General features: G+C 60.1%; 45 protein-coding genes, 4 tRNA genes and 1 riboswitch (1 of these 50 running past the window's edge). Of the genes, 15 read left to right on the forward strand and 34 right to left on the reverse strand.

Annotation, left to right across the window (positions count from 1 at the left end; all coding sequences use genetic code 11):
- Window positions 1-48: 48 nt before the first annotated feature.
- Both OK411_RS21035 and OK411_RS21040 read right to left on the reverse strand, forming a co-directional pair.
- Window positions 49-1,230 carry a CaiB/BaiF CoA transferase family protein gene (locus OK411_RS21035; protein ID WP_264365634.1) on the reverse strand — a complete coding sequence of 394 codons (1,182 nt, stop codon included), beginning with the start codon at window positions 1,228-1,230 and terminating at the stop codon, window positions 49-51.
- 145 nt (window positions 1,231-1,375) lie between these two features.
- Entirely contained in the window at window positions 1,376-2,710 is a 1,335-nt protein-coding gene (locus OK411_RS21040; RefSeq protein ID WP_024013978.1) for a dicarboxylate/amino acid:cation symporter, read from the reverse strand.
- A 346-nt stretch (window positions 2,711-3,056) separates the two neighbouring features.
- Between OK411_RS21040 and OK411_RS21045 the strand changes: the two genes are divergently transcribed.
- Window positions 3,057-4,055: an AraC family transcriptional regulator gene (locus OK411_RS21045; RefSeq protein ID WP_264365635.1), complete on the forward strand. Its 999-nt coding sequence runs from the start codon at window positions 3,057-3,059 to the stop codon at window positions 4,053-4,055.
- A gap of 95 nt (window positions 4,056-4,150) precedes the next feature.
- On the opposite strand, the gene OK411_RS21050 is transcribed toward OK411_RS21045, so the two are convergent.
- From OK411_RS21050 to OK411_RS21060, 3 genes are all read right to left on the reverse strand, one after another.
- The gene (locus OK411_RS21050) at window positions 4,151-5,497 is read right to left on the reverse strand and encodes an ATP-binding protein (RefSeq protein WP_073472181.1); all 1,347 of its coding nucleotides are present in this window, start codon (window positions 5,495-5,497) and stop codon (window positions 4,151-4,153) included.
- Window positions 5,494-6,171, reverse strand: a complete 678-nt coding sequence (locus OK411_RS21055) for a response regulator transcription factor (protein ID WP_016773623.1) — start codon at window positions 6,169-6,171, stop codon at window positions 5,494-5,496. The genes OK411_RS21050 and OK411_RS21055 overlap by 4 nt, the downstream gene beginning before the upstream one ends.
- Before the next feature lie 146 nt (window positions 6,172-6,317).
- Entirely contained in the window at window positions 6,318-6,923 is a 606-nt protein-coding gene (locus OK411_RS21060; protein WP_122707481.1) for a hypothetical protein, read from the reverse strand.
- A 143-nt stretch (window positions 6,924-7,066) separates the two neighbouring features.
- Here OK411_RS21060 and OK411_RS21065 point away from each other — a divergent pair, with 143 nt between their 5' ends.
- Both OK411_RS21065 and OK411_RS21070 read left to right on the forward strand, forming a co-directional pair.
- Window positions 7,067-7,858 (forward strand): dienelactone hydrolase family protein, encoded by a 792-nt coding sequence (locus OK411_RS21065; RefSeq protein WP_264365636.1) that lies wholly within the window; start codon window positions 7,067-7,069, stop codon window positions 7,856-7,858.
- 152 nt (window positions 7,859-8,010) lie between these two features.
- A complete protein-coding gene (locus OK411_RS21070; protein WP_264365637.1) occupies window positions 8,011-8,736 on the forward strand; it encodes a 4'-phosphopantetheinyl transferase family protein in 726 nt (241 codons plus the stop codon).
- A gap of 107 nt (window positions 8,737-8,843) precedes the next feature.
- Here the strand turns inward: OK411_RS21070 and OK411_RS21075 are convergent, their stop codons facing one another.
- Window positions 8,844-10,454 carry an ATP-binding protein gene (locus OK411_RS21075; RefSeq protein ID WP_125926497.1) on the reverse strand — a complete coding sequence of 537 codons (1,611 nt, stop codon included), beginning with the start codon at window positions 10,452-10,454 and terminating at the stop codon, window positions 8,844-8,846.
- The gene (locus OK411_RS21080) at window positions 10,451-11,173 is read right to left on the reverse strand and encodes a response regulator (RefSeq protein WP_264365638.1); all 723 of its coding nucleotides are present in this window, start codon (window positions 11,171-11,173) and stop codon (window positions 10,451-10,453) included. Before OK411_RS21080 ends, OK411_RS21075 begins: the two co-directional genes overlap by 4 nt.
- An 858-nt stretch (window positions 11,174-12,031) precedes the next feature.
- Here OK411_RS21080 and OK411_RS21085 point away from each other — a divergent pair.
- Entirely contained in the window at window positions 12,032-14,926 is a 2,895-nt protein-coding gene (locus OK411_RS21085) for a ribonucleoside-diphosphate reductase subunit alpha (protein WP_024013986.1), read from the forward strand.
- 912 nt (window positions 14,927-15,838) lie between these two features.
- On the opposite strand, the gene flgE is transcribed toward OK411_RS21085, so the two are convergent.
- The 6 genes from flgE to OK411_RS21115 all read right to left on the reverse strand — a co-directional run bounded on the left by flgE (window position 15,839) and on the right by OK411_RS21115 (window position 20,972).
- Window positions 15,839-17,167 carry a flagellar hook protein FlgE gene (flgE, locus tag OK411_RS21090; RefSeq protein ID WP_016773616.1) on the reverse strand — a complete coding sequence of 443 codons (1,329 nt, stop codon included), beginning with the start codon at window positions 17,165-17,167 and terminating at the stop codon, window positions 15,839-15,841.
- Window positions 17,168-17,198: 31 nt separating this feature from the next.
- The gene (gene flgD, locus OK411_RS21095; RefSeq protein WP_016773615.1) at window positions 17,199-17,927 is read right to left on the reverse strand and encodes a flagellar hook assembly protein FlgD; all 729 of its coding nucleotides are present in this window, start codon (window positions 17,925-17,927) and stop codon (window positions 17,199-17,201) included.
- Between the two features lie 15 nt (window positions 17,928-17,942).
- Window positions 17,943-18,386, reverse strand: coding sequence for a flagellar basal body rod protein FlgC (gene flgC / locus OK411_RS21100; RefSeq protein ID WP_016773614.1), 444 nt, complete (start codon window positions 18,384-18,386; stop codon window positions 17,943-17,945).
- Between the two features lie 3 nt (window positions 18,387-18,389).
- On the reverse strand, window positions 18,390-18,800 hold the full coding sequence (gene flgB, locus OK411_RS21105; RefSeq protein ID WP_264365639.1) for a flagellar basal body rod protein FlgB: 411 nt from the start codon (window positions 18,798-18,800) through the stop codon (window positions 18,390-18,392).
- A gap of 365 nt (window positions 18,801-19,165) precedes the next feature.
- Window positions 19,166-19,993, reverse strand: a complete 828-nt coding sequence (cheR, locus tag OK411_RS21110) for a protein-glutamate O-methyltransferase CheR (RefSeq protein WP_016773612.1) — start codon at window positions 19,991-19,993, stop codon at window positions 19,166-19,168.
- A gap of 46 nt (window positions 19,994-20,039) precedes the next feature.
- Window positions 20,040-20,972, reverse strand: coding sequence for a chemotaxis protein CheV (locus OK411_RS21115; RefSeq protein WP_016773611.1), 933 nt, complete (start codon window positions 20,970-20,972; stop codon window positions 20,040-20,042).
- Window positions 20,973-21,054: 82 nt separating this feature from the next.
- Between OK411_RS21115 and flgA the strand changes: the two genes are divergently transcribed.
- From flgA to OK411_RS21135, 4 genes are all read left to right on the forward strand, one after another.
- The gene (gene flgA, locus OK411_RS21120) at window positions 21,055-21,816 is read left to right on the forward strand and encodes a flagellar basal body P-ring formation chaperone FlgA (protein WP_264365640.1); all 762 of its coding nucleotides are present in this window, start codon (window positions 21,055-21,057) and stop codon (window positions 21,814-21,816) included.
- A gap of 162 nt (window positions 21,817-21,978) precedes the next feature.
- Window positions 21,979-22,305, forward strand: a complete 327-nt coding sequence (gene flgM / locus OK411_RS21125; protein ID WP_016773609.1) for a flagellar biosynthesis anti-sigma factor FlgM — start codon at window positions 21,979-21,981, stop codon at window positions 22,303-22,305.
- A gap of 48 nt (window positions 22,306-22,353) precedes the next feature.
- A complete protein-coding gene (locus tag OK411_RS21130) occupies window positions 22,354-22,821 on the forward strand; it encodes a flagella synthesis protein FlgN (RefSeq protein WP_016773608.1) in 468 nt (155 codons plus the stop codon).
- Between the two features lie 92 nt (window positions 22,822-22,913).
- On the forward strand, window positions 22,914-23,660 hold the full coding sequence (locus OK411_RS21135; protein ID WP_016773607.1) for a flagellar brake protein: 747 nt from the start codon (window positions 22,914-22,916) through the stop codon (window positions 23,658-23,660).
- A gap of 73 nt (window positions 23,661-23,733) precedes the next feature.
- Here the strand turns inward: OK411_RS21135 and OK411_RS21140 are convergent, their stop codons facing one another.
- From OK411_RS21140 to OK411_RS21155, 4 genes are all read right to left on the reverse strand, one after another.
- Window positions 23,734-25,128, reverse strand: coding sequence for an MFS transporter (locus tag OK411_RS21140; protein ID WP_122691432.1), 1,395 nt, complete (start codon window positions 25,126-25,128; stop codon window positions 23,734-23,736).
- A 69-nt stretch (window positions 25,129-25,197) separates the two neighbouring features.
- Entirely contained in the window at window positions 25,198-26,439 is a 1,242-nt protein-coding gene (locus OK411_RS21145; RefSeq protein ID WP_177434896.1) for a glutamine synthetase family protein, read from the reverse strand.
- Between the two features lie 307 nt (window positions 26,440-26,746).
- A complete protein-coding gene (locus OK411_RS21150; protein WP_122700237.1) occupies window positions 26,747-27,439 on the reverse strand; it encodes a sensor histidine kinase in 693 nt (230 codons plus the stop codon).
- On the reverse strand, window positions 27,436-29,040 hold the full coding sequence (locus OK411_RS21155; protein ID WP_016773603.1) for a tetratricopeptide repeat-containing response regulator: 1,605 nt from the start codon (window positions 29,038-29,040) through the stop codon (window positions 27,436-27,438). The genes OK411_RS21150 and OK411_RS21155 overlap by 4 nt, the downstream gene beginning before the upstream one ends.
- A 394-nt stretch (window positions 29,041-29,434) precedes the next feature.
- Here OK411_RS21155 and OK411_RS21160 point away from each other — a divergent pair, with 394 nt between their 5' ends.
- Window positions 29,435-33,571 (forward strand): CheR family methyltransferase, encoded by a 4,137-nt coding sequence (locus tag OK411_RS21160; RefSeq protein WP_264365641.1) that lies wholly within the window; start codon window positions 29,435-29,437, stop codon window positions 33,569-33,571.
- Window positions 33,572-33,646: 75 nt separating this feature from the next.
- Here the strand turns inward: OK411_RS21160 and OK411_RS21165 are convergent.
- Window positions 33,647-33,723, reverse strand: a tRNA-Arg gene (locus OK411_RS21165).
- A gap of 298 nt (window positions 33,724-34,021) precedes the next feature.
- Between OK411_RS21165 and OK411_RS21170 the strand changes: the two genes are divergently transcribed.
- Window positions 34,022-34,255 carry a hypothetical protein gene (locus OK411_RS21170; protein ID WP_264365642.1) on the forward strand — a complete coding sequence of 78 codons (234 nt, stop codon included), beginning with the start codon at window positions 34,022-34,024 and terminating at the stop codon, window positions 34,253-34,255.
- A gap of 20 nt (window positions 34,256-34,275) precedes the next feature.
- Window positions 34,276-34,455, forward strand: a complete 180-nt coding sequence (locus tag OK411_RS21175) for a PA3371 family protein (RefSeq protein WP_016773599.1) — start codon at window positions 34,276-34,278, stop codon at window positions 34,453-34,455.
- Here the strand turns inward: OK411_RS21175 and phnN are convergent.
- The gene (phnN, locus tag OK411_RS21180; protein WP_264365643.1) at window positions 34,430-34,999 is read right to left on the reverse strand and encodes a phosphonate metabolism protein/1,5-bisphosphokinase (PRPP-forming) PhnN; all 570 of its coding nucleotides are present in this window, start codon (window positions 34,997-34,999) and stop codon (window positions 34,430-34,432) included. The genes OK411_RS21175 and phnN overlap by 26 nt on opposite strands.
- Before the next feature lie 388 nt (window positions 35,000-35,387).
- Here phnN and OK411_RS21185 point away from each other — a divergent pair, with 388 nt between their 5' ends.
- Window positions 35,388-35,714, forward strand: coding sequence for an Arc family DNA-binding protein (locus OK411_RS21185; RefSeq protein ID WP_003178899.1), 327 nt, complete (start codon window positions 35,388-35,390; stop codon window positions 35,712-35,714).
- Between the two features lie 256 nt (window positions 35,715-35,970).
- Here OK411_RS21185 and mgtE read toward each other — a convergent pair whose 3' ends face one another.
- Window positions 35,971-37,413 (reverse strand): magnesium transporter, encoded by a 1,443-nt coding sequence (gene mgtE / locus OK411_RS21190; protein ID WP_016773597.1) that lies wholly within the window; start codon window positions 37,411-37,413, stop codon window positions 35,971-35,973.
- A 321-nt stretch (window positions 37,414-37,734) separates the two neighbouring features.
- Between mgtE and OK411_RS21195 the strand changes: the two genes are divergently transcribed.
- A complete protein-coding gene (locus tag OK411_RS21195; RefSeq protein ID WP_264365644.1) occupies window positions 37,735-38,247 on the forward strand; it encodes a cell envelope protein SmpA in 513 nt (170 codons plus the stop codon).
- 19 nt (window positions 38,248-38,266) lie between these two features.
- Here OK411_RS21195 and OK411_RS21200 read toward each other — a convergent pair.
- The 7 genes from OK411_RS21200 to ltaE all read right to left on the reverse strand — a co-directional run bounded on the left by OK411_RS21200 (window position 38,267) and on the right by ltaE (window position 44,227).
- Window positions 38,267-38,343 (reverse strand) — tRNA-Arg (locus tag OK411_RS21200).
- Window positions 38,344-38,415: 72 nt separating this feature from the next.
- A tRNA-Arg gene (locus tag OK411_RS21205) sits at window positions 38,416-38,492 on the reverse strand.
- Between the two features lie 107 nt (window positions 38,493-38,599).
- Window positions 38,600-38,690, reverse strand: a tRNA-Ser gene (locus OK411_RS21210).
- Between the two features lie 62 nt (window positions 38,691-38,752).
- Window positions 38,753-38,941 (reverse strand): carbon storage regulator CsrA, encoded by a 189-nt coding sequence (csrA, locus tag OK411_RS21215; RefSeq protein WP_002554426.1) that lies wholly within the window; start codon window positions 38,939-38,941, stop codon window positions 38,753-38,755.
- A 187-nt stretch (window positions 38,942-39,128) separates the two neighbouring features.
- Entirely contained in the window at window positions 39,129-40,370 is a 1,242-nt protein-coding gene (locus tag OK411_RS21220; RefSeq protein ID WP_016773595.1) for an aspartate kinase, read from the reverse strand.
- A 90-nt stretch (window positions 40,371-40,460) separates the two neighbouring features.
- Window positions 40,461-43,076 carry an alanine--tRNA ligase gene (alaS, locus tag OK411_RS21225; RefSeq protein ID WP_122612069.1) on the reverse strand — a complete coding sequence of 872 codons (2,616 nt, stop codon included), beginning with the start codon at window positions 43,074-43,076 and terminating at the stop codon, window positions 40,461-40,463.
- Window positions 43,077-43,222: 146 nt separating this feature from the next.
- Window positions 43,223-44,227: a low-specificity L-threonine aldolase gene (gene ltaE / locus OK411_RS21230; RefSeq protein ID WP_264365645.1), complete on the reverse strand. Its 1,005-nt coding sequence runs from the start codon at window positions 44,225-44,227 to the stop codon at window positions 43,223-43,225.
- A gap of 275 nt (window positions 44,228-44,502) precedes the next feature.
- A riboswitch (FMN riboswitch) is annotated at window positions 44,503-44,674 on the forward strand.
- Between the two features lie 103 nt (window positions 44,675-44,777).
- Between ltaE and OK411_RS21235 the strand changes: the two genes are divergently transcribed.
- Window positions 44,778-45,287: a 6,7-dimethyl-8-ribityllumazine synthase gene (locus OK411_RS21235; protein WP_264365646.1), complete on the forward strand. Its 510-nt coding sequence runs from the start codon at window positions 44,778-44,780 to the stop codon at window positions 45,285-45,287.
- A gap of 152 nt (window positions 45,288-45,439) precedes the next feature.
- Here the strand turns inward: OK411_RS21235 and astE are convergent, their stop codons facing one another.
- The 7 genes from astE to OK411_RS21270 form a co-directional block, all read right to left on the reverse strand.
- Window positions 45,440-46,447 (reverse strand): succinylglutamate desuccinylase, encoded by a 1,008-nt coding sequence (gene astE, locus OK411_RS21240; RefSeq protein WP_122746818.1) that lies wholly within the window; start codon window positions 46,445-46,447, stop codon window positions 45,440-45,442.
- A gap of 12 nt (window positions 46,448-46,459) precedes the next feature.
- The gene (locus OK411_RS21245) at window positions 46,460-46,750 is read right to left on the reverse strand and encodes a hypothetical protein (RefSeq protein WP_016773591.1); all 291 of its coding nucleotides are present in this window, start codon (window positions 46,748-46,750) and stop codon (window positions 46,460-46,462) included.
- Between the two features lie 57 nt (window positions 46,751-46,807).
- The gene (gene astB / locus OK411_RS21250) at window positions 46,808-48,154 is read right to left on the reverse strand and encodes an N-succinylarginine dihydrolase (protein ID WP_071173304.1); all 1,347 of its coding nucleotides are present in this window, start codon (window positions 48,152-48,154) and stop codon (window positions 46,808-46,810) included.
- A gap of 138 nt (window positions 48,155-48,292) precedes the next feature.
- Entirely contained in the window at window positions 48,293-49,762 is a 1,470-nt protein-coding gene (gene astD, locus OK411_RS21255) for a succinylglutamate-semialdehyde dehydrogenase (RefSeq protein WP_264365663.1), read from the reverse strand.
- On the reverse strand, window positions 49,759-50,784 hold the full coding sequence (gene astA / locus OK411_RS21260) for an arginine N-succinyltransferase (protein WP_024014014.1): 1,026 nt from the start codon (window positions 50,782-50,784) through the stop codon (window positions 49,759-49,761). Before astA ends, astD begins: the two co-directional genes overlap by 4 nt.
- Window positions 50,785-50,835: 51 nt before the next feature.
- Window positions 50,836-51,855: an arginine/ornithine succinyltransferase subunit alpha gene (gene aruF / locus OK411_RS21265; protein WP_024014015.1), complete on the reverse strand. Its 1,020-nt coding sequence runs from the start codon at window positions 51,853-51,855 to the stop codon at window positions 50,836-50,838.
- Between the two features lie 246 nt (window positions 51,856-52,101).
- On the reverse strand, window positions 52,102-53,322 hold the full coding sequence (locus OK411_RS21270; protein WP_016773586.1) for an aspartate aminotransferase family protein: 1,221 nt from the start codon (window positions 53,320-53,322) through the stop codon (window positions 52,102-52,104).
- 304 nt (window positions 53,323-53,626) lie between these two features.
- Between OK411_RS21270 and OK411_RS21275 the strand changes: the two genes are divergently transcribed.
- Window positions 53,627-57,671 carry the 5' portion of a dermonecrotic toxin domain-containing protein gene (locus OK411_RS21275; RefSeq protein ID WP_264365647.1) on the forward strand. The gene runs 3,719 nt beyond the window's last position, so only the first 4,045 of its 7,764 coding nucleotides appear in the window; the start codon lies at window positions 53,627-53,629; its stop codon lies off the right edge, out of view.

Here is a 57,671-nt window from a genome sequence, read left to right on the forward strand (position 1 = left end):
ATGACAGGGGCGCCCCCCCCCCCCCCCCCGAAGGCGGCGGCATGAGCGCTACAGAATCACCCTGGCCGAACGCAACTCGGCGATCCGCTCAGCACTCAACCCTAACTCCCCCAACACCTCGTCCGTATGCTGCCCCAACCCCGCGCCAACATGCCTTGGCTCCGGCAACGCCTCAGAGAATTTCAACGGACACGCCATCTGCGCCTGCGTCGTGCCATCGCCGCGCGGTACCTGGGTCACCAGCTCCCGCGCCTGCATTTGCGGATGCCGCAGCGCCTCGCCCAGACTCAATACCGGCTCGACACAGGCATCGACCCCGGCGAACAACTCACACAGTTCTGCAAAATCATGCCGTTCGAATTCGATGCGCAACGCCTCTTTCAAGGCTTGTTGTTGCTCAGGCCTGGGCGACAACCCTTGCGCGGCCAGTTCCGGCCGGCCCAGCGCCGTGCACAATTGCTGCATGAAGGCCGGCTCCAGACTGCCCACCGACATCCAGCGCCCATCCCGGCTGCGGTAATAATCGTAAAAGCTGCCGCCATTGAGCATCTGGTCTTCCCGACCCGGTTCCACGCCGCAGGCCAGATAGCCCGAGCCGGCCATGGCGTTCAGGCTGAAAGCGCAGTCGGTCATGCTCACATCCAGATGGGTGCCCTGCCCGGTTTGCTGACGGGCAATCACCGCTGCCAGCAAGCCGATCACGCCGTGTAGCGAGCCGCCCGCCACGTCCGCCACCTGCATGCCCAGCGGCAGCGGCCCGCTGTCGGCGCGCCCGGTATAGCTGGCAAGCCCGGCCAGCGCCAGATAGTTGATGTCATGCCCGGCGCGTTCCTTGTACGGCCCGGTCTGGCCGTAACCGCTGATCGACACATAAATCAGCTTTGGGTTGATCGCCTTCAATGCCTCATAACCCAGGCCCAGACGCTCCATCACCCCGGGGCGAAACTGCTCAAGGACGATGTCGTACTCGCCCAGCAGTTGCTTGATGATCTGCAGCGCTTCGGGCTGTTTCAGATCCAGCGCCAGACTGCGCTTGTTGCGGTTGAGGTAGGCGTGACTGGCCGAAACACCGCCATCATGCGGCGGCAGCGCCCGCAGCAGATCCATACGCGTCGGCGATTCGATGCGCAGCACCTCGGCGCCCATGTCCGCCAGCAGCAACGAGGCGAACGGCCCCGGCAGCAAGGTCGAGAAATCGAGAATCTTCAGTGAGGCCAGCGGTGCAGACATGGGCGAACTCCTTGGGCGATGTACTCAGCCTAGGCAGCCATTGCCGATGCGGCAATCACCGCAAATGTCAGCAGGTGTGACCGTTGCGCTCAAATTCCGGGGGCAAAAAAACCCGCCGAGGCGGGTTTTTCTGTGCAAGCGATGCTTACTTCACATTGCTCGGGGTTGGGCCTTCAGCCACACCCAGGTCGTCTTCTTCACGCTCATCGGAGATACCGCGACCGCCGGAAGCCAGCTCGGTCTGCAGTTGATCGGTGTCCAGTTCCTTGACCCACTTGGCGACGACGATGGTCGCTACAGCGTTACCGACCAGGTTGGTCAGTGCGCGGGCTTCAGACATGAAGCGGTCGATACCGAGGATCAGCGCCAGACCGGCAACCGGCAAGTGACCTACTGCCGACAGTGTCGCGGCCAGCACGATGAAGCCCGAACCGGTCACACCCGCTGCGCCTTTGGAGGACAGCAGCAGTACCAGCAGCAGGGTGATCTGGTGGGTGATGTCCATGTGCGTGTCGGTCGCCTGAGCGATGAACACGGCCGCCATGGTCAGGTAGATCGAAGTACCGTCGAGGTTGAACGAATAACCGGTCGGGATCACCAGACCAACAACCGATTTCTTCGCGCCCAGACGCTCCATCTTGATCAGCATGCGTGGCAGTGCCGATTCCGACGAGGAGGTGCCCAGTACGATCAACAGTTCTTCACGGATGTAGCGCACCAGCTTGAACACGCTGAAACCGTGAGCCCGGCAGATCGCACCCAGCACCAGCACGACGAACAGTACGCAGGTGATGTAGAAGCAGATCATCAACTGGCCCAGTTGCACCAGCGAGCCGACACCGTAGGCACCGATGGTGAACGCCATGGCACCGAACGCACCCAGCGGCGCCAGTTTCATGATCATGTTGATGATGTTGAACATCACGTGGGCGAAGCGATCGATCATGTCCAGCAGCGGACGACCGTACGAGCCGAGGCGATGCAGGGCGTAGCCGAAGATCACCGAGAACATCAGCACTTGCAGGATGTCACCGGTGGCGAACGCGCCGACGATGGTGTTCGGGATCACATTGAGGAGGAAACCGACAATGCTCTGGTCTTTACTGGCCGTCACGTAGGTAGCGATTTTCGAGGCGTCGAGGGTGGTGACGTCGATGTGCATGCCGGCGCCCGGTTGCACAACGTTGACCACGACCAGACCGATCAGCAGGGCAATGGTCGAAACGATTTCGAAGTACAGCAGCGCGTAGCCGCCGGTCTTGCCTACCGACTTCATGTTCTGCATGCCGGCGATGCCGCTGACAACAGTACAGAAGATGATCGGGGCGATGACCATTTTGATCAGCTTGATGAAGCCGTCACCCAGTGGCTTGAGGGCCACACCGGTCTGCGGATAGAAGTGACCAAGCAGGATGCCGATGGCGATGGCAACGATCACCTGGAAATACAGGGATTTGTACAGTGGCTGACGAGTCGTCATTGCAGGTTTCCTCAAGCGTCCAGCGGCAACATCCATCTGTCGAGCGCTGAACCTTAATTGCGAACCCTCCTGCACTGGAGGGATTTGTTGTTGGAACGGCATTTTTCCGGGCGGAGAAATGCACGCTTCTGTGGCTTGTATCGCAAACGTCGTGCCAGATTGGTGCGAATGGCAGCAAGCCTTTTGATATCAGGGCCTGCGGGATTTTCCTGTCACCAATCAGTGACTTGAGGCATGGCGGATTTCCGCCAACTGAGCGTTCGGCGTCCTGCAATTTGGCGGAAATCCGCCTTGTTGCGTTGCCGGCCCGCCGTTACGATCGGTGCCTGAACAAGGATTGCCGCTTATGCGCGAACGCACCATCGCCAGCCATTTCGCCCGTGCCGCCCTTGGCGGTGCACGCCGGCGCGGCCTGGATTATTCAGGCCTGTTGCAGCAACTTGGGATCAGCGCGGAATTGCTCGACGAGCCCCGCGCGCGGATTGCCCCGGAGCAGTTCACCCGGCTGATTCAGGGTTTGTGGCTGGCGCTGGACGACGAATACCTGGGTTTCGGCAGCGCGCCGAGCAAGCCCGGCAGCTTCGCCATGATGTGCCACGCCTCAATTCACTGCCGCAACCTGGAGAAGGCTCTGCAACGTGGCTTGTTGTTTTACAGCCTGTTCCCCGACGCTCCACGCCTGACCCTGCGTCGCGAAGACGACTGGGTGCGTCTGAGCCTGGACGACGCGCAGTGGTGGGACCCGGATCATTTTCTCAGCGAGAGTCTGTTGGTGATCTGGCACCGCCTCGGCAGTTGGCTGATCGGCCAGCGCATTCGCCTCGAGCAGGCGACTTTCAGCTATCCGCGCCCCGAGCACGGCGGCGAATACGATCTGCTGTTCCCCTGCCCGCTGACCTTTGATGCCGAGCAAAGCAGCCTGCTGTTTCACAGTCGCTACCTGGCCATGCCGCTGTTGCAGGACGAACGCACGCTCAAGCATTTTCTCGAGCGCTCCCCCGCCGACCTGCTCTCACGCCCCGACGACGGCGACAGCCTGAGCAGCCGCCTGCGCCGCTTGCTCAGTCGCGACGCTGCGAGTTGGCCGGATCTGGAAGCCGTCGCCGCGCATCTGCATATCAGCCCGCAGACCTTGCGGCGGCATTTGCGTGAGGAAGGCACCAGTTTTCAGGAGCTGAAAGATCAGCTGCGGCGGGATATCGCCATCTATCATCTGGGCCGCGCGGAGCTGTCGTTGCAGCAGATTGCCGAGCAGCTCGGGTTCTCTGAGCCTTCGGCGTTTCATCGGGCGTTCAAGAAATGGACGGGGCTGACACCGGGGGCTTATCGGGCGCAGGAGTTGTGAAGTCAGACGCCTTCGCGAGCAGGCTCGCTCCCACAGGAGAATGCGTTTCAAGGTGGGAGTGAGCCTGCTCGCGAAGAGGCTGGCACTGCCAACCTTTACACCGCAGGAAAATGAATCCTGAACGCCGCCCCGCCCATCGGTGAATCACCCAAAGCCAAACGCGCGTTGTAGCTTTCGATGATGTCTTTGACCACCGCCAGCCCGATCCCTTGCCCGGGATGCTGGGCGTCCAGGCGTTCGCCACGCTCAAGAATTCGCGCACGCTGATCGAGTGGCACGCCCGGGCCATCATCCTCGACGCACAATTCGATCCCGGCCAAGGACTCGCGCACGCTGACCCGCACTTCGCCGAGGCACAGGCGGTAGGCGTTTTCCAGCAGGTTACCGAGCATTTCCAGTAAGGCGCCCTGCTCGATCGGCACGTAGCAATGCTCCGGCAGATCAAAGGTCACGCGCACATGTTTGTCGCGGTAGACCTTGTCCAGCGTATCGCAGAGGCTTTTGAGCACTGGTTGCAGGCGCACCTGATGGCGCACCAGTCCGCTTTTGCGCAGGCTGGCCCGTTGCAGTTGGTAGCTGATCTGCTGGCTCATGCGTTCGATCTGGCTTTGCAGGACCCAGGCCTGGTCGCGGTCTGCGGGACGCTGGGCCATGTCTTCGCTGACGCCTTGCAGCACCGCCAACGGGGTTTTCAGGCTGTGGGCGAGGTCGTCGAGGGAGTCGCGGTAGCGGCTGCGTTGCTGGCGTTCGCTGAGCAGCAAGCGGTTGAGCGAGCCGGTCAGGCGCAGCAGTTCACGCGGGTGTTTCTCCGTCAGGCTTTCGCGGGTACCGCCTTCGATTTCGTCGAGTTCCTGGCTCAAGCGGCGCAAGGCCTTGAGGCCCCAGGTCAGGCCGATCCATAACAACGCCAGCAAAACCAGCAATGCCGCGCCGAAGCCCAGATAGAGATTTTCCCGCAGGCCTTCGAGGGTGGTTTCGTATTCACGCACCGGTTGCAGAGCGACGATGCTGAACGCCGCACTCTTGCCGCCGAGCAGTTTGACTTCGACGTCGTAGACGAAGAACTCCTGACCGCTGGCCTCGCGGATGCGCGCGAACTCGTTGCCGAGGCCGTCGTAGCGCGGTTTGTAGTTGATCTGTTCTTCCTGGGTGGCTTTCGAACGCCACACCAACTTGCCGTCGCGGTCGTAGATATAGCCGAGCAAACGGAAATCGGTGAGGTTGAAGCGTTCGTCGGGCAATTGCGACGGCATCACCAGCCGACCGTTTTCCACCCGCGCGGCGGAGATCAATGTGGTGACGTCGGAGGCCAGGCGTTGTTCGATCGAGTCCTGCAAGGCAAGGCTGAAGGCGCCCTGCATCGCCGGCAGCAAGGCAAGCATGAACAACACCGCCAACGTGGTGGCGGCGAGCATCAAGCGAACGCGAAGGGAACGGATCAAGTGCAGCGCTCATTGAACAGGTAACCGAGGCCGCGCACGGTGTCGATCGGTTTGAACCCGGCCGGGCCTTCGAGCTTGCGGCGCAGACGGCCGACCAGCACTTCGATGACATTCGGATCGCGCTCGTCGTCATCCGGATACAGCTGCTCCATCAAGCGATCCTTGGGCACCACTTGCTGGTGATGGCGCATGAGGTACTCGAGGATGCGGTATTCGTAAGCGGTCAGCGCCAGCGGTTGCTCATCGAGGCTGGCCTGTTTGCGATTGAGGTCGAGCAGCAAAGGCCCGGCAACGATGGTCGACTGGGTGAAACCGCTGGAGCGGCGCAGCAATGCGTTCAGGCGTGCGTCGAGTTCTTCGAATTGGAACGGCTTGACCACGTAATCGTCGGCACCGGCGGCGAGGCCTTCGACCTTGTCCTGCCAGTTGCCGCGCGCGGTGAGTATGAGGATCGGGAAGGTCTTGCCGCCCGAGCGCAACTGGCGGATCAGGTCGAGGCCGCCCATGCCCGGCAGGCCGAGATCGATCACCGCCAGATCGAAGTTGTACTGGCCGGTCTGGTACAGCGCCTCCTCGGCATTGGCCACGGACTCGACCACATGACCGCTTTCCGTCAGGCGGGTTTGCAGGTGATGACGCAACAGCGCCTCGTCTTCGACGACCAACAGTTTCATGCCTTTCTCCCTATCACTTGAACTCTCCAGGCAACTACCTGTGGGAGCGAGCCTGCTCGCGAATCCGGTGGATCAGCCAAGCAAGTGTCGGCTGATACACCCCTTTCGAGCAGGCTCGCTCCCACACTTCAATCGGCGGCAACCGCTTAGAAATAGTAGTTGGCCGACAGGTAGGTCTGCGCGCTGCTGGTCAAGTCCAGCGAGCCCTGTTTGCTGCCGCCGCTCTCTTTCATTTCGGTGCTGGCGTTGCTGCGCAGGTAACGGTAACCGAGTTCTATCGAGGTGTTCTGCGAAACTTGCTGCAACACACCCACCTGGCCACCGATGGCGTAACCGATATCGCTGTCACGGCTGAAACCTGGCGAATCCTGCGTCAGCTTGGTCAGACCGGCCGTGGCGCCACCGAACAACTTGGTGCTGCCGCCCACCGGGTAGAACAGGTCATAGCTGCCGAGCAGATTTTCCTGGCGCAGTTTAACGCCATTGTGCGAGCCGGAAACGTTGTCGTAGGTGGCGTAGTAGCGGCCCTGGCTGTTTTGCTGACCGAGGCGCATGCCGTAGGTGTTGTTGCCGTCGATGGCCCCGGTGACGTTGGGGTTGCCGAGATTGTTGTTGAGCGCGTGGGACTTGTCGATCTTGTCGCTGGTCTGGCCGAACGTCAGGCCGGCGAAGTTGCTGGTGTCGTCGGCGTTCGCCGCGATGCTGGAGCCTAACAGGGTAAAAGCCAGCAGCAATTTGTTTAAACGAGTCATGGGTATTTCCTCTTTCACAGTGCTGTTTGGGTATGGCGCAAGGTTACTGAGCCGCCCCTGTACGGCCCCTGAACCGTCTCTGAACCTGACCTGAACCGGATCGACTAGGCTGTTCTGACCACTTTCAATAAGGAGATCCGACCATGCGCCTGTTCCTCGCCCTCACTTTGCTGGCAGTCAGCAGCTTCACCCAGGCTGCGATCAAGACTGAAGAAATTCCCTACCAAAGCGCCGACGGCAGCCAACTGATCGGCTACTACGCCTACGACGACGCGATCAAAGGCCCACGCCCCGGCGTTGTCGTGGTCCACGAATGGTGGGGGCTGAACGATTACGCCAAGCGCCGCGCGCGGGATCTCGCCGAACTCGGCTACAGCGCGCTGGCCATCGATATGTATGGCGAAGGCAAGAACACCGAGCACCCGAAAGACGCCATGGCCTTCATGCAGGCAGCGACCAAGGACGCCGATGCGGCGAGCAAGCGCTTCGCCGCCGGGCTCGATCTGTTGAAGAAGCAAAAGCAGACCGACCCGAACAGGATCGCCGCCATCGGTTATTGCTTCGGTGGCGCCGTGGTGCTGAATGCCGCCCGTCAGGGTGTGCCGCTGGCCGGTGTGGTGAGTTTCCATGGCGCGCTGGCAACCAAGACCCCGGCGACTCCGGGCAGTGTGAAGGCGAAAATCCTCGTCGAGCACGGTGCGCTGGACAGCATGGTCACTCAGGACCACGTCACCGCGTTCAAGTCGGAGATGGACAAGGCCGGGGCGGACTACCAGTTCGTCAGTCTGGATGGCGCCAAGCATGGTTTCAGCAATCCGGATGCCGATCGCCTGAGCCATGGCGAGCATGGCGGGCCGGACATTGGTTACAACAAGGCGGCGGACGAGAAGTCGTGGGCGGATATGCAGGCGTTCTTCCAGAAAATCTTCGGTTGAGTCAGTAACCACCGAGGCGCGGCTTTCGCGAGCAGGCTCGCTCCCACACCGGATATCTGTCGCCCAGAAGATCCCTTGTGGGAGCGAGCCTGCTCGCGAAGGCTTCACCGCCGATCTCGACCTCGCCCCGACTAACCGGCAAAATGCCCGCCATGCATACCACCCCCGCCCTGCCCGCCTGCTGCACTGCGCTCGACAGCCACTGGCCGTTGCCGACGGTCCTGGCCGATACCGTGCTGCTCAGTACCCACTTCGACCCGGCACGCCTGCTTGGCGATGACTTCCAGCGCAGCGCTGTGCTGGCGCCACCGAGCATTCAGCGCTCGGTGGCCAAGCGCCAGGCCGAGTTTCTCGCTGGACGCATTTGCGCGCGGGCCGCGCTGCAACAACTCGAAGGCCTGAATATCGTCCCGCCGATTGGCGAAGACCGCGCGCCGGTTTGGCCGGCGCACATCTGCGGTTCGATCACCCACAGCACTGGCCGTGCGGCGGCGATTGTCGCCAACAAGCAACACTGGCGCGGCTTGGGCATGGATCTGGAAAACCTGTTGAGTCACGAGCGCGCTGAACGCCTGGCCGGGGAAATTCTCACCCCGGCGGAAATGCAGCGCATGGCGGCAGGCTCGCAGGAGCAAATGGCGCTGCGGGTGACCCTGACGTTTTCGGTGAAAGAGAGTTTATTCAAAGCGCTGTACCCGATCGTGCAGCAGCGCTTTTATTTCGAGCATGCCGAAGTGCTGGAATGGACTGCGGCGGGTCAGGTCAGGCTGCGGTTGCTGACTGATTTGTCCAGCGAATGGCGCAACGGATCGGAGCTGGAGGCGCAGTTTGCAGTGCAGGATGGGCAGTTGTTGAGTCTGGTCAGCATTCCTGCCTGAAGTTTTGCATTGCCTGTTGTGGCGCCTTCGCGAGCAGGCTCGCTCCCACAGGGGATTGCATTTCAAATGTGGGAGCGAGCCTGCTCGCGAAGGCGGTATCCCGAATCTCAGCGGCGCTCCTGATTCCTCGGCCAGCTCAGACTGAAACACGCCCCACCCAGACTCTTGCTCTTGCCAATGATCGCGCGGCCGTCGTGCCAGTGAATGATCCGCCGCACAATCGACAAGCCCAGACCATGCCCGCCCGAGGCCCGCGTGCGGCTATCGTCCAAGCGCAGAAACGGCGTGAAGATCCGCTCCCACGCCACCTCCGGCACCCCCGGCCCGTCATCCTCGACGTCGATCCGGCAACGCAACTGGCCGACCTGATAACTCACCGTCACCTGCGAATGCGCATGGCGCATCGCGTTGCCCACCAGATTCTGCAGCGCCCGATGCAAATAACGCGGTTCAGCCTCGACCCACGCGCCGTCATTGTCGGCCGATGACAGACACAAACCGCGCTGCACCGTGACCTCGGCGCGCAGCGGCGCCAATTCTGCGATCACCTGATTGACCAGCGCATCCAGATCGATGCGCTGGAAGGTCAGCGCCGGCGAGCCTTGCTCCAGTCGTGCGTAGGTGAGCATTTCGTCGACCAGTTTATCGAGGTCTTCGATGTCGTGATCCATGCCTTCGCGGTATTTCTCCAGCGCCTGCGGAGTGGTAGCCGTGCCGATCATTTCCAGACCGAAACGCAGCCGCGCCACCGGCGTGCGCAGCTCGTGAGACACCGCGCGCACCAGTTCACGCTGGATCGCCAGCAACTGTTGCAGGTGCTCGGCCATGCCATTGAACGCCAACGCCAGCCGTCCGACCGAGTCGGCACCGCGCGCCGGCACACGGGTTTCCAGGCTGCCCTTGGCAATCCGCGTGGCCGCTGCTTCGAGGCCGCGCAAACGTCGCTCGAGCTGACGCACCAACAGATAAACGATAAGGCCGATCAGGGTCAGGCCCAGCGCGGCAATCAATACCAGCCATTCCGGCGGGTACGGATTCATCTGATACAGCGGGCCGATTTCCAGCACCCACGGCGTGCCGACCATACCGGCGAAGACGCGGATCGAATCGCCGCCCTTGCCCAGCGCCATCACCGTATCGCCCTCGGCCACGCGGCGGCTCTGGTCTTCGTCCATGTCGGCGTCATTTACCGTGACCAGACGCAGATCGAAGCCAAAGCCCTTTTCCTGCTTTATCTGCGCCAGACGTTTGGGCTGTTCGCCGACCGGTACCCGCACCAGTTCATCGGCCAGCAGGTAAATGGTCGCCCGGGCCAGTTGCTCGCTGATCTGCTGCACCTCGCCCACCAGCATCATTTGCTCTTTTTCGCTGATCAGCCGATAGACCCTGGCCGCGTGAGGCCCGGTCTGCTCGACCAGCGCCTGACCGCGCAGCACACGGGTGCGCTGGGCCAGATCGAGGTCGGTTTCGGCGAATTTCTTCAGTGTCAGCGGTATACCAAGCAGCCGCTCCCACACCAGCAACGCGCGATGGCGTTCGGTCTGGTTCATCGGTTGCAGGTTGTCGGCCATCAGCGAGAAGGTGCCGTGGGCCAGACGCTCGCGGTATTGCTCGCTGCGCACCTGATTGAGCAGGTTCAGCGCCAGCACGCCGAGCACCGCCACCAGAATCAGCGCGGCGCACATGCCGCCGTAGATGCGCAGGAAAATCGAATTCACAGCGCCAGGTCTGCGCAGGCTTCCGGGACGAACAGGTAGCCTTTGCTGCGGATGGTCTTGATCAGGCGCGGATGGTCGGGGTCGTCGCCGATTTTCGGGCGGATGCGCGAGATACGCACGTCGATCGAGCGGTCCTGGCCGTCGTAGCCGATGCCGCGCAATGCAGTGAAGATTTCTTCCCGGGAAAGAATCCGCCCGGCGTTGGACACCAGCAGCCAGAGCAGGTCGAACTCGGCGCTGGTCAGCTCGATGCCGTTGTCGCTCAGCCAGGCTTCGCGTAACGCGTTGTCGACCACCAGTGGACCGAATTGCAAACGCCGGGATTTTTCCGCGGCCGGCTCCGGTGTGTCACTGCGGCGCAGCAACGCCTGGATCCGCGCCAGCAACAAGCGCGGACGCACGGGTTTGCATACGTAGTCGTCGGCACCGAGGTCGAGGCCGTGGATCTGATCAGCGTCATCGGTGCGCGCGGTGAGCATCAGGATCGGCCCGTCGTACTGGCTGCGCACCTTGCGGCAGATGCTCAGGCCATCCTCGCCGGGCAGCATCAGATCGAGGATCACCAGATCCGGCTGCTCCTTGAGGATCCGCGCCGCCGCCAGCGCACCGTCGCCTTCGATCTCCACGCGCAGGCCATTGGCTTGCAGGTAATCGCGGGTGAGCTCGGCCAGTCGCTGGTCATCCTCGACGATCAATACCTGCCAGGTTTGTTGCTCCACCGGTGACCTCTGCTTGCTGTTTTTATTAAAAGAAGAAAGACAATCGCCTGACACGGACAAAACCTGTGGGAGCGAGCCTGCTCGCGAAAGCGTCTGTGCTCCAACCTGAATGCTCAGCGGTCAACCGATTCGCGAGCAGGCTCGCTCCCACAATCCTGCGTGTACCTCCCGATCATCTGTCATGTTTCAGGAGGATAAAAATGCCCATGCACCCAGCGATTGTATAAACGCCGGTCACGCGGAAAACAAGTCGGTAAATGCGTTCGGACAAGGCGGAATTCTGTGATAGGGTTCGCGCCCTTAAAAAACCGCTGAAGCGTTTTTCCAGGCAAAAAAACAGTGACAAACGGTCTGGCTCAGCAGGTTCGCGGCCTACACGCGTTTTCCCTGTTTCTTACACAAATTACGCACAGGCTTATCCACAGGTAGTACGTTGCAATCCCCCCCTGAAACGCATTATCTTGTAGCACGGCGAAAACAGAGACCCTACATATAGGGTTTTCACCTAAAACGCCCAACCACATTTCAGACCTGAAACTCAAGTGCTTTATGGCCAGTTTCCGGTAGAACAAGCGAGTTTTTTCAAGCCCAAACCGCACTGGCGGATGGCACCGTTTTATTTGGTCCGAAACGGACAAAACGGTATGGGTGTTGCAGTCATGACTGCCACCCGCGAAGGAATCCGGTGGCGAGCTTCGGCTCGTAACCAAAACTTCGGCAAGGATGCGGCGTTGCAGCCTTTTTCCTACTGCTCCGAAGTTTGTAATGCCGACGCCCGTCGGTTGCAGTGCTTCGGTACAGAACGGTGAGCACCATGACGGTGCCAAACAAACATAGAGAATGTGGAGACCACCCCCCATGCAAACCGACACAACTCGCGAGAACCCGCAGGGCACCTTGCCGCAGGCCGCCGATTCGACTTCGGATCTGGCAGCCACCGCGCCTGGCCAGCTGCGCGTGATCAAGCGTAATGGCACTGTCGTTCCTTACACCGATGACAAGATCACCGTCGCTATCACCAAAGCGTTCCTCGCAGTTGAAGGCGGCACCGCTGCCGCCTCGTCGCGAATCCACGACACCGTTGCGCGCCTGACCGAACAGGTCACCGCGACCTTCAAGCGTCGCATGCCATCGGGCGGCACCATCCACATCGAAGAAATCCAGGACCAGGTCGAACTGGCCCTGATGCGTGCCGGCGAGCAGAAAGTTGCACGCGACTACGTGATCTACCGTGACGGCCGTTCGAAAGAGCGCGCAGCGCACGCTCCTGCCGAAGCAGCAGTCAACGCGCACCCGTCGATCCGCATCACCCGCGCCGACGGCAGCCTCGCGCCGCTGGACATGGGCCGCCTGAACACCATCGTTACCGAAGCCTGCGAAGGTCTGGAAGAAGTCGACGGCGACCTGATCCAGCGCGAAACCCTGAAGAATCTGTACGACGGCGTGGCCCTGACCGACGTCAATACCGCCCTGGTGATGACCGCCCGTACCCTGGTCGAGCGCGAGCCGAACTACTCGTTCGTCACCGCCCGCCTGCTGATGGACACCCTGCGTGCCGAAGGCCTGAACTTCCTCGAAGTCGCCGAAAGCGCCACCCATCACGAAATGGCCGACCTTTACGCCAAGGCACTGCCGGCGTACATCGCCAAAGGTATCGAGTTCGAACTGCTGAACCCTGTGCTGGCTACCTTCGACCTGGAAAAACTGGGCAAGGCGATCAACCACGAGCGCGATCAGCAATTCACCTACCTGGGCCTGCAGACCCTGTACGACCGCTACTTCATCCACAAGGATGGCGTGCGTTTCGAACTGCCGCAGATCTTCTTCATGCGCGTGGCCATGGGTCTTGCGATCGAAGAGAAGCAGAAAGAAGACCGTGCGATCGAGTTCTACAACCTGCTGTCCTCGTTCGACTACATGGCTTCGACCCCGACCCTGTTCAACGCCGGCACCCTGCGTCCACAGTTGTCGAGCTGCTACCTGACCACCGTGCCGGATGACCTGTCGGGCATCTATCACGCGATCCACGACAACGCCATGCTGTCGAAATTTGCTGGCGGCCTGGGCAACGACTGGACGCCTGTTCGTGCGCTGGGTTCTTACATCAAGGGCACCAACGGCAAGTCGCAAGGCGTTGTGCCGTTCCTCAAAGTGGTGAACGACACCGCTGTGGCCGTGAACCAGGGTGGCAAGCGCAAAGGCGCTGTGTGTGCCTACCTGGAAACCTGGCACATGGACATCGAAGAGTTCATTGAGCTGCGCAAGAACACCGGTGACGATCGTCGTCGTACCCACGACATGAACACCGCCAACTGGATCCCTGACCTGTTCATGAAGCGCGTCTTCGATGACGGCAAGTGGACCCTGTTCTCGCCATCCGAAGTACCGGACCTGCACGACCTGACCGGTAAGGCCTTCGAAGAGCGCTACGAGTACTACGAAGCGCTGACCGAGTACCCGGGCAAGGTCAAGCTGTTCAAGACCATCCAGGCCAAAGACCTGTGGCGCAAGATGCTCTCCATGCTCTTCGAAACCGGCCACCCATGGCTGACTTTCAAAGACCCGTGCAACCTGCGCAGCCCGCAGCAGCACGTCGGCGTGGTCCACAGCTCGAACCTGTGCACCGAGATCACCTTGAATACCAACAAGGACGAAATCGCCGTTTGCAACCTGGGCTCGATCAACCTGCCGAACCACATCGTCGACGGCAAGCTCGATACCGCCAAGCTGCAACGCACCGTGAACACCGCCGTGCGCATGCTCGATAACGTGATCGACATCAACTACTACTCGGTGCCGCAAGCGAAGAACTCCAACTTCCGCCACCGCCCGGTCGGTCTGGGCATCATGGGCTTCCAGGACGCTCTGTACCTGCAGCACATCGCCTACGGCTCCGACGCTGCCGTCGAGTTCGCCGACAAGTCGATGGAAGCGGTCAGCTACTACGCGATCCAGGCTTCCTGCGACCTGGCCGACGAGCGCGGCGCCTACGAGACGTTCAACGGTTCGCTGTGGTCCAAGGGCATCCTGCCACTGGATTCGCAACAGATCCTGATCGAACAGCGTGGCGAAAAGTACATCGACGTCGACCTGAAGGAAACCCTCGACTGGGCACCGGTTCGCGCCCGTGTACAGAAAGGCATCCGTAACTCGAACATCATGGCCATCGCACCGACCGCGACCATCGCCAACATCACTGGCGTCTCGCAGTCGATCGAGCCGACCTACCAGAACCTGTACGTGAAATCGAACCTGTCGGGCGAATTCACCGTGATCAACCCGTACCTGGTTCGCGACCTGAAGGCTCGCGGTCTGTGGGACTCGGTCATGATCAACGACCTGAAGTACTACGACGGTTCGGTGCAGCAGATCGAGCGCATCCCGCAAGAACTCAAAGAGCTCTACGCGACCGCGTTCGAAGTGGACACCAAGTGGATCGTTGACGCCGCCAGCCGTCGTCAGAAGTGGATCGACCAGGCCCAGTCGCTGAACCTGTACATCGCCGGCGCATCGGGCAAGAAGCTCGACGTGACCTACCGCATGGCCTGGTACCGTGGTCTGAAAACCACCTACTACCTCCGTGCCCTGGCCGCGACCAGCACCGAGAAGTCGACCATCAACACCGGTAAGCTGAACGCTGTTTCCAGCGGCGGCAACCACGGCGACGATTCGGTTCTGGCCGCTCCGGCAGGTCCGGCGCCGGTGCCAAAGGCCTGCGCGATTGACGAGCCGGATTGCGAAGCTTGCCAATAAGCTGAGCTGATTTCAGGCGTTGCGAGACGCCTGGAATCTCAAGGCAAACAAAACCCCCGACAGACTTCTGGTTTGTTGGGGGTTTTGTTTTTTGGCGGCCTTGGCGGCCTTGGCGGCCTTTGGGCCGACCGGACTCTTGAGGTTTTGGGTGTATATCCGTTGCTGCGGGTGTTGCCGCTGGCGGTTTCGCTCTTACAGCGAGTCACCTTTTTCAGACGCCAAAAAGGTAACCCAAAAGGCTTTGCCCCGGCGTACGGCCCGCTCGCTGAGGCTCGGGGTACCTTCGTTACGGGACCGATCCGGGCGCAGCCTGCCGAAGGGGCAAAAGATCAAAAGCCGAAGCAAAGCAAAAGCCAGATCAAGAGCCAGATCAAAAGATCGCAGCCTTCGGCGGCTCCTACAGTTGGATCGCGTGCTACAAGACCAGGTCGGCTGTCGGGCCGCCTTCGCGAGCAGGCTCGCTCCCACAGAAAAGCAAAGCAGCGCAGCTGCCCGCGGCGAAGCCGCACCACTCAACAATGAGCGCAAGCTCGAGTGCTTTTGATCTACGGGCGACGTCGGAAGGCTGAGTGGAGGGATTGATCCGGGCGTGGGAGCGCAGCGACCGTCTGGCGCAGCCAGACACAGCGGAAGGAGGTGCAGCGAAGCAAACCGTAGCCGCTGCGCCCGGATCGATCCCGCAGCGAAGGAACCCGAGCCTGCGAGGGCCGAACGCAGGAGCAAGCCTTTTGGGTTACCTTTTTGGCGTTTGAAAAAGGTGACCCGCCGTAAGGGCGGAACCCTAAGTCGCCGTTACCGCAGAAACGGATATTCACCCAAAACCCCAAGAGCATGGCCGGCCCAAAGGCCGCCACGGCCAAAAAAAAGCCCCTCAAAACCGAGGGGCCCAAAAAACCAGCTCAGAAACCCGAATCAGGTCATCTGAATAATGGTCTGCATGATCGTGCTCTGCGTCGAAATGGTCTTGGCGTTCGCCTGATAGTTGCTCTGGCCTTTGATCAGATCAACCAGCTCATTGGTCAGGTTAACGTTCGACTCTTCCAGCGAGTTGGACACCACCGAACCCAGCGTACCGGTCTCAGGCGCATCGTAGCCCGGAATACCCGAAGCAAACGTCTCTTTCCAGCTGGTGCCACCGATCGCCTGCAGGCCCTGTTCGTTGGTGAAGCTCGCCAGTGCAACCTGTCCGATGGCCTTGCTCTGGTTGTTGCTGAAGTTGGCGAACAGGGTACCGGTACCGTCGATGGTCAGGTTGGTGATCTGGCCAGTCGCGTAACCATCCTGAGTAGGAATCGTGCGCGAGGTGTCGGCGTTGTACTGAGTGGTCTTGGCCATCGAGATGGTCACACCCGCCGGGTTTGCCGCCGCGCCGTTAGCCTTCCAGACACCATCGGTCACAGTGCCTGGCACCCAGCCCTTGAGTGTCAGGTCGCTGCTGATGATGGCCGGGCCACCCAGCGGATCTGGCGTGCTGACCTGGGTCAGCTTGCCGGTCGCATCAAAGGACAGCGTCGAGGCCACAGGCGCGGTGGTCTTCGGATCGCTGCCGGTCGCATCCGGGTTACGACCGTCCACCAGTGTGTAGACCTTCCAGGTGTTGGCGCCGGTTTTCACCATGTATTGATCCATGGTGTGCTGGTTGCCCTGGCTGTCATAGATCGGGGTGCTGAACGACTTGGTGTAGGTCGCAGTGTTGGTAGGGTCGAATTTGCCTGCCGCGACCGTATCGTCGATCACCGCAGCGGTCGAGTTCAGGTTGATGGTCGAAGCCACCGCCGAAGTCGACTTCGGGGCCAGGTTCGAGGTATCGATCTTGAGGTCGGTCAAGACGCCGTTAATAATTTTGCCGTTGGCATCCACACCGTAGCCCTGCAAACGCGAGGTGTAGTCGGTGTTGGTGATATAGCCGGCGTTATCGACCTTGAACGTACCGGCACGGGTGTAAGACACCGAGCCGTTGTTGTTCATGGTGAAGAAGCCAGAGCCGTTGATGCCCATGTCCAGCACGTTGCCAGTGTTGTTGATGTCACCCTGGGTGAACTGCTGGGAAACGTTGGCCAGGCGTACGCCGTTACCGATCACCTTGCTGCCGCTGCCCAGACGAGTCGCCGAATAGACGTCTTCGAATTCTGCGCGCGAGGATTTGAAACCGGCGGTGGCGACGTTGGCGATGTTGTTGCCGGTCACGTCCAGTTGCTTGTTGGCTGCATAGAGACCGCTAAGGCCGATGTTAAAAGACATGTTCCACTCCTTCGTGCCGGGTTAGTCGGCTCTATATACCAATGGTTTGTACTTTGGACAGGGCAACGGTGCCCTTGCCGGCCAGGTTGAGCATCAGCTCGCCACCGGTCTGGCTGATCGTCACGCTGTTGACGGTCGCCGGCAGGTAGGTCGCCAGGTCGGTCGCGGTGCCGTTGATCGGTGCGTTGGCCTTGAACGTGTAAGTGCCGACCGGAACCACGGTGCCGGCAGTGTCCTTGCCGTCCCAAGTGAAACTGGCATCGCCGGCAGCGCGGCTGCCCAGGTCGATGGTGCGCACGGTCTTGCCGTCCTTGTCGGTGATGGTCACGGTGCCGCCGGCAATCGACGAAGGCACGGTGACCGAACCGGTCAGGCCTTTGCTCGGGTCATCGAGCTGCGCGGTGTTGGTCTGCACGATCACGTTGCGACCGACCAGCGACGACGCTTGCAGCGCCTGCGACGAGTTGTAGTTGCCGGCAAGGCCACTGACCGTGGAGTTCAGCGTAGTGATGCCTTCAAGGCTGCTGAACTGCGCCAGTTGCGCAACGAACGCGCTGTTGTCCTGCGGGTCGAGCGGATTCTGGTTTTTCAGCTGGGTAACCAGCAATTGCAGGAAAGCATCCTTGCCCAGCGCCTGGCCGCCGGTGGCACTATTGGTCGCCGAAGCGATGCCGCCCGACGTAGTGCTGCTGGCCTTCTTCGACGAGTTGGCCAGGATGTCGTTCATGCTCAGGCTGCTGGTGGTATCCGTAACGCTCATGGCAGTCGCCCCTTATTACTGACCGAGGGTCAGTACCTTCTGCATCATGGTTTTGGCGGTGTTCATCATTTCCGCGTTGGTCTGGAACGAGCGGCTCGCGGAAATCATGTCAGCCATTTCTTCCACCACGTTGACGTTCGGGTAGTAGACGTAGCCCTTGGCGTCGGCGGCCGGATGGTTCGGCTCGTAGCGCGCTTCAAGATTGCTCTGGTCTTCGACGACGCCGAGCACCTGCACGCCCTGCCCGGCCGCGTCCTGGTTCTGGAACAGCGAATTGCTGCCGCCAGCCTGGCCGCCCTGGAACATGGTGGCGAATACCGGATGACGGGCGCGGTAGGTCTGGTCGATGCTCGACGAAACGGTTTCGGCGTTGGCGATGTTCGACGCCACGGTGTTCAGACGCGTGGTCTGCGCGCTCATGCCGCTGCCGGCAATGTTGAAAACGCTGGACAGGGACATGGATTATTCTCCGCGCAGGGCTGACACCAGCCCTTTGAATTTGCTGTTGAGCAAGGTGAAGCTGGCCTGGAAGCCGACGGCGTTCTCCGCGTAGTTCGACTGTTCCAGTTGAGCGTCGACGGTGTTCTGGTCGATCGAAGGCTGCATCGGCGTGCGATACATCAGCGACTCGTCGCCATTGCCCAGCCCTTCAGCCTCGATGTGCCGGCTGTTGGTCATGTTCAGGGCAAAGTGGCCGCCGGTCTTGGTCTTCTCGGCCTGTGCTTCGAGCACTTTGGAGAAATCCAGATCCCGCGCCTTATAGTTCGGGGTGTCGGCGTTGGCGATGTTGTTGGCCAGCACTTCGGCACGCTGGGCGCGGAAGCCCAATGCCTTTTCGTGAATGCCCAGCGCTTTGTCGAAGCTGATGCTCATGTCGGGAACCTTCAGGTGACCGGTTTTTCGTATCTGAGCTTTAGCAAGCGCCGTGCCAAATGAACAAAGCCCCGTATTCCGGGGCTTTGCGCCGAACAGGCTAAGCGGCAATGCCAGAAAAGCGGCAACCGGTTACCGCCGGATGCCGCTTTTCTGCCGCTTGCCGTCCCATCACAGCCGGACAATTGTGGGAGCGAGCTTGCTCGCGAAGGCGGCGTGTCAGCCAATGCAAATGCAGAATGTGACGGCCTCTTCGCGAGCAAGCTCGCTCCCACAGGGATTGTTGGTGTTAAGAGAATTTCTTCGGGCATAAAAAAACGGCAGGCCTTTGCGGGCCTCCCGTTTTTTGTATCAGCGCAAACCGCTTATTTCGCCTTGTAAATAATCCCCGGGCTGCACTGAACCATCTGGTAATGATCCGGCAAACCGTTCAGCGCTTCCGAAGCGCCAAGGAACAGGTACCCACCCGGCTTCAATGTGCTGTGAATGCGCAACAGGATGTCCTTCTTCACTTCGGCAGAGAAGTAGATCAGCACGTTGCGGCAGAACACGATGTCGAACTTGCCCAGCGCTGCGTAGCTGTCGAGCAGGTTGAAGGAGCGGAATTCCACCCGGCTCTTGATCGGCGCCTTGACCACCCAGCGCCCCGGCCCTTTAGGGTCGAAGTAGCGTTGCAGGCGTTCCGGCGACAGGCCACGACCGATCGCCAGGCTGTCGTACTCGCCGGTCTTGCAGTTGTTGAGCATCAGGCCCGACAGATCGGTGGCAACGATCTGCACGCCCATCTTCAACTGACCAAGATTGCTGCGCTCGAACTCGTCGATCGACATCGACAGCGAGTACGGTTCCTGTCCCGACGAGCAGGCCGCCGACCAGATCCGCAGACGCTGGTTGGGGCTGGCCTTGATCGCTTCCGGCAGTACCTTGTTCTTCAAGACTTCAAACGGATAGGTGTCGCGAAACCACAGGGTTTCGTTAGTCGTCATGGCATCGACCACCTGCTCGCGCAAACCGCTGCGCGGCTGGGTCTGGATGCGCTGTACCAGCTCACCCAGGGACTTGATGCCTTGCTGCTCCATCAGTTTGTTGAGACGGCTCGAGACCAGATACTGCTTGTTTTCACCGAGCAGAATGCCACAGGCTTTTTCCAGGAAGACCCGGAACTGTTCGAAATCCAAATTACCCGTAGACAATGATGCCGCCTCTTAAATCGTGTTGACCGCCAGGGGCAGAAGGCCCCTAGCTGATATCTGCTGCTTTGATCCGGTCGACTACCCGGGATGCGAGGTCATCAGGACGGAATTTGGCCAGGAAGTCATCAGCACCGACTTTCTTGACCATCGCCTGATTGAATACCCCCGACAACGAAGTATGCAGGATGATATGGAGCTTTTGCATGCGTGCGTCGCCGCGGATTTCCGCCGTCAGGGTGTACCCGTCCATCTCCGGCATCTCGATGTCGGAAATCATCATCAGGAACTCTTCTTCCGGCTTCTTGCCCTCGTCGACCAGCTTGCGCAGGTAATCCAGCGCCTGCTTGCCGTCGTTCAGCGCCACCACTTCGACACCGATGGTCTGCAGACAACGCGTGACCTGCTTGCGCGCCACAGACGAGTCATCGACCGTCAGCACCCGCAGCGACAACGCCTTGGTCTGCGTCTCGACATCGACCACGCCCACCGAAATCGCTTCCGGCGTCGGCGCCACTTCGGCCAGCACCTTCTCGACGTCGATGATTTCGACCAACTGGTTGTCGACCCGAGTCACAGCGGTCAGGTAGTGATCGCGACCGGTACCCTTGGGTGGCGGATGGATCTCTTCCCAGTTCATGTTGACGATGCGCTCCACCGAGCGGACCAGGAAACCCTGGGTCTTGGTGTTGTACTCCGTGATGATCACGAACGGACTGTTCTTGTCTTTCAACGCACCGGAGCCCGTTGCCATTGCCAGATCCAGGATCGGAATGGTCGCTCCCCGTATATTCGCTACCCCGCACACGACAGGACTGGATTTGGGCATCAACGTCAAGGACGGGCATTGCAACACTTCCCGTACCTTGAACACGTTGATTCCGTAGAGCTGCGGCCCGTCGAGACGGAACAACAGCAGCTCGAGGCGATTCTGCCCTACCAGTTGCGTGCGCTGGTTCACCGAATCCATTACACCAGCCATGCCCAGACTCCTACACCAACGCCAAGTGTTGTTGCGACGCACATTCATTGCTAAACGGCACGGCGCTTGCTTTTTAACTCGTATGAACGCTCAAACGACATTTTCCCGACGCCTGACATCCTCCCTTCGCAAAGGGCTTTGCGCGGTGTCCGCCGTTTGCTGCTTGCTTGCTGGCAGTCCTGCCCATGCAGATGCGGTTACCTTGCCTGATATGCTTATCGGCGTGACTCAGGGCTTTCTTGAATTCACCGTAGAAGACTATTTGGCTTCCAGTCAAACCGAAGGCCGCTACGAAATCGAAGTCAACCAGCTCGACCCGCGCATGCGCATGCCCATGTGCGACAAGGAATTGACAGCCACGCTGGAGAGCCCGGCACGCCCGCTGGGCCGCGTCACGGTGAAGGTTCGCTGCGAAGGCAGTTCGCCCTGGACGGTGTTCGTACCCGCTCAAGTCCGCCTGTTTCGCGAGATCGTGACGACCACTCGTCCGCTGAAACGCGCCGGCATTATCGAGCAGCAGGATGTGACCTTGCGCGAGCGCGACGTCAGCACGATCAACCAGGGTTTCCTGACCTCGGTCGACGAAGCGATCGGGCAGAAACTTACCCGACCAACGGTCGCCGATCAGGTCATCACACTGGTGCATCTGGAACAGGCCGAAGTGGTGCGCAAGGGTGACCAGGTGGTGATCACTGCGCGCAGCGGCACCCTTGCCGTACGCATGCCGGGGGAAGCGCTCTCCAATGGCGGCATGAAAGAACAGATTCGAGTAAAAAACCTTAATTCTCAAAGAGTTATCAAGGCGCAGGTGATTGCGCCGGGACAGGTCGAAGTGGCCATGTAAAAGCCTCGTGGAGAAAACTGGCGCCGATCCCGTCGCTTCCCTAAACTGTGCCGCAGCAGGTCTCGCAACGGCGCATGCAAGCTTATGGTTGATTGGGCCTAAAGTTTTTCAGGGGATAGCCGAAAACATGGCAAGCGTCCAAATTCCCAGAGGTTTTTTATCATGGTTATCGATTTCAACCGATTGAACAGTTCCTCGTCACTAACCGGCAGCACACGTACCAGCAACGCCAAGGAAAGCGCTGAAAACAGCCCCTCCGCGCCGCTGAATACCCAGGCCGAACAGGCCAATGTCGCCAAAAGCGGGGAGTCGGTACACCTCAGCAATGAGGCTCAACAGTTGCAGAAGGTCACTGACAAGCTGCGCGATCAGCCTGCTGTCGACAAAGCCCGAGTGGCCGAGTTGAAAGCCGCGATTGCCGATGGCAGCTATAAAGTCGACAGCAACCGTGTAGCCAGCAAACTGCTCAACTTCGAAGCCCAGCGCTAGGCTTTTGCCGGCGCCAGGCTTTTGGACGCTTAAACCCCAAGGCCAGCCATGCACGACACTAACTTATTGCAACTGATCAACGACGACTTTGCTCCAGCGCAACAATTGCTGGAGTTATTGCAAACCGAATCCCTCGCTTTGCATGGTCGCGACATGCCGTTGCTGGAAGAAATTCTGGCGACCAAGCAAGCGTTGATCATTCTGCTCGAGCAGCACGGCCGCAAGCGCAGCGAAATCCTCGCCAGCCTCAACCTGCCGACCGATCGCACAGGTCTTGAGCAACTGGCCAGCCAGTCGAGCATTGGCGACCAGTTGCTGACCCAGGGCGATGCCCTGACCGCGCTGATCGCCCAATGCCAGGCAGCCAACATCAAGAACGGCCAGTCGATCCAGATCCAGCAGGCGACTACGGCCAACCAGCTGAAGATCCTCACCGGCGGTGAGCCGCCAGCGCTGTACGACGCCAGCGGCACCTTTGCCAAACCGGTCAAGCCGCGAACGCTCAGCCAGGCATGAGCCATTCGCTGGCCCTGCACTATCCACTTGCGCAACATGCTGGCAAAATACTGGCCAGTCGTAGTCTTATTTTGTCTGGAGATTGAAGAACCGTGTCCAACACCCTAAGCGCGGATGATGCTCCGCAGCCTCCGAAGGTGCTCACCACGCCACTGGAAATCTCCAGCAACCTGCGCCAGCTGCAAGACAGCCACGATCCGCTGATCATCACCTTCCATGAACGCAGCCAGCGTTTTCAGAGTTACCTGATCAAGGTCGACCGCGAAACCGCAACGATTGCGCTGGATGAAATGATTCCACGCGATGGCGAGCGCTTCCTCCAGGCTGGCGAACCGTTCAAGGTCGAAGGCTTTCATGACGGCGTGCGCATCGCCTGGGAATGCAACGGCACGCTGAACATCGAAGAATCCGACGGCGACCGTTTCTACACCGGCGACCTGCCGAGCGAAGTGGTCTATCACCAGCGCCGTAACGCCTTCCGCGCTGCGTTGAAGCTCACCGATCTGGTCAGCGTTGAACTGGGCGGCGAAAAGCTCAAGGTTCCTCTGCAGGGCAAGCTGCTGGATATTTCTGCGACCGGTTGCAAGTTCCGCTTCGAAGGCGACATCACTGATCGCCTGCAACTGGGCCAGGTCTACGATCGCCTGATCGCCCCGCCGCTGTTCGGCAACCAGCCAACATCGGTCGAACTGCGCTATCTGCATTTCGAAGAAAAACTCAACATCACCTTCGCCGGTCTGCGCTTCCACAACATCAGTGGCCAGGCTGCGCGCAACGTCGAGCGTTTCGTTTACCAGTTGCAGCGTGAAGCACGGCGTTTCGACAAAGACGATCTCTGAGTCGCAGTGACCAATAAAAAGGGCAGTCCCGCACAGGACTGCCCTTTTTTATGCGCCGATGTTTACCTTCGATTCAGGGCCTGCCACCACTGATATCCGGCGCAGGCTTATCGTCATTGCCGCTGTCCAGTTCGGTTTCAACGACTGCTTCCGGCTGCGCTTCGGGCTCAGGCTCAGGCTCAGGCTCAGGAGTGACCGGCGCCGGGTCTTGGACCATCTGCTCCTGCACCACCTGCTCATCGACACGCGGGTCAAGCGCCGCCACCAGCGGCGAGCTCGACATGCTGTCCGGCATTGCCACGTGATGCAGCGGTGCGTCGTCGACCTGGTGCAGGTTGGTGACCGCTTTCGGACGAATCCGCCAGACCAGCACCAGCGCGAAGAAACTGAAGAACGCATACAGGCTCTGACTGCCGAGAAACTTCATCAGTACACCCGCGAGCAGCGGCCCGATGCTCGCGCCAACACCATAAGTCACCAGCAACATGGCGGTCAGCGACACCCGGCGATCACCTTCGACGTGGTCATTGGAGAACGCCACCGCCAGCGGATACAGGCAGAATTGCACCAGCGAACAGAAGAAACCGACGACGAACAGCACCTCCAGCGGCACCTGCGGCATGATCGCCAACGGCAACGCCGCCACCGCCAGAAACCCGGCAAAGCAGCGAATCAGCAGCGCGCGGTCATAACGGTCGGACAACCAGCCCAACGGCCACTGCACCAGCAACCCGGCAAAAATGCAGCTACCCATGAACAGACCGACCTGCTCGGTCGTAAGCCCCTGTTGCGAGGCGTACAGCGGCGCCAGACCGTAGAACGAACCGATGATCAGACCGGCGCCGAGCACCGTGCTCAGCGATTGCGGCACACGCTTGATAAAGAAGCGCGGCTCCATCGGCGCGGGGTGCAGAGGCGCCGGGTGAATCCGTCGGGTCAACGTCACCGGCACCAGACACAGGGCAAAGCACAGCGCGACCAGCATCAGCAGCTCCAGGCCGAGGCCGGGGTGCATGACCAGAATCAGCTGGCCCAGCACCAGGCCCAGGTACGAGGCGATCATGTAACCGCTGAATACCAGGCCGCGTTGATTGGCATCTGCCTGCTCGTTGAGCCAGCTCTCGATGACCATGTACTGACACATCATGCCCAGACCGACGATCGTCCGCAGCACCAGCCACGCCGGCAGCCAGTCCACCAGACCATGGCCGAGCACCGCCGCGCCGACGATCCCGGCACACGCCGAGTAGGCACGGATATGCCCGACCCGGGCAATCAGGCGATGGCCGATCTTGCCGCCCAGCACCAGACCGAAATAGTTGGCCGCCATCAGCGCACCGACCCACAGCCCGTCGACATTGTCGGCAGCCAGACGCAAAGCCAGATAAGTAGAAAGAAGGCCTGAGCCGATCAACATCATCAGCGAGGCGAAATACAGCGCTCGAAAGGATTTCCAGATTTGGCGCATCGGCGTTCCGAGCGGCTCCTTGCAGTAAATACCGAGCAATCAGAACGACTGCCCGGCAGCAGCGATACGTCAGGCCTGGGCGGCCAGCACACGGCGCTCCCAGGGAGTGATTTCATCAAAGAAGCTGGTCAACTCCATGGTCTTCGAAGCGATGTAGCCTTCGATGAACTCCGACCCGAACAGTTCCCTCGCCAACTGGCTACGTTTCAGACGCTCCAGCGCGGCGTGCAAGGTACACGGCAAGGCCAGATTATCCGGCACGGCGAACTCACCCTGGATTGCCGCGCTCGGCTCCAGTTCCTGTTCGATGCCGTGCAAACCCGCAGCCAGACTGGCGGCGATGGCCAGATAAGGGTTGGCGTCGGCGCCCGGCAGACGATTTTCGACCCGACGTGCGACCGGCGAGCTGGCGGGAATACGCAAGCCGGCGGCGCGATTGTCATGGGACCAACAGGCATTGTTCGGCGACGCGTACGGATGACACAGGCGCTGATAGGAATTCACGTTGGGCGCAAACAGTGCGGTGAAATCGGCGAGGCCTGCCTGTTGCCCGCCGATGAAGTGGCGGAACATCGACGTCGGCTCGCCGTTCGAGTCAGTGAAGACATTCTTGCCGCTGCCGATCTCAACGATGCTCTGGTGAATATGCATCGAGCTGCCCGGTGTGTGCGCCAGCGGTTTGGCCATGCACACCACGCTCAGGCCATGCTTGAGTGCGACTTCCTTGAGCAGGTGCTTGAACAGGAACGTCTGATCGGCCAGCAGCAGCGGGTCGCCGTGCAGCAGATTGATCTCGAACTGGCTGACGCCCATTTCATGCATGAAGGTGTCGCGCGGCAGGCCGAGGGCCGCCATGCATTTATACACTTCGCTGAAGAACGGCCGCAGACCGTTATTGGAACTGACGCTGAAGGCCGACTGGCCGTCCTCGCGACGGCCGTCGAGGCCGACCGGCGGACGGAACGGCTGACTCGGATCGGTGTTCGGTGCGAAGACAAAAAATTCCAGTTCGGTCGCCACCACCGGCGCCAGACCGTGCGCGGCGTAACGGGCGATGACCGCTTTGAGCTGGCCACGGGTCGAGAGACTTGAGCTCCCCCCGCTCAGTTCGTCGGCGTCGCAAATCGCCATGGCACGCGGCTCGTCGCTCCAGGGCAAACGGTGAATCTGCGCAGGATCCGCAACCAGCGCCAGATCGCCGTCATCGCTGCCGTAGAACCGCGCCGGCGGATAGCCGCCCATGATGCATTGCAGCAGCACACCCCGCGCCAACTGCAAACGCCGCCCTTCGAGAAAACCCTCGGCGGTCATCACCTTGCCCCGTGGCACACCGTTCAGATCCGGGGTGACACATTCAATCTCATCAATGCCGGTCAATCGCTGCGCGAGTGAACCCTGGCCATCGGTTGTCATGACGCAATCCTTGTTGTTGTGCGAGCCGCGAACGGCGACCCGGACAAAATAGGCTGCGGCTGTTCGGAATATCAAGCAGCGCCCACAAAAATCCCGATCTTGTGCAGGAGCCGTAGGAGCTGACGAGTGCAACGAGGCTGCGATCTTTTGATCTTGCTTTTTACAATCAAAAGATCGCAGCCTTCGGCAGCTCCTACACCAGACCTCAGGGCAAGTAGAGGCTGAACACCCCACCACCCAACGGCCCGCCATTGCTGATTTCGGTGCGCCCTTCCACGCCGTTGCGCTGGTGCAGCGCGGCGATGCGATTGGCGAAATACAGACCGAGGCCGGTGCTGCCGCTGCTGTGATTGATGCCCTGGACATAATCGGCCTGACGCTCGAGCATCTCTGCTGGATAGCCGTCGCCATCGTCGTTGATGCTCAATACCAGTTGCCCGGCTTCATCACTGACAGTAATCAGCAACGACTCGCGTGCGTAACGGATCGCATTGTTGATGCAGTTGCCGAGCACCGAGGCGATCAGCTCGCGATCGAAGAAACCCAGCGGGCTCAACGGATCGACTTCATAGGTGGCGATGATGCCGCGACTGGCAAACACTTCCTGATGCGCGGCCAGTTGCGCCTCGATGAAATCGTCGAGTTCGTGATAGGCCGGCTGTAGCGGCAACTGGTTGACGCCGAGTTTGTATAGCCCGAGCAACTGCACCAGCATGCCGTTGAGGTGGGCGAACTCGAAGTCGATCACGCCCTGTTCCGAGCCGTCGCGCAGCTCTTGCGGCAGACGCGCCAGCCATTGGCTGTGCGCCTGCATCAGCATGGCCAGGGAGTTCTTCATGTCGTGAACGGTGGAGGCAATCACCGTGGAAAAATCCAGCGCCGGATCAATTGGGTTCATTCGCCAAACGCCTTGCTTTTCAGCTTCTGATAACGCGCAAACCGCGCGTCGGTGTCGGGCATCAGGCCCACCAGTTTCAGGCAGGCCCGACATTCTTCCAGCTCCGCCGACGGCACACTGGTGTCGGTGCCGTGCAGCAGCGACTGGGCCAGGTTCAGCGCAATACTGATGTTTTTCGGTTGCAGCTTGAGCGCCTTGCGGAACACCTCGCGGGCCTCGACCAGATTGCCGGTCTTGTACACGCGCACGCCCTGGCGATTGAGATCGGCCGCAGCGTTACTCGAACTGAGAATCGTCGGATCGTCGGTGAGCTTGGCGATGTCTTTCATCACCGCCGGGTCATCACCATAAATCTCCGCGCAGCTCTTGAGCATCGAAGTGCCCGCCTCGGCCTGACCGAGCATCTGCAACTGCTTGGCCACCAGCAACGCCGCCTCGGGACTCATGAATTGCTCCATGCCATCGAGGCGCATCAGTGCTTGTTCGGTGAGTTTGTCGGCGGTTTCAGCGTCGTTGAGCAACAGGCTGGTGGCCTTCATCAGGCGCGCGCGAATTTGCAGGCCGGGATCGCTCGGGTTCTCCTTGGCCACGGCACTGAGGGTGGTGTTGATCTCCAGCCGCGTGCGCGTGTCGAGGCCGCGATCGCTGCCCTTGCTGATCAGCGCATGAGCCAGGCCGAGATTGCTTTCCGGGTCCTTGAAACGCGACTGCGCGCCCTGCGCCACGGCCTGACGATAAGCGCGCGAGGCGGTTTCGAAATCTTCGTTGGCCATGGCCAATTTGCCGAGCAAAGCCTGGCGGCGCACCGCCAATGGCGACAGTCGGATCGCTTCTTCCAGCACCCGCTGCGCGCCTTTGCTGTCGCCTTCGGCCACCAGCACATCGGCCATGCCGTCATACAGCGCCGGCATCATCGGGAACACTTTCAAGGCCTTTTCATAGACCTCTTTGGCCTGCGACACCTGCCCGCGCTTGAACAGCAACTTGCCCAATCCAGCGAAGGCCCACGGCAACGGACGGTCGGCAATGATGCCGTCGTAGAGTCGCTCCAGCGCTTCGTTCTGATTCATGTCGCGCAGCGCATCGGCGCGGTAGCGCAGGCACAGCGGCGAATAGCGGATGTCCTGTTTGCACAGGGCAATACAGGCATTGAGCACCTCGACCGGCTTACCGCGATCAAGGGCCTGCAGAATCGGTTTGAGCAACGTCTTGCGTTGCTCCAGACGCTCAAGGCGCTGGGCCAGCCCAGAACGGTTGAACGGCTTGGTCAGGTACGCATCCGGCTCATGCTCCAGCGCACTGAGCACCATCGCCTGACTGGTCTCGGCGGTGACCATGACGAAAACGGCTTCGTGGCTGATGAGCTTTTCCGACATCAGGTCTTCGAGCACCTGCTGGCCGTTCTTCTTGCCGTCGCCGAGGTGGAAGTCCTGAAGAATGAAATCGTAGGACTTCTGCGAGCACATCTTCAGCGCCTGCTCCCCAGTGTCGGCAGTATCGACATCCTTGACGCCGAGCTCACGCAACATCGAACGCACGGAACTGCGGAAATCGGAAAAATCATCGACGATCAGAAAGCTTTTTTGGTGATACGACGACATCGAAGATTTCCAGGCAATTGAAGAAAACGAACCGAGGCGATTTCAGGCGCGCAGATGATAGCTGGAGGCCATGCGCCATCAAGCGATTTCGCTGGAGTCTGAACTCACCGTTCGGGTTATCGGCCAAAAATCCCGGGGCCTGAGGGTGCTGCTCAAGATTCTTCGTTGAGATTGTCGAAGCGTCCGAGGATCGAAATTAACGACGAACGACCACCGATCATCACGCCGGAAAATTAATCGGCACGGTTGCCAATCACCGGATGTCAAAAACACAGACAGCACATTTGTCCTTCAAAAGTGCAGGCAGATTCGCAAATGAGGTTTATTCTGCTCAATTACCTGCGCCCCCGGACGTCCGCGATACGCTTGTAACGCCACAAAAAAGGCCGAAGTGATGACCTCGAAAACCCCTGCCTCGCCCTCTGCGCCCGAACGCAAGGACCTGACACCCAGCCACCTGAATTTCCCCGTGGTGGGCATCGGCGCCTCGGCGGGCGGCCTGCAAGCGACCAAGCTGTTTTTCGAGCATATGCCGAAGGACAGTGGCATGGCGTTCGTGATCATTTTGCACCTGTCGCCCGATCACCAGAGCATCGCCGACCAGATCATTCAGGAATCGACGCGCATGCCGGTGCTGCAAGTGACGCAGCCGGTGCCGATCGAAAAGAACTGCGTGTACGTGATTTCTCCGGCGCACTCGCTGACGATGAATGACGGCTACCTGCGCGTCAGCCCCGCTGGCTCACCGCAAGCGCGCCACACTGCCATCGACCTGTTCTTCCGCGATCTGGCCGATGTGCATCGCGAGCGGGCTTTTTGCCTGGTGCTTTCAGGCACCGGTTCCGATGGTGCGGTGGGCTTGTCGCGAATCAAGGAACAGGGTGGCGTGACGCTGGTGCAAGTGCCGGAAGACGCCGAGTTCGACGGCATGCCGCGTGCCGCCATCGAGACGCGCATGGTCGATCTGATACTGCCAGTGGTCGAGATGCCGCAGAAACTGATGGAGCTGTGGCGCAACTCTCAGAACATCAAATTACCCAGCGCCAATGATCCCGACTTGAAAGCCTTGAAGCCTGCAAACGAACACGAAGCGTCGATCGCCGAACAACGCCTGCATGAAATCCTGTTGTACCTGCGCAGCAGCACCGGTCACGATTTCAAACACTACAAGCGCGCCACCGTGCTGCGCCGCATCGAGCGGCGCATGCAGGTCACCAGCCAGTCTGACCTCGGCGCCTATTACGACTACCTGCAAAATACCCCGGAAGAATCCAAGGCCCTGCTCGGCGATATGCTGATCGGCGTGACCAACTTCTTCCGTGACCGCGAAGCCTTCGAAGCCCTTGAGCGCGATGTGCTGCCGCAACTGGTGCAATCGGTTGCCGACTCGTCGGAAAAAGAAGAACTGCGCATCTGGTCTGCCGGCTGCTCGACCGGCGAAGAAGCCTACAGCCTGGCGATCCTGCTCGATGATCAGATGCAGGTACAAAGCAGCAAGGCCAACCTGCAAGTGTTCGCCACCGATATCGACGAACGCGCGATCACCACTGGCCGCGCCGGCACCTATCCGCAAGCCATCGTCACCGACGTACCGCCAACACGCCTTCGGCATTATTTCGTCAAGGACAATGAGCATTACCGGATTCGCAAGGAAATCCGCGAGAAAGTGCTGTTCGCCAAGCACAGCCTGTTGTCCGATCCGCCGTTCTCGCAGATCGACCTGATCGTTTGCCGCAATCTGCTGATTTACCTGGATCGCGAGGTGCAGCGGGAAATTCTGCAGATGTTCCACTTCGCCCTGCGACCGGGTGGTTTCCTGTTTCTCGGCACTTCGGAAAGCGCCGATGCCTGCCATGAACTGTTCGCGCCCGTGGACAAGCGCAACCGCATCTTCCGCGCCAAGACCGGCACCGCGAACAGCCGCCGCACCCCGACCATGCCGCGTGGCGGTTACATGCGCACCAGCGTTTCCCGACCGCCATCGAAAGCCATCGAGCCCGTCAAGCTGTCGTTTGCCGATATTCACCGCCGCGCCATCGAACGCTTCGCCCCGCCGAGCATCATCGTCGACACCAACGCCGATATCCTTCACATGAGCGAAGCCGCCGGGCGCTTCCTGCGGCATGTCGGCGGCGAGCTGTCACGCAACTTGCTGACGCTGATCCTGCCGGAACTGCGCCTGGAAATCCGCACGACGCTGTTCCAGGTGCAGCAAAGCAACCTTACCGTGCGCTCGCGTGAAGTGCTGCTCAAGCGCGAGGAGCGTCAGTACCGCATCACGCTGATTGCGCAGCCGTACAAGGACGACGACTTCGACAGCGAGTGCGTGCTGGTGACCTTCGATGAAACGGAGATCGACGCGCACGAGCAGGCGCTGACCACGGTGCTGCAGACTGAAAGCCAAGTGCTCTCGAATCTGGAACGTGAGCTGCAACGCACCAAATTGCATTTGCAGGACACCATCGAACAGTCGGAAATCTCCAGCGAAGAGCTTAAGGCTTCCAACGAGGAGATGCAGGCGATCAACGAAGAACTGCGCTCGGCCACCGAAGAGCTCGAGACCAGCAAGGAAGAGTTGCAGTCAATCAATGAGGAGCTGTTGACGGTCAATTACGAACTGAAGACCAAAGTCGAAGAAACCGACAAGATCAACGATTATCTGACCAATCTGATCGCTTCTACTGACATTGCTACGGTGTTCGTCGATCGCAGCATGCGCATCAAATGGTTCACGCCGCGCGCTACCGACATCTTCAGCATGCTGCCGGTAGACACTGGCCGTTCACTGCTGGATATCACCCATCGTCTGAATTACCCGGCGATGACCGAGGACGCGGCGCAGGTGTTCGAGTCGCTGAACATGATCGAACGCGAGGTCAACAGTACCGATAACCGCTGGTACATCGCCCGCTTGCTGCCTTATCGCTCCAGCGAAGACCACATCGACGGCACCGTGTTGACCTTCATCGACATCAGCAAACGCCGCGAAGCCGAGGAAGAGCTGCGCCTGGGCGAAGAACGCATGCGTCTGGTCGCTGAGAGTACGCGTGACTACGCGATTATCATCCTCGATGAAATGGGTGCGATCACCAGTTGGAACAAAGGCGCTGAACTGATCTTTGGCCACAGTAAAAACGAGGCCGAAGGTCAGTACTACGATTTCATCTTCACAGCCGAAGACCGTGCTGCCGGCATGGCTGAAAGTGAATTGTCCACCGCCCGCCAGCACGGGCGCTCGGAGGATGAGCGCTGGCATGTGCGCAAGGATGGCAGCCGTTTCTTCTGCAGCGGCGAGGTCACCCGGCTCAGCGGCGACCGCTTGCAAGGCTATGTGAAAATCGCCCGCGACCTGACCGGGCACAAGCGCCAGCAGGATGAACAGAGCAAGGAACTGGCGCAGACGCGCAATACTGTGTCCCTGCGTGATGAGTTCTTCGCGGTCATGTCCCACGAACTCAAGCACCCGCTCAACCTGATTCAGCTCAACGCCGAACTGTTGCGCCGTTTGCCAATGATCCGCACCGCCGGACCGGCGACCAAAGCGGTCAACACCATTTGCGATGCGGTGAACAGTCAGGCGCGGATCATCGACGACCTGCTTGATGTAGCACGGGTGCGCACCGGCAAGCTCAAACTGCAATTGGCGCGTGTCGATCTGAGCGCGGTTCTGCGTGACATCCACACGGTAGTGCTCAATGAGCAGCATGCCACGCGCATCGACCTGCAATTGCCTGAAGCACCGTTGATCATTCATGCCGACCCGACACGGGTCGAGCAGATCATCTGGAATCTGGTCAACAATGCCTTGAAGTTCACACCACCGAGCGGGCGCATTGAGTTGATCGCCAGCAAGAGCGGGAAAATGGCGCAACTGGACGTCAAGGATAACGGCGTCGGCATCGCTGCGGAAAACCTCGAACACGTCTTCGATCTGTTCGGCCAGGCGGAAAAACAGCACACCAACCATCAACGTGAAGGCTTGGGCATCGGCCTGTCACTGGTGCGGCAACTGACCGAAGCCCAGCACGGCACGGTGAAGGTTGCTTCGCCGGGGCTGGGCGCCGGTTGTACCTTTACCGTTCGCCTGCCGCTGTCGACTGATGTCGAAGAAACCGCTGCAACAGCCGAGGTTGAACCGGTTTCCGGCAAGCTCGATGGCTTGAGCATTCTGCTGGTCGACGACTCGCCGGAAGTGCTGGAGACCTTGAAGCTGCTGCTGGAGATGGAAGACGCCGACGTAACGGCCTTCGATCATCCGGTGGCAGCGCTGAAAGCCGCTGAGAGCACGCGCTACGATCTGATCATCTCCGACCTCGGCATGCCGGTCATGACCGGCTATGAACTGATGGCTGCACTGCGCAAGCTGCCGCTGGCGAAAAACGTACCGGCGATCGCCCTCACCGGTTATGGCACTCAGAGCGACATGCAGAAGTCCCGTGAAGCCGGGTTCGATCAGCATCTGGGCAAACCGGTGGCGTACGACGACCTGATTGAAACCATCGAGGCGTTGCGCCGTTCGGAGTTGCTGTAAAGCTCGCCAGCGCTCCAACGCAAAAAGCCCCGCCGCAGGAGTAAGTGCGACGGGGCTTTTTGTTTTTTGAAGAGGTGGTGTCCCAGGCGGGGTTCGAACCTGCAACCTTCCCCTTAGGAGGGGGATGCTCTATCCAATTGAGCTACTGAGACACTGATTGACGCGGGCTGTATGCGGCGCGACAGACGGCGTGCATGTTAACGGCCGGCCCCTGTTTTGTCATGTCGTCCGTAGGGCTTTTTAAGTGTAGGCAAGCGCCTTGGAAGATTGCGGGAACTTTTACCGGGCAAATTGCACTGCGCGGAAATGCGGTCATTGCAGATTGCAATCAGAGTCGCCGGAAAAAACATACCAACCCCTTGTTTTTAAAGGACTTATCAGCCGTTACACTGTTGGCACGGCGGCTGCTATGCCTGTTCTATCAAAAAGAACAATTTGGAGCGTCGTGCCATGAACAGCACCCTCTTGCTTGCAAACGCAGCGGCTTTGGCTTTCTTGCTCGGATCACATTTTTTTCCCAAGGCTGACGTTGAGCAGCCAGTGGCGCAGCGCATGCCGCATTACCTGCAGGTGCAGAAAGCGCCGCAGTGGGCCGTGTTGAGTGATCGCAGCGACGCTTCTACACAAATGGTCAGCGAGCCTGAGCAAGCCTCGGCGCCAACCACCGAACGTCTGGTTTTTTGAAATATCTTCAGGAGTACAACATGTCCAAATCGGCGACAGGATTTCTGATCCTCGCTTTACTGAGTGGCGTTACCCACCTGGCGCTGTTCGAGGAGACGGAAGTCACCTTGCCTCTGGTTGGCTGTGGCGTGTTTGCGGTGCTGTTTGTGCTGGCGCTGATTGCAGGGCGCAAGATCAAGTTCGATCCGGTTCTGCGTTGAGCCGAACCAATTCCAGTAACGAAGAGACCGCGGTAGCAAGGTCAACAGAGTTGTCGATCTGATGAACGGGGCTGTCGCTGGATCTTCGGTCTTTGAACAACGCATTGCGAGCCAGCCTCGAATCGATTTGCTCAGGGGTCTCCCGACCACGGCTGAGCAAGCGCTTGCGCAGGACCTCATCGTTGACTGTCAGCAGAACCGGCACAAGCGTTGGATACTTCTCCATTGCTTGACGCAGGTTCGCTCTTGACCCGTTAACCAGTACGTGCCGGCCCGCTTGCAATCTTTCATCCATTTCCCTTGGAATGCCGTAGGAGAGGCCGTTGGCTTGCCAGGCCAAGGAAAAAGCGCCAGCGTGCTGTCGCCGGTCGAACTCTTCAGGCGTCACGCCAATTGCATCTTCGCCGACGGACTCCGCCGAGCGGGTAATCACCCGACGCATTACTTCACAGTTCAACGCCCGCAGTGGCTCACGCGATGCATCGATCAGGCTGTCCTTGCCCGAACCGGACGGCCCCATCAGGTAAAAAAGCTTGCCATCCATCCCGAAAACGCCCTCCGACGGGTGCTGCCTCTAGTAAATCGGCAAATTGCCACTATCCTGTACACATAGGGATCAAGAATAACGAGCCGCATAGCATGCACGTTCTGAGGTCTGCGGACATCAACAGATGTGCATTCGAAAACGGGCAGTGATACGGAAGGATGGAAAGTTTTCCAACCAGTCCGCATTTCTGACAACTGGTGCTGGCATTACGCCTTTACCCGGCTCAATATTTGTCACAGAATTGACGCCAATGATCTGGCAATTTTGAGGCATGATGCCGGCCTCTTAACAATTCAGGTTGAACCAATTGGTCCGGATGCTTGTCCTACCACACATCCTGCGGCCAATCCCGAGAACCGCTCCCCTGAACTAACCGGTTAAATATATGCGCCCATTGAAACAGGCAATTTATTCCAGCCGTACGGCTGACAAGTTTGTCGTACGTCTGCCAGACGGAATGCGTGAACGCATTGCCGAGGTGGCTCGCAATCATCATCGCAGCATGAACTCCGAGATCATTGCGCGCCTTGAGCAGAGTCTTATTCAGGAAGGCGCACTGGGCGAAGAGCTGAGCATGCGCCTGGACAGCCCCGAGCTGTCGCTGCACGAGCGCGAGCTGTTGCAACGCTTCCGTCAGCTGTCGCACCGTCAGCAGAACGCCCTGGTGTCGCTGATCGCACACGACGCAGAAATGGCCGCAGACGCGTCCTGAGTTATACCGAACATATTGAAGCCAGCATGATTGCTGGCTTTTTTTTGCCCGCAATATGACAGATGGCCGCTTGGCAATTGAGTGTGGCGAGGGGATTTATCCCCGCTGGGCTGCATGGCAGCCCCAAAAACAATGGGACTGCTGCGCAGTCCAGCGGGGATAAATCCCCTCGCCACGGTTACTTGTACTTGCGCTCATATCTGTTTGGCAGGCACAAAAAAGCCCGTCGATTTGACGGGCTTTTCATTGCACAAGGTCAGAGCAGGAAGATTGTCGCCAACCCGAGGAAGATGAAGAAGCCACCGCTGTCGGTCATTGCGGTGATCATCACACTGGCGCCCATCGCCGGATCGCGGCCCATTTTGGCCAGCGTCATCGGGATCAACACGCCCATCAACGCCGCCAGCAACAGATTGAGTGTCATCGCCGCCGTCATCACCACACCGAGCGACCAACTGCCATAAAGCATGTAAGCGACCACACCGATCACCCCGCCCCAGACCAGACCGTTGATCAAACCGACCGCCAGCTCTTTGCGCATCAAGCGCGAGGTGTTGCCGGTGCTGACCTGATCCAGCGCCATGGCGCGAACGATCATGGTGATGGTCTGGTTACCGGAGTTGCCGCCGATACCCGCCACGATCGGCATCAGCGCCGCCAGTGCCACGAGCTTCTCGATCGAACCTTCGAACAGACCGATCACCCGCGATGCGACAAATGCAGTGATCAGGTTCACCGCCAGCCACGCCCAACGGTTACGCAGGGATTTCCACACCGAGGCGAAGATATCTTCCTCTTCGCGCAGACCGGCCATGTTGAGGACTTCGCTTTCGCTTTCCTCACGGATCAGGTCGACCATTTCGTCGATGGTCAGACGGCCGATCAGTTTGCCGTTCTTGTCGACCACCGGCGCCGAGATCAAGTCGTAACGCTCGAATGCCTGAGCGGCGTCGTAGGCGTCTTCGTCAGGATGGAAACTGACCGGATCGCTGGCCATGACTTCGGCGACCTGCTTCTCCGGATCGTTGACCAGCAGACGCTTGATCGGCAGCACGCCCTTGAGCACGCCGTCGTAATCGACCACGAACAGTTTGTCGGTATGACCGGGAAGCTCTTTCAGGCGACGCAGGTAACGCAGAACCACTTCAAGGCTGACGTCCTCACGGATCGTCACCATCTCGAAGTCCATCAGCGCACCGACCTGATCCTCATCATAGGACAGGGCCGAGCGCACGCGTTCGCGCTGCTGGTTATCCAGACTTTCCATCAGCTCATGGACAACGTCGCGCGGCAGCTCGGAGGCCAGGTCAGCGAGTTCGTCGGCGTCCATGTCCTTGGCCGCAGCCAGGAGCTCGTGATCGTCCATGTCGGCGATCAGCGTCTCACGGACGGAATCGGATACTTCAAGAAGAATGTCGCCGTCGCGATCGGCCTTGACCAGTTGCCAGAGCGTCAGACGATCGTCCAGCGGCAAGGCTTCAAGAATGTAGGCAACGTCGGCGGAGTGCAGATCATCGAGCTTGCGTTGCAGCTCGACGAGGTTCTGCCGGTGAACCAGGTTTTCCACACGGTCGTGGTGCGGACCTTCCTGGCGATGAGTCAGGTCTTCAACGACACGTTGGCGCTGCAGCAACTCGACGACCTGAGCCAGGCGGTCCTGCAGGCTTTCCTGTGTTTTCTTTACTTCGATTTCGGACATAGGCGAACTCCACTCCCAGCAGCGGGGCACGCCGGAAGGATCAATCAGTCAATTCATGATTGGTGAAACGGTTTACTGAACAACTACTGGGTAAGTCCATGGAGGTTTTCCATAAGCCCCGGCGGGGCTGACGGGCGCAATGATACACGCCTGACGGTTTAAAACGTTGAAAAAATCACGGCTGAAACAAGCGCTTGCGAAACAAACCTGAGCGCCTGCCTGACCCGTGCAAATGCGACGACTCATCTTGAAAAGAAAACACACCGGCAACGCAAAAAGCAGCGACTACCCTTGAGCTTAGATCGTCACGGAGGACATCGAATGCCAGCAAAACCAGCGCTTCTTCTACTGACCGCCCTGCTCCACATCACGCCTGCCCACGCCACCACACTTCATCGTTGCCAGGCCGCTGACGGCAGCGTCACGTTTACGTCGATGAGCTGCGCAACTGGCGAGCAACTCACAATTCAGGAGGTCCACCCGTATTCACCCGGCTGGGTCGCAATCATGCCGGAGTTCAATCACGAAGCCGTTTCCGGCATGAAAGACAGCGGGCGCGAACCGGGCATCGTCGGTGGCACCGAACACAAATGTGGAAACCTGATCGATAACAGGCAGCGGCGCGAAGCGATCATCAATCGGCGAGTGATTGCCGGCATGAGCCAGCGGGACGTCGAAAGTGCACTGGGCAAGCCCGACAAGATCAACACGCGCACGTCGACCACGAGCTATCGTTACGACCTCAAGCGAGGCCGCAGTGCTCAAATTGATTTTGATGAAAGAGGCTGTGTGAAGGGAAAAGCCAAACCCCGGACAGCAAAAAGCCCGCGTTAAACGCGGGCTTTTTGGTATATGGTGCACTCGACAGGATTCGAACCTGTGACCGCTCGGTTCGTAGCCGAGTACTCTATCCAGCTGAGCTACGAGTGCATTTTGTGTTTTTAAACCAGACCACAACTGGCTGAAGCCGAGTTACTCACCTTACAGCAAATAACTCTTAAATGGTGCACTCGACAGGATTCGAACCTGTGACCGCTCGGTTCGTAGCCGAGTACTCTATCCAGCTGAGCTACGAGTGCATTTGTTGCCGCGCATTATAGGCCGTCTAATCTCTATGTCAAACACTTTTTCTAGTAATTTCAACAACTTACAGAAGAAGCCAGATTACGACGTACTAAGCAAATAATGGCGGAGAACGGGGGATTCGAACCCCCGACACCCTTTTGAGGTGTACTCCCTTAGCAGGGGAGCGCCTTCGGCCACTCGGCCAGCTCTCCGCAACACGGGGCGTATATTAACCAGCTTCTTCCCCGTTTGCAAACATAAAAATCGATAAAAATTAATGGCTTGGTTCTTCGTCCTTCTCTTTCTTTATACGCAGGTAAATTTCCTCACGGTGCACCGCAACCTCTTTCGGAGCGTTGACGCCGATACGCACCTGGTTTCCTTTGACGCCGAGCACGGTCACGGTGATTTCGCCGTCACCGATAATCAGGCTTTCCGCGCACCGACGAGTCAGAATCAGCATACCTTTCTCCTTACGCCATTCATTTCAGGGACAACAGTCTGCAAAAAAAAGGCACCCGACCTACAACCGCAGCGATCGTAGCCCTACTTGCCTGAGTATTGACCAGCGCGAGCAAAAGAACAGTTCCGGGGCTCGCGCCATTCAAAAATAAAGGGCGCGGTCAGACCGCGCCCTTCACAGAAGCGGATTACTCGCCCTGACGGGCCGGAGCATCCAGTTCGAAAGCCGTGTGCAGCGCGCGCACGGCCAGTTCCAGGTACTTCTCTTCGATCACTACGGACACCTTGATTTCCGAAGTCGAGATCATCTGGATGTTGATGCTTTCTTTTGCCAGGGATTCGAACATGCGGCTGGCCACGCCTGCGTGGGAACGCATGCCGACGCCAACGATCGAGACCTTGGCGATCTTGGTGTCACCGACTACTTCACGAGCACCGATCTCGCGAGCGGTGTTTTCCAGCACGGTCTGTGCGGCCTGGTAGTCGTTGCGGTGCACGGTGAAGGTGAAGTCGGTGGTGTTATCGTGCGCGACGTTCTGCACGATCATGTCGACTTCGATGTTCGCGGCACTGATCGGGCCGAGAATCTTGAATGCCACGCCCGGGGTGTCTGGCACGCCACGGATGGTCAGCTTGGCTTCATCGCGGTTGAAAGCGATGCCGGAAATGATCGGCTGTTCCATGGTTTCCTCTTCATCAATAGTAATGAGGGTGCCCGGACCCTCCTTGAAGCTGTGCAGTACGCGCAGCGGAACGTTGTACTTGCCGGCGAATTCCACCGCACGGATCTGCAGCACCTTGGAACCGAGGCTGGCCATTTCCAGCATCTCTTCGAAGGTGATCTTGTCCAGACGCTGAGCGACCGGCACCACACGCGGGTCGGTGGTGTAGACACCGTCGACGTCGGTGTAGATCTGGCATTCATCCGCCTTCAAGGCCGCCGCCAGTGCCACGCCGGTGGTATCGGAACCGCCGCGACCGAGGGTGGTGATGTTGCCGTGCTCGTCGACGCCCTGGAAACCGGCGACAACCACCACACGGCCAGCCTTCAGATCACCGCGAATCTTCTGGTCATCAATCTGCAAGATACGCGCTTTATTGTGCGCACTGTCAGTCAGGATCCGTACCTGATTGCCGGTGTACGACACCGCCGGCACACCGCGCTTGATCAGCGCCATGGCCAACAGGGCAATCGTCACCTGCTCACCGGTGGACACGATCACGTCCAGCTCGCGCGGAACCGGTTGTGCCTCGCCACTGATTTGCTTGGCCAGATCGATCAGACGGTTGGTTTCGCCGCTCATTGCAGACAGCACAACCACCAGGTCATCGCCGGCATCGCGGAATTTCTTAACCTTGTCGGCGACCTGCTCGATTCTCTCGACAGTGCCGACCGAGGTGCCTCCAAATTTCTGTACGATCAAAGCCATTTCAAAGCCGCCTCTGCCCATGAAGGGCGCCCAATAATCTTTCGAACAGTCGCCGGGCCCGCCACTAGACTGCGAGCCCGGCGAGCCGTCTTATAAAGCCTGCTCGACGAATGGAACGGTCAGCGCCAGCGCGCCATCCAGCGCAGCGGCATCGACACCGCCGCCCTGCGCCATGTCCGGACGACCACCGCCCTTCCCGCCCACTGCCGCAGCAGCCTGTTTCATCAAATCACCGGCTTTGAGTTGGCCAGTCAGGTCCTTGGTTACGCCTGCAACCAGTACGACCTTTTCCTCATGGACACCGCCGAGCAGGATCACTGCGCGGCCGAGTTTGTTTTTCAGCTGATCGACCAGCGCCAGCAGCGCCTTGCCATCCTGACCGTCCAGACGGGCGGCCAGCACCTTCACATCCTTGACGTCCACCGCCGAGGCCGACAGATCGTCGCCCGCAGCGCTGGCTGCCTTGGCCTGCAACTGCTCGAGTTGTTTCTCCAGCAGACGGTTGCGCTCCAGTACCGCCGAGAGCTTGTCGATCAGGTTGTCGCGGCTGCCCTTGACCAGGCTGGCCGCTTCCTTGAGTTGTTCTTCCGCCGCGTTCAAGTAGGCCAGCGCCGCAGCACCTGTGACTGCCTCGATACGACGCACGCCCGAGGCCACACCGCCTTCGCTGATGATTTTCAGCAGGCCGATGTCGCCGGTACGGTTGGCGTGGATACCGCCGCACAGTTCGACCGAGAAGTCGCCCATGCTCAGCACGCGCACGCTGTCGCCGTACTTCTCGCCGAACAGCGCCATGGCGCCTTTGTTCTTCGCGGTTTCGATGTCGGTTTCTTCGGTTTCAACGGCGGAGTTCTTGCGAATCTCGGCGTTGACGATATCTTCCAGCTGCTTGATCTGTTCTGGCTTGATCGCTTCGAAGTGGCTGAAGTCGAAACGCAGACGCTGACTGTCGACCAACGAACCTTTCTGCTGCACATGCTCGCCCAGCACCTGACGCAGCGCGGCGTGCAGCAAGTGAGTAGCCGAGTGGTTCAGCGCGGTGGCGTGACGTACTTCGGCGTCGACGTGGGTTTCCACCGGTGCGCCGATGGTCAGACTGCCCGAGGCCAGCACACCGTGGTGCAGGAATGCGCCGCCGGTCTTGGTGGTGTCGCGCACGTCGAAGCGGCTGCTGCCGGCCTGAATGAAACCGCAGTCGCCGATCTGGCCACCGGATTCGGCGTAGAACGGCGTCTGGTTGAGCACGATCACGCCTTCCTGACCTTCGCTCAGCACGTCGACCGACTGGCCATCCTTATAGATGGCAACGATTTTCGCCGAGCCGCTGGTGGCGGCGTAACCGGTGAACTCGGTGGCCACGTCGACCTTGACCAGGGTGTTGTAGTCCAGACCGAACGAGCTGGCCGAACGCGCGCGAACACGCTGCGCTTCCATCTCGCGCTCGAAGCCGGCTTCGTCGACGGTCAGGCCGCGTTCGCGGGCGATGTCGGCGGTCAGGTCCATCGGGAAACCGTAGGTGTCGTAGAGTTTGAACACCACGTCACCTGGCACCACGGTGCCTTTGAGCTCGGCCAGATCCTGCTCGAGGATTTTCAGGCCGTGCTCCAGGGTCTTGGAGAACTGCTCTTCTTCAGCCTTGAGCACGCGTTCGATGTTGCTTTGCTGCTTCTGCAGTTCCGGGAAGGCTTCGCCCATCTCGGCAACCAGCGCCGCGACGATCTTGTAGAAAAAGCTGCCGGTGGCGCCGAGCTTGTTGCCGTGACGGCAGGCGCGACGGATGATCCGGCGCAGCACGTAACCGCGACCTTCGTTGGACGGCAGCACGCCATCGGCAATCAGGAAACCGCAGGAACGGATGTGGTCGGAAACGACTTTGAGCGACGACTGATCGCCGTTTTCGCAGCCGATCGCTTCAGCCGAAGCCTTGAGCAGATTCTTGAACAGGTCGATGTCGTAGTTGGAGTTGACGTGCTGCATCACCGCACTGATCCGCTCCAGGCCCATGCCGGTGTCCACCGACGGCGCTGGCAACGGATGCAACACGCCATCGGCGGTGCGGTTGAACTGCATGAACACGTTGTTCCAGATTTCGATGTAGCGATCGCCATCCTCTTCCGGCGAGCCCGGCGGGCCGCCCCAGATGTGCTCGCCGTGATCGTAGAAAATCTCGGTGCACGGGCCGCACGGGCCGGTATCGCCCATGGTCCAGAAGTTGTCGGAAGCGTACGGCGCACCCTTGTTGTCGCCGATGCGGATCATGCGCTCGGCGGGCACACCGATTTTCTGTGTCCAGATGTCATACGCTTCGTCGTCGGTAGCGTAGACGGTGACCCAGAGCTTTTCCTTCGGCAGCTTGAGCACGCCAGTCAGGAAGGTCCAGGCAAAGGTGATCGCGTCGTGCTTGAAGTAGTCGCCGAAGCTGAAGTTACCGAGCATTTCGAAGAACGTGTGGTGACGCGCGGTATAACCGACGTTTTCCAGGTCACTGTTCTTGCCGCCGGCGCGCACGCATTTCTGGCTGCTGGTGGCACGGGTGTACGCACGTTTTTCCTGGCCCAGGAAGCAGTCCTTGAACTGGTTCATCCCCGCGTTGGTGAACAGCAGGGTTGGGTCGTTGCCTGGAATCAAAGAGCTGGAGGCTACACGGGTGTGGCCTTGCTCTTCGAAGAAGCGAAGGAAGGCTTCACGGATTTCTGCGCTTTTCATTAGGTTCTTCCACGGAGGCTGCGGCCAAAGGCCTGTTCGAAACGTCATGAGACGAAGCGACGGCAAAGGGCCGCATTATATCGGCCCTGCGCGCGGGGTACAGCGTGTTTATACGATAGAAACGGTCAATTGGACGGCTGACGCTGTCACTTGCATGAAAACTCGACGAATGTCGCGATCACTTGTTCGATTTGCGCGCGGCTGACGTCCATGTGCGTGACCATGCGCAAGCGCGCAGCGGCGCTGAGCCTGATCCCGCGTTCGCCGGCAAAGTCCTTGAGTGCTGCGGCCTTGTCGCCCATTTGCACATAGACCATGTTGGTTTGCACGGGCTCGACGACGAAACCGGCCTCACGCAGACCCTCGGCGAGCAACTGCGCATTGGCATGGTCATCCGCCAGCCGTTCGACGTGATGATCCAGCGCGTACAGGCCAGCCGCCGCGAGCAACCCGGCCTGACGCATGCCGCCACCGACCATTTTGCGCAAACGCCGCGCCTTGCCGATCAGTTGCTCGGAACCGCACAGCACCGAACCGACCGGTGCGCCGAGGCCTTTGGACAGGCACACCGACACCGAATCGAAATGCTGGGTGATCTCGCGGGCATCGACGCCGAGCTTGACCGCCGCGTTGTACAACCGCGCCCCGTCGAGGTGCAATTGCAGGCCATGCTCCTGCGTAAAGCGTCGGGCGCGCGCCAGATATTCCAGCGGCAGCACTTTACCCTGCATGGTGTTTTCCAGCGCCAGCAAACGCGTGCGGGCGAAATGGAAATCGTCCGGTTTGATCGCGGCGGCGACCTGATCCAGATCCAGCGAACCGTCGGCCTGCACCTCCAGCGGCTGCGGCTGAATCGAACCGAGCACCGCCGCCCCGCCACCTTCGTACTTATAGGTGTGCGCCTGCTGACCGACGATGTACTCGTCGCCCCGCTCGCAGTGCGCCATCAGGCCGAGCAGGTTGCTCATGGTCCCGGTCGGCACGAATAGCGCGGCGGCAAAGCCCAGGCGTTTGGCCAGTTCGGCCTCAAGGCGATTGACCGTCGGATCTTCGCCGTACACATCGTCGCCGGTGTCCGCTGCGGTCATCGCATCGAGCATGGCGGGAGTCGGTTGGGTGACGGTGTCGCTGCGAAGATCAATAACGCTCATGAACCTGGCCTCTGGTCAGATGGGGAAATCCCTTTGTGAAGTGGGATTACTGCGGTCATGGCGCGGATTAATCAAGCCTTGAAGAAGGAAAAATCACCGTCCTCAGGAAAAAGCACAATCCATGTGGGAGCGAGCCTGCTCGCGAAAGAGCAGTAACAGGCAGCATATTCGTTGAATGTGAAGCCGCTTTCGCGAGCAGGCTCGCTCCCACAGGTTCTGTGCAGGACCGAAAAATATGTGTTACAAACTGCGCGCTGCCCGAGATTGGGCGGCACAAACGTTCTCAGGGCGGGGTGCAATTCCCCACCGGCGGTAATTGCGCGCAACGCGCATAGCCCGCGAGCGCTTGGCGCTGCACACGACTTGAGTCGGGTGCGTCGGCAAGGTCAGCAGACCCGGTGTGATCCCGGGGCCGACGGTCATAGTCCGGATGAAGAGAGAACGGGATCGACGCCAAAGGGCCGTCCGCGTGCACTCGTGCCTGCGTTCGCACCCTTGCATCCCTTTCGATTCATAACGCCCTGTTTTTCACACAAACAGGAGTCAGAACATGCAACCCACCGCTATCGACAGCAAAAGCAAACACCCACAGGGCGAGCGCGTCGCGTTCATCCAGGCCTGCTGGCACAAGGAAATCGTCGACCAGAGCCGCAAAGGCTTCGTCGCTGAAATGCTGGTGCAGGGTTATCAGGAAGCGGACATCGATTTCTTCGAAGTCGGCGGCGCTTTTGAGATGCCGCTGCACGCCAAGCTGCTGGCCAAGTCCGGCCGTTACGCCGGCATCGTCGCCGCCGCCCTGGTGGTGGACGGCGGCATTTACCGTCACGAGTTCGTTGCGCAATCGGTGGTCAGCGGCCTGATGCAGGTGCAGCTGGAAACCGAAGTGCCGGTGTTCTCGGTGTCGCTGACCCCGCATCACTTCCATTCGGGCGAAGAGCATCAGAGGTTCTTCTTCGAGCACTTTGTGCACAAGGGTCAGGAAGCTGCGCGGACTTGCGCGGACACGCTGCAGAAAGTTCGTGCGCTGCGTCGTACAGAGCCGCGTGCGGTAGCCGTGTAACGTCGAGTGAGTTTTTGACCTCACTCAAATCAAATGTGGGAGCGAGCCTGCTCGCGAAGAGGGACTGCCAGCCGACGACAAGTTGACTGGTAGACCGCTTTCGCGAGCAGGCTCGCTCCCACATTGGTTTTGTGCCGATTCAGATGTCGCTATCAGGCGAGGTTTTCGTCAGTGGCCGGGACGATCAGGATGCCGGCGCGCAGGCCGTTCTTGACCTTGGGGTTGGGGAAGATGATCCGCGCGCCCTGCTCTTCGATCACCCAGCGGGTATTGGCCAGGTCTTCGGCCAGCACATAACCCGGTTCCAGCTCGGAAAAGTTCTCGATATCCGCCGGCAGATTCAGGCGGAACGCATCGCTGTGCTTGATGATTTCCCGCGCCACGCTGAACAGTTGCAAGCCGTCCAGCCCTTCTTCTGTCTCCGGCTCAGTGCCTTCGATGATCTGCTTCAGACGGGTTTCCAGCAGTGAAACGTTAACGCCGTCGTTCTGCCCGAACGGCCGCGCCTTGCCCAGTTCCAAGGTAAAAGCTTCAGCGTCGAGTTTGTCGTAGGTGTACGAGCTGAACACGATGGATGGTTTGTTCTGCAACAGCACTGCTTCCATGCCGGCGGCGCGCAGGCGCGCCAGTTCGCGGCGGGAATGCTGACGCCCTTCCTTCCACGGGTACAAGGCGAACTGTTCGATCTTCGACCCACGAATCGCGGTGTGCAGGTCGTAGTGCAGACGCTGGCGCTCGGGCTTGCTGAAGAAACTCGCCGCCAACCGTTCCAGCTCACAGGCGCGCAACGCTTCCGAGCCGCTGCTTTGTTCGTGGCGGCCGTTGAACAGCCGATTGACATCCTGCTCGACGAAACGCTCGCCCTTGCGAATCGCTTCCGGGTTGCCGAACAGGAACAGAATGCGTGCGCGCGGCTTGAGATCGCCGCGTGCGATGTCGTGCAGCAGCCGATCAAGCAACTCGATCGGTGCCGTTTCGTTACCATGGATGCCTGCCGACAGCAGCAGGTCCAGGCCATTGTCGCGCGCTTCCGGGGGCCGCACTTCCAGCGCCCCTTCGCTCAACCAGCGCATGCGCACGCCTTCGACAGTCAGTTGAGTCTTCTCCGCCGGTTCGCGGCCGGCGAGGGTCAGTTCAAGCAGTTTGCCGAGGGCGAGCATAGAGCGGTTTCCTTAGTGGTCGTGGTTGCAATCCGGGCCGTGTACGTGATCCTCGTCAGCGCCGAGGTCAGCCGGTTCCATTTCCAGTTGCAGACTTACCAGATTAGTCGCCAATGGGCGCAGCAGCAGGTTGGCGTACTCTTCGTCACCTTCCTCGACGTCCACGCCGATCAGCAGCTGGCCACGGCCGTCCTGCTGGATCCACAGCTCTTTGCCTTGCCACATCACCGCGACGCGGGTGCACGAGGTTTGCAATTGCGTGCCGTCGGTGTCTTCAAGGATCAGCTGCAGGGAATCGCTCATGTTTTTACTCTCTTGGGGTGACACGCCGCGCGCCACGTTCAGGCAGCACGCTGGCGATCAATTGATCTGGAAAGGATAAACCGCGCCCAGTTTAAGGATTTGCGTCAGTTCATCCAGTGCCGTCCGGCATTCAAGCAGCAACTGCGGGTCCGCTAGGTCGGTTTCGCTCAGGCGGTCGCGGTAGTGCTTTTCAACCCATGCGGTCAACGAACCGTACAACGGGGCCGTCATGATAACGCCTGGGTTGACCGCCGCCAGTTCGGTTTCATTCAGCGCCACACGCAGACGCAGGCACGCCGGGCCACCGCCGTTCTGCATGCTTTGCTTGAGATCGAAGACTTTCACTTCGCGGATCAGCCCGCCGGAGCTGGTCAGGCTTTGCAGATAAGCCCAGACGCGTTCGTTGGCCTGGCATTCCTGCGGCACGATCAGCAGCATCGAGCCATCGGCACGCGACAGCAACTGGCTGTTGAACAGGTAGGAACGCACCGCGTCATCCACAGTGACCGCCGAACGCGGCACGCAAACAGACTGGAAGTTACCGCCGACCTTGGCCAGTTTGCCTTGCAGCTCGGCAAGCATCTTGTCGGTCTCGAGGAACGCGTCCTCGTGATAGAACAGCACTTCACCATTGCCCACGGCGATCACGTCGTTGTGGAACACGCCCTGATCGATGACGTTGGGATTCTGCTGCGCGTAGACCACGCCTTCGTCACGCAGACCGTGCAGACGCGCGACGGCTTGCGAGGCTTCGAGGGTCTGGCGTGCAGGGTATTTCTGCGGCGCCGGGAAACGGTTGTCGAACGCACTGCGGCCGAACACGAAAAACTCGACGCCCGCTTCGCCGTACTCACGGCAGAAACGCGTGTGGTTGGCCGCGCCTTCGTCGCCGAACTGCGCCACTGCCGGCAAAGCGGCGTGATGGGCGAAGTGCTGTTGATTGGCGAACATCGCGCCGAGCACGCGGCTGGTGGTCGGGTGTTCGATGCTGCGGTGGTATTTGCAATTGAGGTTGGCGGCGGTGAAGTGCACGCGGCCGTCAGCGGTGTCGGCACTTGGGCTGACCGTGGCGGCGTTGGCCACCCACATGCTCGACGCCGAGCAACTGGCGACCAGCAGCGGCATCGCTTCTTTGGCGGCGCGCTCGATCACCTGCGCGTCAGTGCCACTGAAGCCCAGACGACGCAGCGCCGCCACATCAGGACGTTCCTGCGGAGCCAGCACGCCTTGCTGAAAGCCCATGTCCATCAGCGCTTTCATTTTTGCCAGACCTTGCAGCGCCGCTTCCTTCGGATTCGAGGATTGCTGACTGTTGCTTTGCGAGGCGACGTTGCCGTAGGACAGACCACCGTAGTTATGGGTCGGCCCCACTAGACCGTCAAAATTGACTTCATAGGATTTCATCAGCGAGGCTCCACGAGAATCTGTTGTTATAGGCTTCAGTAACTATTCTTTGCGACCGAGGCGCGGCCTTCGCGAGCAGGCTCGCTCCCACACTGGAATGCATTTCCCTGTGGGAGCTGGCTTGCCAGCGAAGTGGCGCTACGCCATTTTCACGCCAGGCGTCAGGGCCGATGGCAACACCAGACTCGGGGTTTCCAGCGACGCCACTGGGTACGCGCAGTAATCCGCTGCGTAGTAGGCGCTGGCGCGGTGGTTGCCCGAGGCGCCGACGCCGCCGAATGGCGCGCTGCTCGCGGCGCCGGTCAGCTGTTTGTTCCAGTTGACGATGCCGGCGCGGCTTTCCAGCCAGAACTGCTGGTAACGCGCTTCGGAATCGGAGAGCAAACCGGCGGCCAGTCCATAAGCGGTGTTGTTGGCTTCACTGATCGCCGCGCCGAAATCGGCATAGCGGATCACTTGCAGCAACGGCCCGAACAGTTCTTCGTCCGGACGCTCGGCCACGGCCGTCACATCGACGATGCCCGGGGTCAGCAAGGCCGACTGCGCTTGTGGCTGAGTCATTTCCAGCAACGCCACCGCGCCGTTGGCCAGCAGTTGTTCCTGCGCATCCATCAGCGCTTTGGCCGCGCCGAGGGAAATCACCGAGCCCATGAACGGTGCCGGTTGCTGATCGAAGGCACCGACTTCAATGGTCGAACTGACTTCCACCAGACGCTGGAGCAGGCTGTCGCCCCACGCACCTTGCGGCACCAGCAGACGCCGAGCGCAGGTGCAGCGCTGGCCAGCGGAAATGAACGCCGACTGAATGATCGTGTACACCGCCGCGTCCAGATCAGCGACCTGATCGACCACCAGCGGGTTGTTGCCGCCCATCTCCAGCGCAAGAATCTTGTCCGGACGCCCGGCGAATTGCTGATGCAGGTGATTGCCGGTGCGGCTCGAACCGGTGAAGAACAGACCGTCGATACCCGGGTTCGCCGCCAGAGCGATACCGGTTTCCCGCGCGCCTTGCAGCAGGTTCAACACGCCTGCCGGCAGACCGGCTTCGATCCAGCACTTGACCGTCAGCTCGGCGACTTTCGGCGTCAGTTCGCTGGGCTTGAACAATACGCTGTTACCGGCCAGCAGCGCCGGGACGATATGACCGTTAGGCAGGTGACCGGGGAAGTTGTAAGGGCCGAACACCGCGACCACGCCGTGGGGCTTGTGGCGCAATACGGCGGTGGCGTCGCCCAATGGGCCGCTCTTCTCGCCGGTGCGCTCGCGGTAGCTCTGCACCGAAATCGCGATCTTGTTGACCATGCTGGTGACTTCGGTCGCAGCTTCCCACAGCGGTTTGCCGGTTTCTTCGCCGATGGTGCGAGCCAGTTCGTCAGCGTGGTTTTTCAACGCAGCAGCAAAAGCTTCGAGGACGCTGATGCGCTCCTCGAGGGTGCGGCGTGCCCACTGAGGAAACGCCTGGCGAGCAGCCTGAACCGCCGACTCGACCTGCGCGGCAGTGGCGCCCTCGCCCGCCCACAGCACTTGCTGGGTCACCGGGTTCAAAGATTGAAAGGCTTCGCCCTGACCGGCCAGCCACTCACCTGCGATGTATAGCGAATTCATTATTTCGACTCCCGTGCAGCGGACAGCGCCACGGCGCGAACCTGATCGCCGGCGCTGAGTTGAAGACGTTTCGCGGTCTGCGGATCGACCACCAGGGTGCCCGCAGCCAGACGCGCTGGGGCAGCCGTGATGCGGCAATCCTCGCGCTTGCGGTTGTGGATGATGAACGGCGTGGCGTCATCGCCCGGCGTGCCGACGGCCAGCACCAGCGCTTCGCTGTCACGCACCGCGCGGATCTTGCTGGTTTCGCATTCGATGGCCGGGCCGGCGTCGAAGATGTCGACGTAACCCTGATAGCTGAAGCCTTCGCTCTTGAGCATGGCCAACGCCGGTTCGGTGTCCGGGTGCACCTGGCCGATGACGTTGCGCGCGTCCGGCGAGAGGAAGCAGGTGTACAGCGGGAATTTCGGCATCAGTTCGGCGATGAACGCCTTGTTGCCGACGCCGGTCAGGTAATCGGCCTGGCTGAATTCCATCTTGAAGAAATGGCGGCCGAGGCTTTCCCAGAACGGCGAGCGCCCGGCGTCATCGGACACGCCACGCATTTCGGCGATGATCTTGTTACCGAACAGCTCCGGGAACTCAGCGATGAACAGCATGCGCGCCTTGGACAGCATCCGGCCGTTGAGACCGTTGCGGTAATCGGCGTGGAGGAACAGCGAGCACAGCTCGGAATTGCCGGTCAGGTCGTTGGCCAGAAACAGCGTCGGGATTTCGCGGTAGATGTTCAGCTCTTGCGAAGCGCTGACCGTCAGACCGACGCGGAAGTTGTACCAGGGCTCACGCAGGCCGACCGCGCCGGCGATGGCGGAAATCCCCACCACGCGGCCGTCATCGTCTTCGAGCACGAACAGATAGTCGGCATCGCCACGCCCGGCTTCGCCGCGAAAGGTCTTCTCGGCCCAGCCGACCCGGTGGGTCAGGCGCTCTTCGTTGGCCGGCAAGGTAGTCAGGCCGGTGCCGGTGCTGCGGGCCAGGTCGATCAGCGCGGATAAATCGCTGCTGCGTACGGGACGAACAATCATGCTATCTCCTCAAACGGGCCGCTCGCGCCACCCGTGAAACTCGCTAAGGCGTTAAACCGCCACCAGGCGCACGCTGGCACCTTCACCGACGCCCAGGGCTTCGGCTGCTTCCATATCCAGCGTCACCGGTTTGCCCGGCGCGTAATCCAGCTCCAGCAACACCGCGCGGTAATCCTGCAACTGTGCGTTAGCCACCAGGTACTGGCGTCCGGCGCCTTTGACCGGCTCGCCGATCTTCACCGGCACCACGCGGCTCTGGGCGATCGAACGGATCCCGGAAACCCGCGCATGCAGGGTCGGGCCGCCGTCGAAGATGTCGATGTAGTGATCAGTCTCGAAGCCTTCGCGCATCAGGATGTCGAAAGTGATCTGCGCACGCGGGTGCACCTGGCCCATCGCCTCTTGGGCGGAATCCGGCAGCAGCGGCACGTAGATCGGGTAATGCGGCATCAGCTCGGCAAGGAAGGTGCGGCTTTTCAGCCCGCACAGGCGCTCGGCCTCGGCGTAGTTGAGGTCGAAGAAGTTACGCCCGATCGCATCCCAGAACGGCGAATCGCCATTCTCGTCGCTGTAACCGACGATCTCGGTCACCACCGAATCGGCAAAACGCTCCGGGTGGCTGGCGACGAACAACAGGCGGCCACGGGAATTGAGCTCGGCCCACGGCGATCCGACCAGCTCGCGCTGCACGTAGAAACTGGTCAGCAGGCTGTTGCCGGTCAGGTCGTGGCACTGCGAGAGCACGTGGATCTTGTTGTGGATCTTCAGCTCGCGGGAGGCGTGGACGAAAGTCTCGTTGCGGAAGCTGTAGAACGGCTCCGAATAACCGGCGGAAGCGACGATGGCCGAGCAGCCGACCAGTTTGCCGGTGCTCGAGTCTTCGAGGACAAAGAAGTAACTCTCTTCACCGTTGAAGCTCACTTCGGCGGCGAACGAGGCTTCGCTCGCGGCGATCTTGTCGCTCAGACGTTCCACGTCATCCGGCAAGGAAGTGACACCAATCGGGCTGTCCGCAGCCAGACGCTGTACCTCGCCCAGATCAGCCATTTGCGCGGGGCGCATCACCAGCATGGTGTCACTCCTTTCTCTTCAATATTCACAGAAAAAACCGGGCCCACATAAAGATCGATGCAGGAATGGGACTTGTGGCGAGGGGATTTATCCCCGCTGGGGGGCGAAGCACCCCCAAAAATCCAGGGCCGCTGCGCAGCCCATCGGGGATAAATCCCCTCACCACAGGTTCAATCCAACAGGTGAATGTGCCCGGTATCAAAAATTGGTTCGGCGCCGGAAAAACTTCAGGCGCCGAAATGTCCATCAGGCTTGCGTCAACTTCGCTGCGGCACGTTCGAAGCGGTCGAGACCGGCGTCGATATCGGCGTCTTCCACCACCAGACTCGGGGCGAAACGGATCACGTCCGGGCCAGCCTGGAGAATCATCAGGCCTTCCTGTTCGGCGGCGTTGAAGATGTCCTTGGCCTTGCCTTTCCACGCTTCGCTCAGCACGCAACCGATCAGCAGACCGAGACCGCGTACCTGAGTGAACAGGCCGTATTTCTCGCCGATCTGTTGCAGGCGGGTCTTGAACTTGTCGTGCTTGGCGTTCACGCCATTCAACACTTCAGGGGTGTTGACCACGTCGATCACCGCTTCGGCAACGGCGCAGGCCAGCGGGTTGCCGCCGTAAGTGGTGCCGTGGGTGCCGACGACCAGATGTTTGGCCAGCGCTTCGGTGGTCATCATTGCCGCGATCGGGAAACCGCCGCCCAGGCTCTTGGCGCTGGTGAGGATGTCCGGGGTCACGCCGTAATGCTGGTAGGCGAACAGCTTGCCGCTGCGGCCCATGCCGGTCTGCACTTCATCGAACACCAGCAGCGCGTTGTTCGCGTCGCACAGTTCGCGGGCACCTTGCAGATAAGCCAGCTCGGCCGGCAGCACGCCGCCTTCGCCCTGGATCGGCTCGAGCACGACCGCGCAGGTCTTCTCGGACACCGCGGCTTTCAGCGCGGCCAGATCGTTGTAGGGAACGTGGGTGATGCCAGTGATTTTCGGGCCGAAACCGTCGGAGTACTTCGACTGGCCACCGACGTTGACGGTGAACAGGGTACGGCCGTGGAAGCTGTTCAGCGCGGCGATGATTTCGTATTTCTCGGTGCCGAAACGGTCGAATGCGACGCGACGGGCCAGCTTGAATGCGGCCTCGTTGGCTTCGGCGCCGGAGTTGCAGAAGAACACGCGCTCGGCAAACGTGGCGTCGATCAGCTTGTGCGCCAGACGCAGGGCCGGTTCGTTGGTGAACACGTTGGACACGTGCCACAGCTTGTTCGCCTGTTCGGTCAAGGCACCGACCAGCGCCGGATGCGCGTGGCCCAGGACGTTGACGGCAATCCCGCCGGCGAAGTCGATCAGCTCGCGGCCGGCCTGATCCCAGACCCGGGAACCGGCGCCACGCACCGGAATGAAAGCGGCAGGCGCGTAGTTGGGAACCATTACCTGGTCGAAATCGGCGCGTTGTACCGCAGCGTGCTCAACGGACATCGGAGTCTCCTGAAGAGGAACACCCGCCTGGAACTGGCGAGCGATGAGGGGATTGTAAGGACAGTTGGGTGCCCGGCCTTGTCGCCAAGCGACAACTTCTTATAGCGCAAACCCCGGATTTTCCCGGGTTTACGGCAATGCGACATATAGCGTCGCAAAGGCGCAGTTTACCGGGCGCGGCCGATTTGCGGCAGGCCGCGCAGGATACCAAGTCAGCCCCCACGGCAGAGACATAAATATCTACCGCACGGGGGGCGCTTGCTGCTGATTTGCTGAGGGTTCTTCCCAACGCCAAGGAATGGCCATGCATTTGTCTGAAGCACCCCCATCGGCAATCCCGGATGACGCAACTGACGCGCACCATGCGGACGAGCATTATCAACCACTGAAAAACGCGATTCCCGCCTGGCTGGGCGACACCTCAGCCACTCGGCGAGAAGCACTGAAAAGCAGCCTCCCGCAGCAGTCGGCCGCGCTCAAGAACGCGCCAGCCGAACAGCATGCGCTGATGAAAAGCCTTGGGGCGGCGCATATCAGCGCCCAGAGCCGGGTCGATAAAAGCCTGGAGCACTTGCAGGACGCTGCGGCCTTCGCCGAGCCCCTGCTCAAGGCCGAGCTGAAAAGCTGCTTCGATCTGGAGCTGGATGTCAGAAACACCTACGTGCGCCTGTACATTCCCGCCACCACCCCGTGGTTTCCGATTCGCACCGGCGCCCGAGCCTGGTCCGTGTCACTGCTCGAGGCTGCGCTGCATAACTTCGAAGACAGGGAAACCGAAGACAACGCCTTCGAAGCCGAGTCGACATTCACCAGCGCCCCCTCGGCCACAGGGCAGTTTGAAACCCTGCCCGAGATCAAGGCGAAACTGAGCATTTCCGCTTTCACAAAACTGTGCCGTCGACTGGATATCGGCGCCCAATACAAAGCCAGTCTGGAAGACAATCTGGGCTATTCCGATCCGATGGTCGCGTCGGTCTTGCGCGGCAAAATCGACGCCAGCCAGAAGGCCGCGATGAAGGCTGCCCTGCAATGGGCGCGGATGAACCGCGATGTCTCGGAAAACGCGTTACGCACGATCGAGGCCATGCTCGACGGCGTGAAAGGCCTGCATGTGCATGGCGCCCCGCTGCTGTGTCATGACATGACGATGCTTTGCGCACCGCTGACCGGCATCGTGGTATTCGCCCCGGACCTGTACATGACACGCAACGCAGCGCGCGTCGTCGCCTACGTCCCGGATGACCCCGAACATCCGTTCAAGGAGTACGCCTCGCCATTGGAAATGGTCGTGGAACTGACGCGCCAGTTGCGCTCCAGGGACTATCAGCAATTCTTCAGCCGCTTCGTCAACCACGACCAGCGCGGTTTCTTCTTCAGCACTCTCAAAAGCCGGCTGAGTGAAATCCGCTGGCATCCGCACGAACCCGGCGACCCGCTGCCGGCGTGGCGCGAAGCCCCGGTGGAGCGGCCCGATCTGCAGACTGCGCTGACGCCGTTTTACGACGATGTCTGGCAACACCTGTACCAGGCGAAGCTGAACAAGATTTTCAATGACGCCCGAACCATTGCCGTACCGACTGCCCTGGTTGATCAAAGGGCGCGCTGGGCATTCTGGGATTCGCTGGTCAACATCCTCTCTTCCATCGCCCAGATCGCGGCGATGATCGTCGCGCCGTTCGTGCCGGTGCTCGGTGAAGCGATGATGGCGTACATGGCCTATCAGATGCTCGATGAAGTATTCGAAGGCATTGTCGAGTGGGCGCAGGGACGCACGACCGAAGCGGTCGAACACTTGATGGGCACCGTGGAATCAATGATCCAGTTGGGCATGTTCGCCGTCGGCGGTGCGATTGGCGCGGCCGAGTTTCGCAAGGTATTGCCCAAGGAAATCGTGGCGTTCATCGACCGCTTCAAACCGGTACAACTGGCCAATGGTGACACCCGCTATTGGCAACCGGATCTCGAACGCTACAAACATCCGCAGCGCCCGACTGCCGATTCGCAACCCGATGCGCTGGGTCTGCATACCCATGAAGACAAGCGCCTGCTGCCCCTGGAGGACGCACATTTTGCAGTCAGGGAAAGTCAGGTGCCGGGGCAGTACCGCATCGAACATCCGAGTCGCCCCGACGCATACCAGCCGGTGCTGCGCCACAACGGCGAAGGCGCCTGGCACACTGAACTCGAGCAACCGCTGGAATGGGATGGCGCAACCGCGCTGCGCCGTATCGGCCCTGCGGTCGAAAGCTTGTCCGCGAGCGAGCGCGAAACCGTCCTGCAGATCAGCGGAACCAGCGAAGACGCGTTGCGCAAAATGCATGTCGAGCAGGAAAAGGTCCCGCCGCTGCTGGCCGACAGCATTCAGCGCTTCAAGCTTGATCAGCAGTTGCAACGTTTCATCGACCAGCTCGACAGCGATGACGCTGAAGTTTTTTCGCTCGCCGACCCGACCATGCAGCTGCAGGTGCTCAGCGAATACGGTCGCTGGCCAAGCGACAAATGCCTGCGTCTGCTCGATCGCCAAGGCGAGCAACTGTGGCAATCGTCTGCCGACACAACCCTGCCCGTGACCGAACTGCGCCAGGGCGAACTGATCGGTGGCGACGTGCTCAAAACCCTGCTCCAAACCCTCGACGAGACGCAGATCAAAGCCTTGCTGGACGAGCCCTTCGCCGGACCGACGCCGTCCATCGAGGTCCGCAGCCAGAACCTGCGCAAGCAAGTGGCGGACCTCGCCAGACGCAACACAAGCGCGCTGTTCGAGTCGCGTTATCAAGCCCTCCAGCACCTCGACGACCCGCTGGCGGCACGACTCAAGACCCACCCTCCGCAATTGCCGGCCAGCATTACCCGCGAACTGCTCGATACCGCGACCGGCAGCGAACTGTTGCAAATCAGCGAAGGACAGTTGCCCCCGCGCCAACAGACGCTCATGCAGATGGCCAGTGACGAGGTGCGCGTTGCCCGCGCATATGAGGGCCTTGAGCTGGCCTCGGTGAGCAACCCCGACTCTGACTCTCTGGCGCTGCACAGCCTCAAATTGTTGCCGGGCTGGAGTGGTGATGTACGCATCGAAATCCGTGACGGGCGCTACGAGGGCGCATTACTGGACACCATCGGCCGTGACGATGCGCCCGAATACAAGGTGCTGGTTCGCCGCGACGATGGCCAATATCAACCTTATGACGATCGTGGGCAGCAGCTGCACTCATTCACTGATTTCTATTCCAGCCTGTTGTACGCATTGCCCGACAGCGAGCGCCAGAGCCTGGACCTGCGCATCGGTCAGAGTCAGGCGCTGAAGGCGGCCATTCGCGAACGTACGCTCGAGCGCCACGAGTGGCGTGAAATGATTGCCGATACGCCGTCCCGAGCGCCGACTGTCGACACCCTGCGCCTGCTGGGGACCGATGGTTACGCCCATGCTCCGCGTCCGCCGCGTCCCGCTTACCAGCCACACACCCTCGAAGAAGACATCCGCGTGCTCTATCCACGCATGTCGAATCATGAGATGCGCTTTCTCGCCGAAAGCATGCGCAGGAGTCCCGCAGGCCCGCGCGCAGAGATGCTTCGCTTGCAAAATGACTACTTGCAATTACAGAACGAGCTGCATGTCTGGGCCAACAATCCGCCCGCCGTACACCCGGAAACCGGCACGGCGCTGACGCCGCTGGAGAAGCGCGCCGAATTCCAGAATCGCAGGCTGCTCAGGGAGCAATTGCTCAAAGCCTGGAGGCGGGAGCACGTCACGGGTATCAATCAACAGGGCTTCGCCGCCGGATACGCGTTGCGCCTTACACCGGCGGTGATGGGCGACTTGCCGGTGTTGTCAGCGGACTTCAGCCATATCACCTCGCTCGCCATTGATGGCAGCCCGATGACCACATCTGTCGACAGCTTTCTGCAGTCCTTCAGTCAGTTGCAGAATATTGATGCGCGCAACCTCAATCTGCCCAGCCTGCCGCAAGCACTGACTTCAATGCCCTCGCTGCGCGAACTGCGTTTACGCGATTGCCGAGTGAGCCTGACAACGGTCACAGAGTCGGTGCTGGCTTCCTTGCCACAACTTACCCTGCTCGATCTGCAAGGCAATGCGCTGGGCTTGCCGCCGGACCTGCACGCGATGCCTTCGTTGCGCTACGTCAATCTGTCGGACACCGGCATTCATACCGTGCCCGACGATCTGCTGGATCATCCGCGATTGATCTCGGCGCAATTCGATCGCAACCGCATCACGCGGATACCGGAAAAGTTCTTCAACCTGGCCAGCTCCCTCAGCGACGGTTACACCTTTGCAGACAACCCGTTGACCGCGGCCTCTCGCGAACGGGTCAAAGTGTTTTACGAGC

The sequence above is a fragment of the Pseudomonas sp. RG1 genome, assembly GCF_025910115.1.
Lineage (GTDB): Bacteria > Pseudomonadota > Gammaproteobacteria > Pseudomonadales > Pseudomonadaceae > Aquipseudomonas > Aquipseudomonas atacamensis.

What these genes read in the sequence shown, in the direction of transcription:
- ltaE (WP_264365645.1), bottom strand. Translation starts at nt 44,227, where the DNA reads ATGAGCGTTATTGATCTTCGCAGCGACACCGTCACCCAACCGACTCCC.
- mgtE (WP_016773597.1), bottom strand. Translation starts at nt 37,413, where the DNA reads ATGTCCGAAATCGAAGTAAAGAAAACACAGGAAAGCCTGCAGGACCGC.
- OK411_RS21220 (WP_016773595.1), bottom strand. Translation starts at nt 40,370, where the DNA reads ATGGCTTTGATCGTACAGAAATTTGGAGGCACCTCGGTCGGCACTGTC.
- OK411_RS21150 (WP_122700237.1), bottom strand. Translation starts at nt 27,439, where the DNA reads ATGAACCCAATTGATCCGGCGCTGGATTTTTCCACGGTGATTGCCTCC.
- flgC (WP_016773614.1), bottom strand. Translation starts at nt 18,386, where the DNA reads ATGTCCCTGTCCAGCGTTTTCAACATTGCCGGCAGCGGCATGAGCGCG.
- OK411_RS21055 (WP_016773623.1), bottom strand. Translation starts at nt 6,171, where the DNA reads ATGAAACTGTTGGTCGTCGAAGACGAGGCGCTGTTGCGTCATCACCTG.
- OK411_RS21070 (WP_264365637.1), top strand. Translation starts at nt 8,011, where the DNA reads ATGCATACCACCCCCGCCCTGCCCGCCTGCTGCACTGCGCTCGACAGC.
- OK411_RS21140 (WP_122691432.1), bottom strand. Translation starts at nt 25,128, where the DNA reads ATGCGCCAAATCTGGAAATCCTTTCGAGCGCTGTATTTCGCCTCGCTG.
- OK411_RS21270 (WP_016773586.1), bottom strand. Translation starts at nt 53,322, where the DNA reads ATGTCCGTTGAGCACGCTGCGGTACAACGCGCCGATTTCGACCAGGTA.
- flgE (WP_016773616.1), bottom strand. Translation starts at nt 17,167, where the DNA reads ATGTCTTTTAACATCGGCCTTAGCGGTCTCTATGCAGCCAACAAGCAA.
- OK411_RS21235 (WP_264365646.1), top strand. Translation starts at nt 44,778, where the DNA reads ATGCAACCCACCGCTATCGACAGCAAAAGCAAACACCCACAGGGCGAG.
- astA (WP_024014014.1), bottom strand. Translation starts at nt 50,784, where the DNA reads ATGATTGTTCGTCCCGTACGCAGCAGCGATTTATCCGCGCTGATCGAC.
- flgD (WP_016773615.1), bottom strand. Translation starts at nt 17,927, where the DNA reads ATGAGCGTTACGGATACCACCAGCAGCCTGAGCATGAACGACATCCTG.
- OK411_RS21145 (WP_177434896.1), bottom strand. Translation starts at nt 26,439, where the DNA reads ATGACCGCCGAGGGTTTTCTCGAAGGGCGGCGTTTGCAGTTGGCGCGG.
- flgM (WP_016773609.1), top strand. Translation starts at nt 21,979, where the DNA reads ATGGTTATCGATTTCAACCGATTGAACAGTTCCTCGTCACTAACCGGC.
- OK411_RS21045 (WP_264365635.1), top strand. Translation starts at nt 3,057, where the DNA reads ATGCGCGAACGCACCATCGCCAGCCATTTCGCCCGTGCCGCCCTTGGC.
- csrA (WP_002554426.1), bottom strand. Translation starts at nt 38,941, where the DNA reads ATGCTGATTCTGACTCGTCGGTGCGCGGAAAGCCTGATTATCGGTGAC.
- OK411_RS21035 (WP_264365634.1), bottom strand. Translation starts at nt 1,230, where the DNA reads ATGTCTGCACCGCTGGCCTCACTGAAGATTCTCGATTTCTCGACCTTG.
- astE (WP_122746818.1), bottom strand. Translation starts at nt 46,447, where the DNA reads ATGCTCGCCCTCGGCAAACTGCTTGAACTGACCCTCGCCGGCCGCGAA.
- flgB (WP_264365639.1), bottom strand. Translation starts at nt 18,800, where the DNA reads ATGAGCATCAGCTTCGACAAAGCGCTGGGCATTCACGAAAAGGCATTG.
- OK411_RS21155 (WP_016773603.1), bottom strand. Translation starts at nt 29,040, where the DNA reads ATGTCGTCGTATCACCAAAAAAGCTTTCTGATCGTCGATGATTTTTCC.
- OK411_RS21085 (WP_024013986.1), top strand. Translation starts at nt 12,032, where the DNA reads ATGCAAACCGACACAACTCGCGAGAACCCGCAGGGCACCTTGCCGCAG.
- OK411_RS21185 (WP_003178899.1), top strand. Translation starts at nt 35,388, where the DNA reads ATGCGCCCATTGAAACAGGCAATTTATTCCAGCCGTACGGCTGACAAG.
- astB (WP_071173304.1), bottom strand. Translation starts at nt 48,154, where the DNA reads ATGAAATCCTATGAAGTCAATTTTGACGGTCTAGTGGGGCCGACCCAT.
- OK411_RS21060 (WP_122707481.1), bottom strand. Translation starts at nt 6,923, where the DNA reads ATGACTCGTTTAAACAAATTGCTGCTGGCTTTTACCCTGTTAGGCTCC.
- alaS (WP_122612069.1), bottom strand. Translation starts at nt 43,076, where the DNA reads ATGAAAAGCGCAGAAATCCGTGAAGCCTTCCTTCGCTTCTTCGAAGAG.
- OK411_RS21170 (WP_264365642.1), top strand. Translation starts at nt 34,022, where the DNA reads ATGAACAGCACCCTCTTGCTTGCAAACGCAGCGGCTTTGGCTTTCTTG.
- OK411_RS21175 (WP_016773599.1), top strand. Translation starts at nt 34,276, where the DNA reads ATGTCCAAATCGGCGACAGGATTTCTGATCCTCGCTTTACTGAGTGGC.
- OK411_RS21065 (WP_264365636.1), top strand. Translation starts at nt 7,067, where the DNA reads ATGCGCCTGTTCCTCGCCCTCACTTTGCTGGCAGTCAGCAGCTTCACC.
- flgA (WP_264365640.1), top strand. Translation starts at nt 21,055, where the DNA reads ATGAACGCTCAAACGACATTTTCCCGACGCCTGACATCCTCCCTTCGC.
- OK411_RS21115 (WP_016773611.1), bottom strand. Translation starts at nt 20,972, where the DNA reads ATGGCTGGTGTAATGGATTCGGTGAACCAGCGCACGCAACTGGTAGGG.
- aruF (WP_024014015.1), bottom strand. Translation starts at nt 51,855, where the DNA reads ATGCTGGTGATGCGCCCCGCGCAAATGGCTGATCTGGGCGAGGTACAG.
- OK411_RS21160 (WP_264365641.1), top strand. Translation starts at nt 29,435, where the DNA reads ATGACCTCGAAAACCCCTGCCTCGCCCTCTGCGCCCGAACGCAAGGAC.
- OK411_RS21245 (WP_016773591.1), bottom strand. Translation starts at nt 46,750, where the DNA reads ATGAGCGATTCCCTGCAGCTGATCCTTGAAGACACCGACGGCACGCAA.
- phnN (WP_264365643.1), bottom strand. Translation starts at nt 34,999, where the DNA reads ATGGATGGCAAGCTTTTTTACCTGATGGGGCCGTCCGGTTCGGGCAAG.
- OK411_RS21195 (WP_264365644.1), top strand. Translation starts at nt 37,735, where the DNA reads ATGCCAGCAAAACCAGCGCTTCTTCTACTGACCGCCCTGCTCCACATC.
- OK411_RS21130 (WP_016773608.1), top strand. Translation starts at nt 22,354, where the DNA reads ATGCACGACACTAACTTATTGCAACTGATCAACGACGACTTTGCTCCA.
- OK411_RS21040 (WP_024013978.1), bottom strand. Translation starts at nt 2,710, where the DNA reads ATGACGACTCGTCAGCCACTGTACAAATCCCTGTATTTCCAGGTGATC.